Raw genomic sequence first — 57671 nt, 5'->3', positions numbered from 1 at the left:
TCAACTTTTTCTTCAGTCATTTTATTAGTCATAGCTTGTAACCGTTCTTCGTGATTGGTTAAGTCAGAAACGATTTCGATAGCTTCCTCAGGTGTGTTTGCAATTTTTCCGTATGATTTATCTTGGAAATACAATGCGTTTTCAAGTTCTTGACCTGGTGCTGGATTTAAAAATATCATTGGTAAACTACGTGTTAAACCTTCAGAAATTGTAATCCCACCTGGTTTTGTAATCATAAGTTGACTTGAAGCCATCCATTCATTCATATGTTTGGTATAACCTAGAATGAGTACGTTATCATATGACTTAAATTGTGCTTCTAAAGTACGTTTTAGTGCTTTACTACGTCCGCAAATCATCACGATTTGTGATTGAGGACTCTTCTTAAGGATACTATCAATCATAAAGTCAAATCCTTTAGAAACGCCAAATGCGCCTGCAGACATTAAAATAGTTGGTTTATCAGGATTTAAATGATGCTTTTGTAACCAAACTACTTTATCGATATCAGATTCGAACTTATCAGAAATTGGTATGCCAGTTACTTTGATATCAGAAGCTGGAATACCTGCATTGATAAAATCACGCTTAGTATCTTCAGTAGCGACATAATATCGATGAGAATTAGGCGTTATCCAGTTTTTTTGCAAACGATAATCTGTCATAACCGTTGCAATTGGAATGTTCATGTTAAATTGCTCAGTCAACACTGACATTACTGGTGTAGGGAACGTCAATAAGATTAAGTCTGGCTTTTCTTTAAGCAACAAATTAATCAATTTATTTAATCCATAATATTTATAAAAACATTTATCTAACTCATCAGGGCGACTATAATAAAAGTTCTTATACATATTTCTAAAATATTTAAAGCTATTGATATACCATTTTTTGCAAATAGAAGTTAAAATTGGATGTGCTTCCATAAACAAGTCATGCTCAATAACTGATAGGTGAGACAAATTCATTTCGTTAAGTTGATTAACAACACTTTGAGTCACCTGTAAATGTCCGTTTCCAAATGAGCCGGTAATAATCAATATCTTTTTATTTTGAGTAACCATTAATAGTCACCCTCCATTAATTTAAATTTAAAATACGCATTAACGTATTTAATGCGAACGATAATAGCATTAAATACGGATACTCAGTTATCGTATTATATTTATACCCTTTATTAACAGTATAAATTTCATTTATAGTGCATTATAGCATACTAACGAAGTTAACATCATCTTTATATCACTATCCTAGCACTAATATATTTAAATGTATTGAATTGTAGTGATATATATAGGAAATTTTAAAATAATTAACGCTTAATTAATAATTTCTTCACTTTATTGATTCATATATTGAGTGTGAGGTTAAAACTAATATTTTAATGATTATAAATTTATCAACAACTTCAAAACGTGTATAATAAACTTATTGTAAAAAAAGGAGCGATACATTTTGAATGCGAATGAGTTGTTCGAAAAAATACGAGTAAAACAAGTAATAGGTACTTTAGATATAAATGTTACAGATATCACTACAGATTCACGTACTGCAAGTGAAGGAAGTATATTCGTCGCATCAAAAGGTTACACGGTTGATAGCCATAGATTTTGTCAGAATGTTGTAGATCAAGGCGCAAAAGTCATTGTAGTTAATCAACAACAAGACATTAGCGGGAACGTAACGCAAGTTATTGTACCAGATACATTAAGAGTTGCTAGCTTATTAGCGCATACACTATATGACTATCCGAGCCATCAATTAACGACAATTGGTGTAACAGGGACAAATGGTAAAACTTCAATTGCTACGATGATCCATCTCATTTATAGAGGATTAGGCAAAGGTAGTGCATATTTAGGAACGAATGGTTTCCAAATCAACGAATATAAAACTAAAGGTGCAAACACGACACCAGAAACGGTCTCTTTGACTAAAAAGATTAAACAAGCTGTCGATGAAGATGCGGAAGTTATGATTATGGAAGTATCTAGCCACGGCTTATCATTAGGAAGATTAAGAGGCGTTGAATTTGATGTAGCGGTATTCTCTAATTTGACACAAGATCATTTAGATTTCCATGGCACAATGGAAGCTTACGGTCACGCTAAGTCATTATTATTTAGTCAATTAGGAGAAGATTTATCGAAAGAGAAGTATGCCATTGTCAACAATGATGACGCATTCTCTGAGTACTTGGCGTCAGTGACACCATATGAAATTTTTACGTATGGTATAGATCACGATGCGCAATTTATGGCTACCAATATTCAAGAATCTTTACAAGGTGTTCAGTTTGATTTTGTAACACCTATTGGTACTTATAATGTTAAAACCCCATATGTAGGTAAATTTAATATTTCAAATATCATGGCTGCTATGATTGCTGTTTGGAGTAAGGGTACGTCAATGGAAGATATTGTTAAGGTGGTTGAAACTTTAGAACCAGTTGAAGGTCGTTTAGAAGTGCTTGATCCATCGTTACCGATAGATTTAATTATTGACTATGCACATACAGCTGATGGAATGAATAAATTAATAGATGCTGTGAAACCTTTCGTAAAACAGAAATTAATCTTTTTAATTGGTATGGCTGGAGAACGTGACTTAACTAAGACACCTGAAATGGGTGCAGTAGCATGTAGGGCAGATTATGTTATATTCACACCAGATAATCCAGCTAATGACGATCCTAAAATGTTGACAGCTGAACTCGCTAAAGGTGCTACACATGATCATTACATTGAATTTGAGGACAGAGCTGAAGGTATTAGACACGCCATTGATGTGGCCGAACCAGGAGATACAGTCGTATTAGCTTCTAAAGGAAGAGAACCATATCAAATCATGCCTGGACATGTTAAGGTACCTCATAGAGATGATTTAATTGGACTGGAAGCAGCATACAAGAAATTTGGCGGTGGCTCTGGTGAACATTAAACAATTAACTATTAATGGTGAAATTGTTAATGCATATCTATGTATTATTGAAGCAACAGAGCAAATTATGATAGCTATACCTGATGTATTTTGGTCAATAGAACTAGATGTACGTATGAATAGTGACGACATTAAAGAAGAATTGATAATGCAATTATTTGCATTTGTAGATGAAGAAGCAGCGATACATATTGCTTCAAATTTAACAAAATGGATTGTGAATGATTTTAAAGGAGATTAATAGATGAGTTTAAAAGAAGAAGTTGAATCAAGAAAGACGTTCGCCATCATCTCTCACCCAGATGCTGGTAAAACGACATTGACTGAAAAGTTATTATATTTTAGTGGTGCTATAAGAGAAGCGGGTACAGTCAAAGGTAAAAAAACAGGGAAATTTGCAACAAGTGACTGGATGAAAGTCGAACAAGAACGTGGTATCTCAGTAACAAGTTCAGTTATGCAATTTGATTATGATGACTACAAAATTAATATTCTAGATACACCAGGACACGAAGACTTCTCAGAAGATACTTACCGTACATTAATGGCAGTGGATAGTGCGGTAATGGTTATTGACTGCGCCAAAGGTATTGAACCGCAAACCTTGAAATTATTTAAAGTATGTAAAATGAGAGGTATTCCGATTTTTACATTTATTAATAAATTAGACCGTGTAGGTAAAGAGCCATTTGAATTATTAGATGAGATTGAAGAAACATTAAACATCGATACGTACCCTATGAATTGGCCAATTGGTATGGGGCAAAATTTCTTTGGTATTATTGACCGTGATTCAAAGTCTATCGAACCTTTTAGAGATGAAGAAAATGTCTTACACTTAAATGATGATTATGAATTGCAAGAATCACATCCCATTAGTAATGACAGTGCATTTGCGCAAGCGATTGAAGAATTCATGCTCGTAGAAGAAGCGGGTGAAGACTTTGATAATGATGCGCTATTGAATGGTGAACTGACACCGGTATTCTTTGGTTCTGCTTTAGCTAACTTTGGTGTACAAAACTTCTTGAATGCCTACGTTGATCATGCACCTATGCCGAATGCACGTCAAACAAATGAAGAAGTTGAAGTAAGTCCTTTCGATGATGAATTTTCTGGATTTATCTTCAAAATACAAGCCAATATGGATCCTAAACATCGTGACAGAATTGCATTTATGCGTGTCGTAAGTGGCGCATTTGAACGTGGTATGGACGTAACTTTACAACGTACGAATAAAAAGCAAAAAATCACACGTTCAACATCATTTATGGCTGACGATAAAGAAACAGTGAACCATGCCGTAGCCGGAGATATCATTGGTTTATATGACACAGGTAACTATCAAATTGGAGACACATTAGTTGGTGGTAAACAAAAGTATAGTTTCCAAGACTTACCACAATTTACTCCGGAAATATTTATGAAAGTTTCAGCTAAAAACGTAATGAAACAAAAACATTTCCATAAAGGGATTGAACAACTTGTTCAAGAGGGTGCGATTCAATACTATAAAACGCTTCATACGAATCAAATTATTTTAGGTGCCGTAGGACAATTACAATTTGAAGTATTTGAACACCGTATGAAAAATGAATATAATGTTGATGTTGTAATGGAACCTGTCGGTAGAAAAATTGCGCGTTGGATTGAAAATGAAGATGATATTCAAGATAAAATGAACACATCTCGCTCAATATTAGTAAAAGATAGATATGATAATTTTGTCTTCTTATTCGAAAATGAATTTGCAACACGATGGTTCGAAGAAAAATTCCCAGAAATTAAATTGTATAGTCTTTTATAAGCATACGATTGAAAAAGAAGGGTATTAATAACGATTTCAGCTCTTTAAATTTTACAATTTATTGAACGCAAATGGTTTATTTATATGGAGTATGGTGTATAATACACTTAACAAATGAATACCTATGACAAGTTGTCAGAGGGGAGTAACTTGAGAATCATCATTACATTTGATGATTAGCACTTTATCGTCATTACGAAGTATGGACTTCCGGTAAAGTGGGCAATTATTTGCTAAGTGAGACCTTTGCTATTATTTAGCATAGGTCTCTTTATTTGTATTCAAACAAAAAGGAGCTGTCCACTATGGATCCGAGTTTAATTTTACCTTACTTGTGGGTAATTCTCGTTCTTGTATTTTTAGAAGGGCTATTAGCAGCTGATAATGCTGTTGTTATGGCCGTTATGGTTAAACATTTACCACCTGAACAACGTAAAAGAGCTTTATTTTATGGTTTACTAGGTGCATTTGTATTTCGTTTTCTTGCCTTATTCTTAATTAGTATTATCGCTAATTTCTGGTTTATTCAAGCACTGGGTGCCGCATATTTAATTTTCATGTCTATAAGAAATCTGTGGCAATTTTTCCATAAAGAACACGAAGATCAACCTGAAGGTGATGATCATCATTTCGACGATGATGGTGTTGAAAAGAAAGTCGGACCAATGCAATTCTGGGGTACTGTGTTAAAAGTTGAATTTGCAGATATCGCTTTTGCTATTGATTCTATGTTAGCTGCCATGGCTATTGCTGTTACATTACCAACAGTTGGCATTCATTTTGGTGGCATGGACTTAGGTCAATTCTCAGTTATGTTTATTGGTGGCATGATCGGTGTTATTTTAATGCGTTTTGCTGCTACATGGTTTGTTGACTTATTAAACAAATACCCTGGCTTAGAAGGTGCTGCCTTTGCAATTGTAGGATGGGTAGGTATTAAATTAGTTGTCATTGTACTTGCACATGAAGACATCGGTATTTTACCTGAACACTTCCCTCATAGTACATTATGGCAAGCTATTTTCTGGACAGTTATGATTCTATTAGTTGTTATCGGTTGGTTAACATCAGTGCGTAGTAACAAAAAGAAAACTAAATAATTTGGCTTAAACGCTTCATTCGAGTCTTTTAAATTTGATGAGAACCATTAAATTTAAAAGGCTTTTTTATTTTTTATAGAATGATATATATATATATATAAATGGTAAGAAAAATTCAGATTTGAACCTTCAATTCATTGCCAATTGGCAATAATGATATTAAACTTTAATTAATGTATAAATAAATTAAACAAAACCACAACCATATAAACATAATGCAACGTTACCATAATAGATTGTGAGTGAATCGATAGGAGTGGACACCTTTGGATAATGATAAAAAGCACGTAATACCACGTGAACAATATCGTCGAAAACGACACGAGTATTTTCATAACGAAGAGCGTGAAGAACGATTAGCACGTGAGAAAGCACAACGTGAAAGACTTGCACAAAAAGAGCAAGAACAAGCAAAAGTTAATGAAGAACGTGTTAAAGATAACATGCGAAAAGCAAGAATTGAGAAATTGACGCAAGAAGAAATTCAGCAACAGCAACATTTAGCCAAATTACGTTCTGAAAATGAATCTGAATATGCGGCAGACGAAAAAGAACATCATTTAACATTGCCTGAGGAGCAACAACTTAAAAATGAGGACAAAGATAATAAACCGATAGCATCAAAATCTAAAGTTGAAACAGGTAATAAGACTAATGAGGACGAAAATGAGCTATCTTCAAATCAAAGTGATATAGAACCTAAGTATAGTAGAGTAGAAAAAAATAAAGGCAAAACTCAGCATGCGAGTGTTAATAAACAAGACGCGCATCAATGCGATGATGTTAGCACATACAAAGGAGAAAAAGGTGCCTCAGAAGCTAATACTACGTCTGATTTAGAAACGCGTGATAGTGAAATGATAGAAGCACAGGATCTAACAACGAATGAGCGTTATGCTTCAAAACAGGTATCCACATCTCATCAAGAGCATAAAGATGATGAAGGTGCAGCGCATGGTAATACAACACGTCATAATTCAAATCAAACGAATCATGAAGAAGCAAGTGAGCATGCACACGATAAGTCTAATAATAATGATATGATGGACAAAGTAAAATCATTCTTAACATTACATTGGCTTAAAATTGTTATCGTAGTTGCAATAATATTAATTATCATATTAATTAGTGCAATTATTTCAACAATTAACCAAAATAGTAGTATTGAACAAAGTAGTCATCAAAATACAAAATATACAACAACAATGAAAAATGCAGATGCCGCTGTAAAATCAGTGGTAACAGTTGAGAACGACACACCTAAGAATCCAACAACACAAACAACTGATAAAACAAATATAAATACAAATTCAAATAACGAAGTTGGTTCAGGTGTCGTCTACAAAGCTGTAGACGATACCTTTTTTATTTTAACGAATACACATATAGTCGGTAATAACGATAAGGTTAACATTACATATGATGATAATAAGGCAGCTACGGCTACAGTAGTTGGCAAAGATATGTGGTCAGATATTGCAGTGCTTAAAGCAACGATCAATAACAAAAATGTTCAACCTATTAAAATCGGTCGTTCAAATCAATTGAAGTTAGGTGAAACCATCTTAGTTGTGGGTAATCCGTTAGGCAATGATTTTAAAAATACAGTAACAAAAGGTATTGTTTCTGGATTAAATAGAGCAGTACCGGTCGATTTTGATAAAGATAATAAAAATGATGAACTGATTAATACATTTCAAATAGATGCTTCGGTAAATCCTGGTAATTCAGGAGGTGCTGTCGTTAATCAAGATGGGGAACTCGTAGGTGTAGTATCACTAAAAATAAACATGCCGAATATTGAAGGTATGGGATTTGCTATTCCAATAGATGATGCACGTGCAATTGCTTCAGAACTAGAGAAAAAAGGTGAAATTCAATATCCTAATACTGGTATTGGAATTAAAAATGTTTCAGAGTTATTACCATATGAAAGAGCATTATTTAAAGTCCCTGAAGATGTTCAAAGCGGAATTGTAGTAGAAAAATTGAAAGATGGTGGATTAGGTAAAAAATCAGGTTTAAAAATTGGTGATGTAGTTGTAGAATTAGATAGTAAATCAATTCAAAATAATTTACAGTATAGACAAACTATTTTTAGCCATAGACAAGATTTAAAAACATTGTCGGCTAAAATTTATAGAGAAGGTAAGTCTCAAGAGATAAAAATAAAATTGAAATAACGTTGAGGTGACAAATGCGTGTCTATTTTTAGTAAGTTACTTAAAAAATCTAGTCCTCAACAGGGGATAGTTTTATATTATTTGATAGCCATAGTTGTCGCTTTCTTATTACTAAATCTCCCTTTTGTGCACAAACAAGGTGTAGATGTTAGTCCAATTGATACACTGTTCGTAGCTGTATCAGGGATTAGTGTAACTGGACTGTCTCCCGTTAACATTGTAGATACATACTCAACATTTGGCCAAATTATTATACTAATCATCCTAAATATAGGCGGTATTGGTGTCATGGCGATTGGTACAGTGTTGTGGGTCGTATTAGGTAAACATATAGGTATCCGTGAACGCCAATTGATCATGTTAGACAATAATAAGGATACTATGAGTGGAACTGTAAAGTTAATTTTAGAGATCATTAAAACAATCTTAACTATTGAATTTATTGGTGCATTGCTATTAGCATTTTACTTCTATAGAGATAATCCTGATTTGAAAAATGCGCTCATGCAAGGATTATTTGTTTCAGTATCCGCTACTACAAACGGTGGATTAGACATTACAGGTCAATCCTTAATCCCGTATGCTAAAGATTATTTTGTACAAACGATAGTTATGTTTCTCATTGTATTAGGTTCAATCGGTTTTCCTGTATTATTGGAAATTAGAGCCTATGTTAGAAACAGAGTTAGTCATTTTAGATTTTCATTATTTACCAAAATCACAACTTGTACATATTTATTTCTATTTATCTTTGGTGTCTTAGCTATTTTAGCTTTAGAACATCATCATGCTTTCAAAGGTTTAAGTTGGCATCAATCATTATTTTACGCACTATTTCAATCTGCAACAACACGTAGTGCAGGATTACAAACAATTGATGTTACAAACTTTAGTGATGCAACGAACGTTATCATGAGTATTCTAATGTTTATAGGTTCATCGCCAAGTTCAGTTGGTGGTGGTATACGTACAACAACATTCGCGATACTCATTCTCTTTGTCATTAACTTTAATAATAATACTGAAAAGACAGCGATAAAAGTCTTCAATAGAGAAATACATGTGGTTGATATTCAACGTTCATTTGCAGTTTTTACGATGGCATCAATTTTAACATTTGTAAGTATGATTATTATTCTTGCAACAGAAAAGACTAATTTATCATTTCTACAAGTATTTTTTGAAGTCATGTCAGCATTTGGAACATGTGGTTTATCTTTAGGTGTGACAGATGATATTAGCGGTCTTACGAAAGTAATACTGATGATCTTAATGTTCATTGGTCGTGTTGGTTTAATATCATTTATTATTATGATTGCTGGACGTAAAGAACCTGATAAATACCATTATCCTAAAGAACGTGTACAAATTGGCTAAGTTCAAGATATTAAGTTGAATAGTTAAATCATTTAAAACCTTATGGTATTAAATTGAATAAGACATATATCTATAGCAACCTGGGACAGAACGAATTCAAGATAATTTGTTCTGTCCCAGTTTTTGGTTAGAAATAAATAGCACCCGTAGTTTAATAAATGTTAAACTATCTTTAAATAAGGGGTGTGTAAATTGGAGAAAAATGAACATATAAATATAGATATCTTAGCAACTTCAGATATGCATAGTCATTTTATGAACGGAGACTTTGGTTCGAATATCTATCGTGCAGGAACTTACGTTAAAAATGTGAGAGACAATAATGATAAAGTCATTTTATTAGATAGTGGAGGCAGTATTGCTGGCTCGATGGCTGCGCATTATTATGCAGTTGTGGCGCCATACAAACGTCATCCAATGATTAAATTGATGAATGCGATGCAGTATGATGCTAGCGGTGTAAGCCCAGATGATTTCAAATTTGGTTTATCGTTTCTAACAAAAGCTGTTTCATTATCTCGATTTCAATGGTTATCTGCAAATATAGAGTTTGCGCTCACAAAAGAGCCATACTTCTCAACGCCTTATATCATCAAAGAGTATGATAATGTTAGAATCGCGATTGTTGGCTTAACTGCTGATGGGCTCATGAAAAATGAATTTGCTGAAATGGAGAAAGCTGTCAGTATTGAAAAAGCTTTACTATCTGCAAAACGATGGATTAGATATATTCATGAAAGTGAACATCCTGACTTTTTAATCGTGATATATCATGGAGGCCTCTATAAAATCAATCAAACCAATACTAGACATAGTAAAGGGTCGCATGAAGCGGAAAAAATTATGAAAGAAATTGGTGTCATCGATTTGATGATCACTGCACACCAACACCAAACAATTATTGGAAATGACTTTGAAACTGTATATGTTCAAGCAGGACAGAATGCGCAAGAGTTGGTACACGTGAAGATTAAATTTAAAAAACGCACTAATTCTTTTGAAAAAGAAGACATTCAATCTACTGTAATCAATTTAAGTGAATATCCAGAAGATCAAGCATTACTCGAAACAACGTATTATGATCGAAAAGCACTTGAACATTGGTCTAAGGAAATCGTTTCTAATAAGAAAGTTAATTTAGAAGTTAATGGATTAGAAGATTTGTTAAGTAAACCACACCCATTTACCCAATTATTACATGACAGTCTACATTTGGCTTTTGACAATGAAATTACGTGTGCCAATGTGCCTAAAAATGGTGAAAAGGGATTAAAAGGCATTGTTACAAATGAAGATGTATATAACGCTTATCCACATCCAGATAAAGCGATAGATATCACTTTAAAAGGTCATCAAATTAAAAAGATGATTGAATATACGTACTCTTATATTCAATTTGAACACAAACAATTAAGTATGACAATTATTGATGAAACACGATGTACGATGTGGCAAGGATTCGATTATATTGTGGATATGTCTGCACCACGCTTTAACAGGGTGACATTAAAGGGGCTTGAATTAGATAAACACTATAGAGTAACGATGACAGATTATTGCTATAGAAATTACCGTCAATATTTAGAGTCTGAATCAACATTGCATTCTACATGTGACCAACCAATGAGCACACTTATAGCTACAAGACTCAATCAATCTGATTTCAATCTAAATGTTGATGCTAACTTTATAGTTAAATATTAAATCAGCTCTATATAATCAAACGTTGCTGAAACGCAAATGACTACAAAAAAACTTTTCTTAGCTAAAACACTAAGAAAAGTTTTTTATCCATGAAATATTAATAATAATATAATTGCAACAATTTGTCCTAAAGATGTTGTTACGATGCGACGTGTATATTGATAACTCAATGATAAAATAAGTTGAGCTACGAAAATAAACGCCACGATCCACCATTTGTCTAAATAGATAAATAATGAACTAGAACATAATGCAGTTATTAATATGATTAACCAAGTAGGTAATTTAAAACGCGTTAATTCTTTTTGTAAAATCGTTCTCATATATAACTCATGACAAGGTATAACAAAAATTAATGTTACTAACATTTGCCATTTGAAATAAACACCTGTTCTTGATAATTCTTTAATGAGTTCTGCATAAGTAATTTGTGGAGATAGCAATGAAAAGATTAATTGTATAATAACCAATACAACACCCGTAACAATACCAACGCCAATAGAAGTTAATAAGCGTTTAGATTCGATGTCTCGTTGGTAAAATACATAACTAATACCTGCAATTAACATAATACCAGTATATAAATACCAATATTCTTGATGTTCTCCCCACATTACAAATAAAATCAAATGGAATACAATGAAACTTGCTATAAACCAAATTAAAGCTTTTGATATATTTTTCATTTTAATGTATACCTTCTTATTCAACGATAGTATATCGTTTATGATTAATAACCGTTTTCTCAGGTAAGTCTAATTCATTGAAGTTATCCATAATTGTTAAGTCTACAATAACTGAATTGTCATTAATTTTCTCAACACGGCCTCTTAAACCGTCATAAAATTCTACGATATTTCCTACTTCTGCAACAGTCATACCGAGTCCTCCTAAAATCATAGCTAGACTATATTGTACTAAAAATTACCATAATAATAAACAAATATATGCTAAAATTGGCAAATAATATTTTAATTATGAAAATAATGTCAAATTTGAGTAAATGATTGGCAAAATAAATAGATATAAGGCATAACTTAATTAAGGGCATATACGAGTGAGACAAAGGAGAGATAAAGATGAAATTTGTAAGTAATAATAATATTACAGATCCTACAATGAATCTTGCTATGGAAGAATATGTGTTAAAACACTTACCTTCAGACGACAGTTACTTTTTATTTTATGTAAATGGTCCGTCAATTATTGTAGGAAAAAATCAAAACACTATAGAAGAAGTAAATAAACAGTATGTGGATGAGCATAATATTCATGTTGTGCGTCGTATTTCAGGTGGTGGTGCTGTATATCACGATCAAGGTAATTTAAACTTTAGTTTTATTACAGACGATGATGGTAATAGCTTCCATAATTTCAAAAAATTTACAGAGCCAATTGTACAAGCACTTCAATCAATGGGCGTAGATGCAGAAATGACGGGACGTAATGATATTCAAGTTGGACAAGCTAAAATTTCAGGAAATGCGATGGTTAAAGTTAAAGATAGAATGTTTAGTCATGGCACATTAATGTTAAAAAGTGACTTGGGAGAAGTACAAAACGCATTAAAAGTTAACCCTAAAAAGATTCAATCTAAGGGTGTTAAGTCGGTACGTAAACGTGTCGCAAATATTGATGAATTCTTAGAAGAATCAATTTCTATTGATGACTTTAAACAAATCATCTTGAAAACAATCTTCGGTGAACATGAAGTCGAAGAATATAAATTAACTGATGAAGATTGGAAGAATATTGAAGCGCTAAGTAACGAGAAATATCGCACATGGGAATGGAATTATGGTCGAAATCCTAAATACAATTTTGAACGCGATGAAAAATTTGAAAAAGGATTTGTACAAATTAAGTTTGATGTGAAAAAAGGTAAAATTGAACATGCTAGAATCTTCGGTGACTTCTTTGGTGAAGGCGATGTTACGGAGTTAGAAGAAGCTCTTATAGGCGTCTTACATGACTATAATCATATTAAAGAAGCGATGGAAGAATTTGATTTCTATCATTATTTCGGCGCTATTGAAAAAGAAGATATCTTAAAATTAATGTCTTATTAAAATTGTATCAATACTAAGTCGAAAAAGTACAAAGATATAAATGTACTAAACCACTAAAGTTAAAATTAAAAATTAACTTGATAGGTTAGACGTTTAAATATCTTTGTGCTTTTTATTATATATAGAATAGTGACTTATTACTTTCAAAAGCTGTAAATTGTTTGAGAGATATTAAAAAATAGAAAAAACCCTCCGATGTACGGAGGGTTCTAAATGACGGAAACGGAGGGATTCGAACCCTCGCGCCGCTCTCGCGACCTACACCCTTAGCAGGGGCGCCTCTTCAGCCAACTTGAGTACGTTTCCATATGGCTCCGCAGGTAGGATTCGAACCTACGACCGATCGGTTAACAGCCGATAGCTCTACCACTGAGCTACTGCGGATTAATATGTATTTATATAATGTATCTCTATGAGCACAAATATTATTATATCAATAAACTTAAAATTTGCAAGGGATTATATTCAAAAAATATACGGAACATTTACACTATATTAATATAAAAGTTCCGTATGATTTAAAATTAAACGTGAAACTAGTTATCTTGCAATAGTGAATAATGTGAAAGTGCTTCGAAAATATTTAAAGTTGTTTTTTCATAATCAATTGGCATTTCTGGATTATTTGATTTCATACGTGATTGTTTATCAACCATGTAATAATAGAATATGCAGTTAGAGTATTGGTGCCAAATGCTGTGATAGGATACATTCAGTGTTAACGTTTGGTGATTTGCGAAGATGATTTTACATTTTCGATTTTTGAGAGGTTTGATTTCATGAACATAATGCATATTGATCCACATGTTTTCTTCTAAACGGTCTGAATGGGTTGGGAAAAAGTACGTAGGGAATAGAGGGGTCAATAAGATAGGCGGTTTGCTAGTAATACCAGCAATACGTTGCGTTTCGGATTTTTTACTAATATAACTGTTTCCATAAAACTTACATGATCGCTCGACAATCTTTTGTGTTTTAAATGGACTCGTTACAATTGAGGAATCATACTTTAATATTTCTGATCCTTTAGTTTGCTCATAGGCATTAATAACTGGTTTGATGACCATGTCGCCTTTCCGAATAATATATACGGTATTTTGGGTTTGAGAAATTTTTGTCATCTCTTAACCTCCTTAAAATAAAGTTATTATTAAGCGCTAAAAATACAACGATTAATAATATAAATTTATTATATAAAATTTTTATATGTTGTCAAGATATTCATTACATATAAAATTACACATATTTTTTTGTGAAAAGTCAGAATATTCGATTGATTTAAAAAATAAAAACTTGTATACTATCCTTATACAAAAAAGAAAGGCAGTGATTGCAATGAATTACAACACGAATGTCAAACATACGACGTTAGAAGACTTTGTTACTACAGTTAATGATTTAGGCGTAGAGCTGGTCATTGAAGAGGCCCTTCGCCAAGGAAGAAAAAAACAACTATTAAAGTTGATTGATGAAGCACTTATTAATAAGAATGAAGAAGCATTTATCAATTATACGAACGAATATAAAAATCTGGAGGCATTTCTCAATGAGTAAATTAGGATCCTGTCACTCATCATTATAAAAGGTCTATTCACTACTTAATTATAGTTAGCGAATAGACCTTTTTTATTTCTATTTTTGTCCACCGTTTGATTTACCCTCAATTTTATTACGAATCCACTTTACTAAGTAGCCTGTTATCACAATTCGAATGACACGTTTAACGATATTCATATTAACTTGCTCCTTTTTTAAATTGTTTAGTTGAGTTTACCCGTTCTACACATAATTAAAGATATTATCTATAAATATTTATTAAAAAGTTATGGATGTCGCTTATTTGGTATATAAATATAGCCATATTGATCTGCTTTAGTTGTGAAGATGACAATAATCCCATGAATAATAGAAACGATAGTAGGAATTGTAGTCTAGAAGAAAACTAAATGAAAGACGCCTTGCCATACTTTATCTGCATAAAATTTATGAATACCGACACCGCCTAAAAATAAAGAACATAATACATATAATGTTTTATTAACTCTCATAATAATGATGCCTCCTTAAATTTATATTTTAAGCATTTCAAAAATTAAATCAAATAATACTCAGATATTAGATAATGTATTTATAATCAAAATTTCAATGCTTCAATTTATTGCAATTAATTTATTATTATTTGTAAATTTTATATAATATAGTTAATACACTAATCGAAAGGGGAATTAACTTATGATACGAAAAGCACGTCCGAGCGATAGTAAGTCAATTGCAGAATTATGTTACATTATTTGGAAAGATATGGAACTTGATATTGTGCAAGAAATTTCCAAAGAAAGAGTTATTCAAGCTATTGAAGAGAGTATCGTTAATATTAATTATAGAACGAATTATAATAATATCTGGATATATGAGCAAGACGACGAAGTGGCAGGTTGCATCATTGCCTATGAGGGCTCTAAAGAATTAGAGTTAGAAGCAGCATGGAATGAATTACCATTAGAGGATGACATAAAAGCACTTGGAACGCCATTGCCATTGAAAGAATCGAAGGATGATGAATGGTATATTGAAGCTGTTGCTACTTTTTCAAAGTTTAGAGGACAGGGTATTGCAACGAAACTGTTTAATTATTTAATAGCAACGTATCCAGATACAAAGTGGAGTTTAAGTTGCGACTATGATAATCCGAGAGCTAAGAAATTGTATGAACGATTGGGCTTTAAATGGACTGAAGATGTGGAATTATATGGTCATCAATATTTACACATGGTTTATTCAGCATAAAGTAAAAAAATAGAACGGAGGAGACAGAAATTAGAAATCATTTCAAAGTCTCGACCTCCGTCCTATTTTGCTTGTATCAACATTTAAAATGTCACAAGTGATATATTATATACCACCTAATAAAGCACTGATATATATGCCTAATGCGTATAATACACCGAAGATTGTATTTGTTTTTCCAGTTGCAGCCATCGCAGGCATCATACTTGCAGGTGTGTCATTCTTCTTGAAGCGACGGATCGCTTTGACTGGCATAGGAAATGATAGCAGTACAAGTAAATAAAATAGTGAACCGCCATCTACAAATAGCGCAGTATAAATAACGAACACATATGCAACGATATACATAATTGCCATAAATGTAATTGAAGCGTTCTTACCTAATAGGATTGGTAATGTTTTACGACCACTCGCTTGGTCTTTAACTCTATCGCGAATATTATTAGCCATGTTAATTAAGCCAATTGTAATAACAATCGGAATACTAATCCAAACTACAAAGCCATTAACATTGCCAGTTTGAATAAAGAACGCTAATAAAATAATAATCATGCCCATAAACAATCCAGAAAATAGTTCACCGAATGGTGTCCAAGAAATAGGCATTGGGCCACCAGTATATAAATAACCAATTGCCATACAAACGATGCCTACTGGAATAATCCAAAATGAACTATTAGCTGCTAAAATGATACCGAGAAATGCAGCGATGATATAAAAAGCAATTGCTAGATTCATGACAAGTTTTGGACTCATACCGTTTCTTACGATAGCACCACCGATACCAACGGAAGTGTGATCGTCTAAACCTTTTTTAAAGTCATAATACTCGTTAAACATGTTCGTTGCAGCTTGAATAAGTAAACAAGCAATTAACATTGCAAGAAATAACATGAATTTAATGTGATCTTGACTACCTAATAAAAAAAGTTTAGCAGTTGCTGTACCAACTAATACAGGTACAACAGCAGCAGTTAAAGTATGAGGTCGCATCAAATGCCAATATTTTCTAACAGTAGAATATTGTTGATATTGATTTGCCATAATTTAATCTACCTCTTATAGTATATAGTTTTAACATATGTATTTTAAAGGAATCATAAATAAAGGTCAATTGGCGTGAAATATTTCTCTAGAAGATTAAGCAATTATGCCACTATAAATAGTTAAAAATGATACAATATTGTAATGAGAAAAAATAGATAATGAAAGAAGTGAAATGAATGGCTGCGAATATAAAGGAAGATGACATTATTGAGTCAATATATGAAAGTAACAAAAGCTGGGTATCTGTTGAAGTGAAAATTGATAGAGCACTTGCGCCTGACGAGTTGTTCAATTTGACAGAAGCACAAGCAGGGGATCGCTTTTATTTTCGCTTAAATGATAATGCGTCTTCGTTTTTCGGCTATCATGCTGTTCAAAGGTTCAAAAATAACTTTGATAACAAGCAATCGATCTTTCGTGAGTGGGAAAAATTTAAAAAAGATGTTGAATTAGTTCACCCAGATATAGAAAAGCATCATTTAAAAGTCATTGGAGGATTTCAATTCTCTAGCCATAAGTCTGATGATGAGTGGCGAGAATTTGGCATCAATCATTTTGTAGTGCCTCAAGTACTTATTTCGAATATTAATCAGACTACTTACCTGACTTATACAGTGGAAAGAGCCAATTTTGATATTGAAGCATTCAAAGAGGTAGTCGCTTTCTTTGAAGAGGCGCACATTGGACAAGATGATCAAGATGAAACATTAGGAAATATCTTACGAATGGAAGATATTTACGTTGATGAGTGGAAAGAACTGGTTAGAGATGCGATTGCTCAGCTTGATGAAACTAAAAAAATTGTGCTTGCAAGACGTCGTATGATCAAATTTGATAAGCCAATTAGTATACCTTACGTGCTTAATCGCGCACTACAAAATGAAAAAAATAGCTATTTATTTATTTTAGAGTCCAACCAATCTGTATTCTTTTCACAAACACCAGAACAACTTCTTAAGGTAGAAGATGGTGTTTTATCTACGAAAGCAGTAGCTGGTACGATTAAACGATCTAACGACACTGAAGAAGATGAAAAAAATATACAAGCATTTTTAAAGGATAAAAAGAATTTAGGTGAACATGATTTTGTAGTTAGAAGTATTCTAGATGATATCACACCTTACGTTGATCATATTGAATATAATCATACACCGAATATTTTAAAAAATGACCATTTATATCATTTATATACGCAAATACAAGGTCAGTTAAAAAACAATTCATTTATTGGGTTAATAGACGACATGCATCCTACACCAGCGTTAGGTGGCTATCCTAAAGATGAAGCACTCAAATTTATTGAAAAAAATGAGTTTGGAACGCGTGGTTTATATGGTGCACCGGTTGGCTATATTGACATGAATGATGATTGTGAGTTTATTGTAGCCATACGCTCAATGTTAATGAAACAAAATCAAACGACGTTATTTGCAGGATGCGGAATTGTAAAAGATTCTGATCCAGATAGCGAATTAGCTGAAACAGCGGTTAAATTTTCACCAATGATGAATGCTTTAGGAGTAGTGGATAAGAATGAATCATAACGAAGCATTAACTAAACAAGTATATACCTTTGCATCTGAGTTATATGCCTATGGTGTACGAGAAGTAGTCATTAGTCCCGGCTCAAGATCTACACCACTAGCAATTGCGTTTGAGGCACATCCCAACATTAAGACTTGGGTACACCCAGACGAACGTAGTGCGGCATTTTTTGCTTTAGGTTTAATAAAAGGGAGCGAACGACCTGTAGCGATTTTATGTACTTCAGGTACTGCAGCAGCGAATTATACGCCAGCAATTGCAGAGAGCCAAATCAGTCGTATACCTTTAATCGTGTTAACAAGTGATCGTCCTCATGAATTAAGAAGTGTAGGCGCACCTCAAGCGATTAATCAAGTGAATATGTTTGCAAATTATGTTAATTTTCAATTTGATATGCCTGTCGCTGATGGTACTGAATACATGTTAGATGCCATTTATTACCAAATGCAGATTGCAAGCCAATATTTATATGGTCCTCATAGAGGTCCAATTCACTTTAACTTACCATTTAGAGAGCCATTAACGCCTAATCTTGAAAGACAAGAATGGTTGACGTCTTATACTAAAAAGTTACCGCATTATCAAAAAAATATTAATGTTCAAGATATCAGTCATATTTTAAAAGAGAAAAAAGGATTGATTATTGTCGGTGACATGCAACATCAAGCAGTTGATCAAATTCTTACATATGCAACGGTGCACGATTTACCTATACTTGCTGACCCATTGAGTCAGTTACGTAAGTATAATCATCCTAATGTGATAACGACGTATGACTTATATTTTCGTGCAGGGCTTGATTTAGATGTTGATTTTGTTATTAGAGTTGGGAAACCAGTTATCTCTAAAAAGTTAAATCAATGGCTTAAACATACGAATGCCTATCAAATACTTGTTCAAAATAATGACAAGATAGATGTTTTTCCAACACCACCGAGTGTGTCTTATGAAATATCTGCAAATGATTTCTTCAGAAACCTTATTGAAGAATCAGCAGTTGAACGTAACGATTGGATAGAAATGTGGCGAACACTTGAATCTCAAGCGAGACATCATATCGATAAACATATGTCACATGCGACTGATGAAGCGGCATTTGTAAAAACAGTCATTGATAAACTGACTAAAGAAGATGCTATTTTTGTAAGTAATAGTATGCCAGTTCGTGACGTAGATAATTTACTTTACAATAGTGAAGTTGAAGTATACGCAAATCGTGGCGCAAATGGTATTGATGGTGTTGTGTCTACAGCTGTTGGCATGGCTGTACATAAGAAAATAACGTTATTGATAGGTGACTTAGCGTTTTATCATGATATGAACGGTCTTTTAATGGCAAAAATTAACAACATTCATTTAAATATTGTATTGCTAAACAATGATGGTGGCGGTATATTCTCATATCTTCCACAGAAGGCGTCTGCAGAAGCTTATTTTGAAAGATTGTTTGGCACGCCAACTGGATTGAATTTTGAATATACAGCGCTACTTTATGATTTTTCATTCAAACGCTTTAATTCGGTAGCAGATTTCACTCATGAAAAGCTGTCACACATGCATTCACATATTTATGAGTTGGTAACGAATAGAGATGACAATATGTCGCAACATCAAATTCTATATAAGAAATTGAGTGGTATTCTGAATGTTACATTATAACTTTTATCAGTCAAAACAAGAGACAAATCAATTATTAGTACTTTTACATGGCTTTATAAGTGATAGTCGTACGTTTGATGCGCACGTGGATCCATTGTTACAAGAGGTTAATGTGTTAACCGTTGATTTACCAGGCCATGGCCAAGATCATTCCTCAATGGATGTAACATGGGATTTTCCATTTCTTGCGAAGCAATTGGATGAAATATTAGACATGTATGAATCTTATAAAGTCACGTTATTAGGCTATTCAATGGGTGGTAGGGTAGCACTATACTATGCACTGTATGGTAAACACGCAATTAACAAATTGATTCTTGAAAGTAGTTCACCAGGAATTAGAGAAGAAAATAATCGTTATGAGCGACAACAAATAGATGCTGCTAGAGCGAAAGTGTTAGAAATAGCAGGATTAGAAGTCTTTGTAAATGATTGGGAAAAATTACCGCTATTCTATACACAACAACATTTGGATAAAGCGCAAAAGACAGCTATGCGTGACATGCGTATGGCTCAAGACCCTTATAAATTGGCAAAGGCATTACGTGATTACGGTACAGGGCATATGCCTAACCTATGGGATCAAATCAGTCGAATTCAAATACCGTGCTTTATATTAACAGGTGAATTAGACCAAAAATTTGTGAAGACTGGACAAGCTATGAACAAAGATATGCACTATAGCCAAGTCCATACCTTTTCCAATGTAGGTCATACAATTCATGTGGAAGATAAAGCGGAATTTGATACAATAGTATTAGGTTTTTTAAAGGAGGAGCAAAATGACTAGACAGTGGGAAACACTTAGAGAATATGATGAAATAAAATATGAATTTTATGAAGGTATTGCGAAAGTAACAATTAGTCGTCCAGAAGTGAGAAATGCTTTTACACCAAAAACGGTTGCTGAGATGATTGATGCTTTCAGTCGCGCACGTGATGATCAAAATATTTCTGTAATCATCTTAACTGGCGAAGGTGACAAAGCCTTTTGTTCAGGCGGTGACCAAAAGAAACGTGGGCATGGTGGCTATGTAGGTGAAGACCAAATTCCTCGTTTAAATGTATTAGATTTACAACGTTTAATCCGTGTCATTCCTAAACCAGTAATCGCAATGGTTAGAGGTTATGCAATCGGTGGTGGTAACGTATTAAATGTAGTATGTGACTTAACAATCGCTGCTGACAATGCTATTTTCGGACAAACAGGTCCTAAAGTAGGTTCATTTGATGCTGGTTATGGTTCTGGCTACTTAGCAAGAATCGTTGGCCATAAAAAAGCGCGTGAAATTTGGTACTTATGTCGCCAATACAATGCACAAGAAGCTTTAGACATGGGCTTAGTTAATACAGTTGTACCATTAGACCAAGTTGAAGATGAAACGGTTAAATGGTGTAAAGATATTATGAAACATTCTCCAACAGCTTTACGTTTCTTAAAAGCTGCTATGAATGCTGATACGGATGGCTTAGCTGGCTTACAACAAATGGCTGGAGATGCTACATTACTTTACTATACTACGGATGAAGCGAAAGAAGGTCGTGACGCGTTTAAAGAAAAACGTGATCCAGACTTCGATCAATTCCCTAAATTCCCATAAACCGGTTAATGATAATACAACTATAAATATAATTAAAGGACACTTGTATAGTGATAAACTGATAAACAGTTTAATCGCTATTAACAAGTGTCCTTTTAAATTAAGGTATCAATTATAATATTTTTTTAAAAATAATTCTAATCGACGCATACCTTCTTTCAAGACATCCATATCGTAAGCATAAGAAATGCGGATATAACCTTTACCCATATCGGTAAATGAAGACCCAGGCACCATTGCTACGTGGGCTTCTTCAAGCACTTTTACGCAAAAGTCAAAATCATTAGACGTAAACTGTCGAATACTTGGGAATATATAGAACGCACCTTCTGGTTGAGCATCAAGTTCAAAACCTAATTCTGTTAGTTTACTGACCAGATAGTCACGACGCTCGATATAGGCTTGGTTCATATATTGAGGTGCATCTAATCCTTCATTGAGTGCGGCAATGCAAGCAATTTGTGAAGGGACATTTGCACAAATGCAATTATAGGCATGCATAAATGTTAGCTTTTCAATTAAATATTCAGGCCCTAGTAAGAAGCCGATACGAATACCTGTAGCAGAATGAGATTTACTCAAACCACCAATAAGTAAAAGCTGATCGCGTATCTCTTCAAATTCTGCAAAGGAAACATGTTTACCTTTAAATGTATTTTCCGCATAAATTTCATCACTAATAATAAAAATTTCTTTATCTTTTAAATAATTTACAATGCTTTTAACTTCATTACGATCTAATATGACGCCCGTAGGATTCGTAGGGTAGTTCAACAAAATTGCTTTTGTCTTATCAGAGTAGTGTTGAGCAATTAATTCAGGCGTGATTTTAAATTCTGACTTTGTTGTATCTATATATACAGGGTGCCCACCTAAAGTCTCTACTAATGGAATATAACCAGCGTAAATAGGCCCTGGAATTAATATTTCGTCACCAGGTTCGATAATACTACGTAATGAAGTATCAAGTGCTTCACTTGCACCATTCGTAACAATAATTTCTTCTTCACTATAAAAGAAACCGTATTTATTGTTGAAATAGTTACGAATTGCCTGACGTGTTTCAGGTAATCCTTTATTATGTGAGTAACTCGTTTTATCTTCTTGTATTGCAGTGATATAGGCCGCTTTCACCACCTCTGGCATAGGAAAGTCGGGTTGACCAATCGTTAAATTGACGCAATCATCAATATCCTTCATACGATTAGAGAACTGACGAATACTTGGTGCCCTTAAAAATTTAGCATTTGAATTTAAAGTTAATTTCATTTTTACACCTCAAAAAACCAAATTATAGTAACCGTACTTGTTACTATAAATTTTTAGAATAATCTTATAATAACACATTTTAGCTACCATAATTTGGTAAGTATTGGTTTATATGATTTTGTCATTATCCTTTAAATGAAGAAGGTTTCTTCAAATTGATTAAAGGATTAGTCCATTTACAAACAAAATTCGTTGATAGTAAATAAACAATCACGATTGAGATTATAAATAAATAGCCATAAGTAAGAACGGACGTATGAGACTTAAATGGATATATTTCATAACCTCTAACGATACCTATAACTAGTCCATGGAGTAAATAGATATACATCGTACGATTGCCAATATAAGTATAGAAACGTTTAGTCGTACTCATTAAATTAAGAAATGAGTACATAGTTACAAATATGATGAAGTAAAGTAATAAACGTTTTAAGGGACTATATACATCTTCGTTATTATTTTCGAGAGAAGTGTAAGGACTGCTACCTAAGAGCCAATCTGAATTGATTGGATGGATGTAATAAACGATGAAAAATATGATAAGTACCATAATTGAAAATACGTTTATTTTTTTATTACGCAATAGTTTTGTATGTGAACGTGTTGTTAAATAGCCAACATAGAATATTGGGAAAAATACAATTGTTCTAGAAATACTCATATAACCATCGATATCGTCAGAAAAACCAGCAAGTATTGAAATGATTAATGCGATAGGTAACACATAGTATGCTTTGTATCGACGTACAATAACAAGTATGACGTGAAAACTAAATAATGTAAGTAAAAACCATAAAGCAAATACTGGATTAAATGGATCCATTTGTATCGCGTCACTTTTACCAGTTAAAAAATAATAAATTGAGAAAAAGGCATAAAATATCGCATATGGTGCAAGTAACTTTTTAGCTACATTCTCTAAATAATGTGGTTTATCCAAATGTTTGGCAAAGTATCCAGAGATAAATAAAAATGATGGCATATGGAAACTATAAATCAGTAAATATAATGCAGATAACGATTTACTTTCAGAAGTATAGGGTTGAATCATATGACCGAACACGACTAAAAAGATGAGGATGGCTCGAGCGTTATCGAAAAAGTAATCTCTTTTTGTATCAATGGACATACGATTGTCTCCTTTTTTATTAATAACTGTATCTAATTTAGTATATTTCGATACTTCAATGCAACAATTTAGAAAAAATGTTGATTATTAAATAAGCCTTAGATATATACATTTTATTTGATTTTAAGATAATTATTTCAAATATGAATATTATTTTTTGAATAGGGAAGAGGAAGTTAATAAGCCAAAGGAGAGGATTACCATTAATATATTAAAAAATACGTTTAAATTGTTACATCCAATGGTAGGTGGGAGTATCATTGGTCGAGTCATAGCGAAAGAATCAAAAGAGGATTATAACCAATTTAGAAAGCCACCATTTTCACCGCCTACAAAAGCTTTTCCAATTGTTTGGCCAATCTTATATGTACTCATGGGCGTTTCTTATTTACTCACTACGAAAAATAATGAACAGACGACTAAGATTAAAGTGACTCACTATAGTCAGTTAGCTTTAAATTATTTATGGTCAATACTTTACTTTAAAAAGAAAGTTAGAGGCATTGCCTTGATTGAAAGTATGATGTTATTTATCTCTGTCGTCGTTAATACAATTTCAATGTTTAAAATACATCGCATTGCAGGTTTATTACAAATTCCGTATGTCATGTGGTCTGCATTTGCAAGCTATTTAAATGCAGGTAATTATTTCCTTAATAAAGATAACCCGAATTATAAAAAACAATAGAAATGTCAGGCTCAAGCAATGTTTCGTTAAATTTCACGTTTGCCTCAACGGTGAGTTAAACTGAATGAAATTAAAATTGAATTATTGAGATATGTATTGTGACAAAATATTGAAAGTACATGACATATAAAAAAATCATAGTATAATAGTATTATCAATTACAAAAGTGGAGTAGAACAACAATGTATAATCAACTAGAAAAACTTATTACACTAACAAATAATGACCTGAATTTGGTTAACAGACGATTTGGACAACGCACGGACATTACAAATGATCAACTAGAATTATTGCGTATATTATATAGCTTTGATCGTTTATCACAATATGATTTGACGATGAAGATTAGCAGAGAACAATCTATTGTTTCTAGATGGATTAAGAAGTTAGTCCAGAAAGGCTATATCACAAGTCAACAATCACATGAAGATTTACGTTGCAAAGACTTATGTCTAACAGAAGAAGCGCGTAATTTAATTCAACAAATCAATACTGCAAGATGTGAATTAATAGAAGCACGTTGCCAATGTCTAAGTAAAGAGGAAATACAAAGTCTAAATCAGTTATTAGACAAACTGAATAGCCGTCATATATATATTTAAGAAAATAAGCCATAACATTTTAATGAATCTTGTTAGAAGATCATTTTAACGTTATGGCTTAATTTTATGAGCATAGCAGAAGAATGATTGTTTACATTATTAAGGCTGGGACAAAATCAAATGTCCCAGCCTCTACTTTTCTAGTTTTTTAACCATTCTATCTTCCAGTTATTTGAATGAAGAATGTCATTATTTAGTATAACTTGTGATATCGAAGTATTTACCAACTGCTTTAATCTCACTGTATAGTTGTTTTAAATATTGAGCGTTAATATTAGCCCAGTTAATATCAGTTGCATATTGATGCGTAGCAGGGTGATCTGGATTCCAACGCATTTTGTATAATGTATTTTGTCCAGCTTTAATATAGTCTTTGCCTATAAATTTAGCGCCACCAATAATAGCTTTAGATACTGAGTTCCAACCAGCTTGTTTAGCATACTTAATGCCACTGTATAGTGGATTAGCATCGTATGCAGCTATACCAAATACGTTGTGATATTTTGTAGCACTCTTAGTAGTAACGTAATTATTAACAATATTAGCACCTTTAGCTAATTGAGATTGACCATTACCTGTTTCAATTAACGCGTGTGCAACTAAGTAAATTTCATTAATACCTGAAGTGGCAGCTGCTTGACTGAATGCTTGTCCTTGATTCTCAAGTACACCTTTACCTTTAAGTAATTGGTTTAAACTTGCTACAGAAATGTTTTGTGGACGATCTAAACGTAAGAATTGATACTTAAGTGTTTCATCTTTAGCTAATCGTTCAGGATTCATCGCATTTTTAATTTCACTATAAGTAGCATTAGACCAACCATAACCGTTTCTTTGAACTTGTGGTGGTGCACCATAAGCATTTTGTTGAAGTGACACAGCTTGATTTAAAGTTCTATATGATTTTGAATACTTAACTAATTCTTTCTTCAAATCAGTATCTTTAATCCATACATACTTACCATTGCTTAATTTACCATAATACCAAGTTTTACCATTGATGACTTTACGGTTCGTTACTTGGAAAATTTGTTCATTAAATGCTTTTAATGAAGTTGCTTTTGCAGAGGTAGGATCATCATAATAAAAACCATTATAGTTATTAATAATGAATTCATATTGATACTTTTCACCATTATTTGATGATGTATTAGATGATGTTAAGTCATCTTTAGCAATCCAACCTGTTTTACCATTAACAGTACCATATAAGTATGATGTATTGCCTACAACAACAGATTTAGATACTTTAAATGATTGATTAGCTAAGTCTTTATTGTCTAAACGTTGTTGATTTGTACCCCATGCGATTGAGTAAAGACCATTATTTTTATTATTAATTTTGTATGTGCCTGATGTTTTTTGTTCAGAACTTGAATTTTGAATATTTAAGTCCTTAACATTAAACCAACCTAAAGGTGTATTTTGTGTAGTGTTTTGAAGTAACACATACGTATTACCATTAACTGTTTTTTCTTTAGAAACGTTGAAAGTACGATTTGCATATTTAGACGCATTTTTACCAGTTTTATCATAAACAGTTGCGTGTGCACCACTGTTATTTGCATTAACTTGAGCTACTTTAGACACTGTTTGTGTTGAAGATGTAGATGGTTTAGTAGTTGTTGTATTCACTGCAAACTTAGCATTTACTTTAGGTGCTTGTTGTACATCAGTTGATTTAATCCAACCCCAAATATTATTGATTACACCATGTAGGTATGTTTCATTTCCAACTTTAAGGTTATCAATTGATTTTAATTGTTTGCCACTAGATGGAACTGTAGCTTTAACTTGTTTAGCTGTTCCCCAAGGTGTGTCATAAATATTGGCATTACCTTTAATATTGTAATAAGTGGCAGTTGTCTTGGTAGGTGTTGAAGACTTAACGGTAATTTCTGAAGCCGGAATCCAACCTCGTGAAGTATTACCATTATAATCAGAAATTAAGTAATAATCTTTATTGTTTAACGTAGCTTTCTTAGTGATGTTATACGTCTTACCACCAAGCGTAGCATTTGCTTTTGCGTTCTTATCATAAACAGTTGTATATGATCCTTTATTCTTAGTAGAAACTTGGCCTAAAGTATTTTTAAGGTTAGACACTTTTAATGTGTTGTCTACTGATGGTGTTTTACTGCCTGATGTTGGTTTAGTTATATCAGTTAGGAATGCTTTGCTAACCCATCCATTTTTACCATTTAATGAACCAAATAAATAAGTGGATTGGCCTACTTGTTGTGATTTTGTTGCTTTAAATGGTGCAGTATTTGATTTAGAAACCGTTCCAGCTACTTGATTATAATTACCCCAAGGTACTGTATATAGTGTAGTACCAGATTTAATATTATATGATTGGTTAACTTTTACAGGTGATTTTACAGTGTTATAAATCGTTTCACCCTGTTTAACCCAACCGTATACTTTACCGCTATTATAGTCAGATACTAAATAGTATTTATCTTTGCCAAGTGTAGCGGATTTAGTAACAGATAGAGTGTTATGCACTTGATTTGTAGCTTTACCTTTAGCATCATAAACGGTTGTGTATAGACCACTATTATTTGTTTTAATTTGAGCTAGTCCAGTATTAGCATTAACAGTTAATTTAGGTGATGTAGTAGTTGAACCACTATTACTTGAGCCACCTTTATTTGTATTAGATGAACCGCTATTACTTGAAGTTGTACCCCAAGGTGCGACTTGACCCGTTTTGATTAAATATTTTTCATTAATTAAATCATATAATTCGTTATAAGAATAGTTATGATTTTGTAAATAAGCGTGTGGGTCTGAATGATCCGTGCCACCTAAGAAACGACTGATAGCATAGTGTGTCCATACAGTACCTTGACCGTCATTCTCAGCACTGTTAGGTTTTAAACCGTAATATTGTAATTGTGTTGCAGCATAATCTGCATAGTTATTCATTGACTTAGCAAATGAAACATAGTCATGTGTATGCACAATTTCAACATTGATGAAACGATTATTTGCTTGCGGACCTGCACCCCATGATAAGTAGTCAGTAGGGGCCGTTTCAATGATACGGTTGCCATCAACAAATGCATGAACAAATGCTGAATTGTAATTATTTTTCATATAATTAATTTCGCCATCAATTGTTGAATTATCATTAGCAGTATCATGAACTACAATACCTTCAGGTCGACCTACACCATTACGATAGCCATATTTAGGGAAGTATGATGAATAATTTTCTTCAATCTTAGGTGCTTGTAAGTTATTTGAGCGAATATAATTGTTAATTGATGAACTAACTTGTGGTTTATATTTTGGTAAAGATGATGTCGTTGCTCTAGCAGCATAACGTTTAACTGTTTTTACGGGTGTTGCTGAACCACCTTTGCCACCAACTGATCTAAATCCAGAATAACCTGATTGCGCGTTATTTGATGCTGACGTTTGAGTAGCATTCGTTGAAGCTTTTATTGAAGCTTTTGGCGTTGTTGTATTTTCAGAATTAGCTACGTTCGACGATTTAGCTTGCGCTATATTTGATTGCTTAGCATTTGTCGCGTTATCACTATAAGTACTAATGTTCTTAGTAGCCGTTTGTTTATGCTCTGTTTGTTGCTTTGATTGAGCTGCTTGATTAGATTGAGTTGGAGTAACAGTTGATTGATTTGTATTATTTTTATTTGATGAAGTTAAACGTGCTGTTTGTTGTGAACTTTCATCAATTGTATTGTTTTGGTTTTTAACATCTTGTGTAGCTTCTTGGTTTGTATTCGCAGACGTACGCTCATTTGTTTGTTGTTCAGATACTTCTGAAGCATTTACAGAAGCTTGTGATGTTTGATTATTCGTATTCACATTATTTTGCGTTTGATTCGTATTCTCTTTTTGGTCTACTTTGTTTAATGTTGATGCTTGTTGTTCATTGTTTTGAACTTTAGCTGACGTACTATTTGAATCTGCTGTATTTGTATTAGCTGTATTTTGTTTTTGTGCACCTTGTTGATTTTGTGATGACGTATCAACTGTATTTAAGTTATCTAATTTAGCATCGTATGTTTTACTTGCTGTAGCAACAGATGCTTTTACATTTTCAGGATTTTGATATGTTTGTACACCTGAAACATTTTGTGCTGAATTCGTTACTTCTTTTTTAGCCTGTTCAGCATTTTTTATATTTTGTTGATCATCAATCACATTATTTGTATTGGTAGAATTTTGATTCGTTTCAGCTGCATGTGCTTGTTGTGTTGTAAATGCAGCACCAAATAAAGTGATTGCAATCATGGAAGGAAATTTTAAATTAAACTTTTTGGTCATATTGTTACTCCTCGTTATTAGTATAGTTACAATTCCATTATAGTATTTTAAAATTTGCTATGATTTGATTTAACTTATTTGTAAACTAACTTTAATACTTTCTTACTTATATTAAACAAATTATGAATTTACTAAGGGGTTAGCGGGGTAGAATTAATAATTAAAAGCGCATTTATCAAATAGGTTAACGAAATTAAAGAGTCCGGGACAAAAATAATATAATGAAGCTATTTAGCAAATTCGCAGTAGCTGACTGAACTGAGAAGGCGCTTAAATTAAGCTTTTCTCAGTTCTAGTCATCCTTGCGGGGGTGGGACGACGAATTTAAAAGAATTTTGTCCCACTCCCGAATGTACCCTGTTTATATATTCTTATACATTTTGATATGATCGATATTTTCTTCAATAAAAATGGTGCCTGTTGACATATAACCTAGTTTCTCGTAAAAACCTTGTGCCTGTACTTGTGCATTTAATACTAATTGCTGATATCCTTGATCTTTCGCAAAACGTTCGATGGCGTGCATTAAAGTTTTACCATACCCATCTTTTCTATAATCTTTTAGAATAGCAACTCTTTCTACTTTAGCAGCGTCATTATACGGTCTAAATCTTGCACATGCAAATGGCATATGATTTGTATCATACCCTATAACATGTGTTGAACTTTCTTCAAATGAATCTAATTCATTTTCCAAAGGAACACCTTGTTCTTTTACAAATACTTCTTGTCTTATGTAAAAACAATCTGATAACATGTCTTTATTTTTTACGATTTCAAACATTTCAAAGCCCCCCTATAGATATAATTATTAAAAATTAAAAAAATTCAAATTAAAAAAATTATAAAGTTATTCTATCTGATTTATAAACAGAAAAAAACTCCTTTTTACAAACAATAAGTAAAAAGGAGTAGGAATATCGTTTTTATAGTGCTTCTTGGCGAACAATGGCACTATATTGCCAAAATATTCTCATTTGAGCAATATTCCAGTTATTCATGCCCATTGTGTAGCCTGAAGGTTTAAATATAGTAACATCAGTCACTTCTAATGCTGCCGCAATGAGATATTGAAGAGGTACGCTAATACTTTGCATTGTCTCGGTAATACCATTCTCATTGTAGACCCAGGAGAATGGTAAATCTGATTCAAAAACATCCACTTTATTGAAAATTTCAGGTAGGGCAAGAATATAACATGCGCCATTTACAATAGGGTTAATTGAATTCTCACCGTAGTAAACTAAAAGAGCTTCATAATTTTCGCGATGTTCGTGGTTTACGTAAAAGAACTCACTTCTGAATAAAGCCATGTCTTTGCTATGAATAATTTGTTGCTCTAAAACATTGAACATGCCGTTAATGTTAGCAGCTTTTTCATATGTTTTACGTGACATAGTATGTGATCCTCCCAATTAATATAATTGATTCGTTTGATTTTGGTTGTTATTAAATGAATCGGATTGATTTGTCTGATTATCATTGTTGGTTTGACTGTAATTATCGTTTTGCGTAGTACCCTGACTATTTTGGTCATAACCACCGTATGAATTAGAATTATCTGTTTCTGTTGACTGTGTTTCAGTTGTATTATCGTTACTTGCTGAATTATCAGTACTATCATCAGTAGAAGATGTATCTTTTTGATTATTTTTCAATAACGACTGATCAAGAGGTGTAAGTGGTACTAGTGTGCCGTAATGGTTAATTACACGTTGATCTAAGAAATCATCCTTATCTGTTATTTTAGATAGTCCTAAATCAGAACGCAATATATTTGAATATTTCATAATATTACTTACGCTCGGATTGTAATAGTAAATGTTTTGTAGGTAATCATCTTCACCTTTAAGTTGAGATGTTTTAAATTCAATATCATCAGATAAATACATAGATGCGAGTGATTTAATTTCAGAAGCGGTTAAATTGTGTTTGGCATTTTTCCCTACAATTTTTACTAAGTCATCTAATTTATCGTATGAATCTAAACTTTTAGCTTTTTGGAATAGCAGTTTAATTAAATCCATTTGTCTTTCGCCACGTTTTAAGTCAGAGTCATGGTGTCTTGTTCTTGCAACAGCTAACGCTTCGTCACCGTTCAGTTTTTGGTATCCTTTTTTTATTTTAATTCTACCGCTGTCGTCTGTATTTGGTTCATTTAAGTCATAAGGAACGTCGTAATAGATCCCACCAAGTTCATCTACTGCTTCAACAAACGCATCCATATTCACACGTACATAGTAATCAACTGGAACATTTAGAGTAGCTTCGACAGAATCCATTGCAGCTACAGGACCACCATAAGCATGTGCATGCGTTATTTTATCGTAATAACCAACTTTAGGAATGTAGCTAATCGTATCACGTGGGATACTCAGTAAGCGAATTTGACGTTTGTCAGGACTAAAGGTAGAAAGAATCATAGAATCTGTTCTAGAGTGTTCCGTAGTTTGGCCATTTTTTCGGCGACCTTCATTATCATCGATACCTAAGAATAAGATTGAAACGGCGTCTTTAGAAGGATTTACTTTACCTTCTCGAATGCTCGACTGACGTTTTGAATCAGTCTTATCATAAGAGTCTTGCATTGCACTTTCAGAAGTTTTGTACAAATTGATGATAAAAATTACAGGAACAACGATTAATACTAATGTGAGTAGCATCATAAAATATTTTAAAAATCGGTTCATAGCATTTGCTCCTATACATATTATCTTTTAAATGTGATTTTATAATTCGAAAAATAAACACAACTATGTGGTTATTTAAGAAAAATCATAAAAATCAAAGATAAAGTTTTTAGTTTTCGTAATTTGTTTATAGTCAAAGGTGTTAAAATGAATTGAATTTATGTGTTCTATACTCTCATAGCCTTAAATTGTATTACTTTTTGGAGAAAATTACAACTTTAATTTTAATACAAGATTTACATAATTAAAATAAAATTAAAAAAAGAGATTTCGGTGCATTAATTTATACTTTATCATACTAAAGTATGATGAATTTAAAAATGATGCGTGTATGATTAAAGAAAGATGAATTCAATGATGTTGTGTTATATAATATAAAATGTTGAATGAATAAAAAAATAATATAGATAGAATAGTTTTTGATTTAGACACGCTTCTATTTTAGATGTAAGAGGGACCTCATGAAAAATAACAAATTAAAAATTATAGCTTTTATTTTAGTATTAATCGTATTAGTGCTTCTCGTCATTTTATTTGTCGTTAAAGTAACTAATTACAGTGTTAAAGATAGTGCATATAATAATGTGAACGATAATAAGACTTATATTGAGCATAGAGATAAACACCACAAAAAGGCGCCTAAGTTAAAAACGGTTCAAGCGGATGATCTTAGTATTAAACAAATTAATACATATTTAAAGAATGTTCATTTTAATGGATCGATTACAGTTTTAAAAGATGGGAAATTAATGCTTGAGAAAGGCTACGGTTACCAAAATTTGAGTAGTAAGAAAAAGAACAACACAAATACGATGTATTTAATTGGCTCAGCACAAAAATTCACTACTGGCTTAATACTCAAGCATTTAGAATTATCAAACAAAATAAATATGAATGATTCTGTTACGAAATATCTACCTTGGTTCAAGACAAATAAAACCATTACTCTGAAAGATTTAATGTTACATAGAAGTGGTTTATATAAATTTAGTGCTAATCCAGATACTAAAAGTTTAGATGGAGCAGTACATGATATCCAAAGAAGAGGGATCAACACTAAGTATTATCATAAACATTTATATAATGATGCCAATTATTTAGTATTAGCACAGGTTATAGAATCAGTCACACATCAATCTTATGTAGAAAATTACTATAAATACTTAGCTGAACCTTATCACTTAGAACACAGTGCTTTCTTTAATGAGAAGCCTTTTAAAGAGAATATGGCTACGGGGTATAAAGTTAAAAATAATAAATTAAAAAAGATGAAACCTAATATTTTAGAGCAATACTATGGTGCTGGGAATTTATTTATGTCTACGCATGATATGGCTAGATTAGTTAATGACTTACAGCAAAATAATATTTTTAATCAAGCGGTAACAACCTCATTGCTTCAAGAAATTGGAAGTACTAAATACCCAGAGTCATATAGATATGGGTTCTATGCGACACCACAAGTCAATCGAATTAATGGTGTATTCTTTGGTCAAATATTTACTGTGTACTTTAATAAAGACTACATTATTGTATTGGCGACTAATAAAGTTGATAATGCTAAGCTATCCAATGAGTCGACGATTTCACATATTTACTATCAATTACTAGGTCAAAATATTTATGAAACGAAGTAAATAAAGTCGTGCATTTGAGGCAACATTAATCTATAGGGCTATATAATATTGATATTAGCTGGCTAGAGTGAGAAGACCTTTAAATTAAGATTGCTCAACTTTAGTTATCCTTATTGGAGAAGGATCTAATAATTGGAAGGACATAAAAATATTCCAAAAATAAATTGGGAGTGGAGAAACGAAATCGAATTGAAGTCGTTCTTCACTCCCTTAGTTTTTATTTAAGTGTGTTTTTGAATATGGAACGATAGTTATCATTTAAACTTGATGTAACTATTGTACAGTTTGGATATGGAGAATCAAAATCAACAACTGTAGCACCTCTAGTCAGTGTAGCTTGTAGTTCAATTTGTACATCGGCCAGATGTGTTTCATAACTTTCTGTGTCGAGTAGATAGAGTACAGTAAAGACGTCATATAATTTTAACCCTTGAGCAAAGTCCTTTTCTCTATAATGTTGAAAGAGTTGATAAAGCATTGCACTTGTTCGACTCATATGTTCGAATGACGCTAGATAGTCATGCGTTAATAAAGATTGTCGCGCTAAATCAAGGCCAATCATTGTGATAGGGAGGCCACTATTAAACACAATATGAGCTGCTTCAGGATCGCTATAAATATTAAATTCAGCAAGCGGTGTTACATTACCTCGTCCAGCGCTACCACCCATTAAGACAATTTCCTTAATAAAATCTTTAACTTCTGGAAATGTACTTATTAATAAAGCAATGTTCGTAAGTGGTCCTAGAGCAACGATTGTGATAGGGGTGTCTGTTTGTAAAAGGATATCTCTCATTGCAGTTATTGAATTAGTTGATGCTAATTGATTTATTGATATAGAAGGGAAGTCATAACCATCCATACCACTTTCTCCATGAACATGACTAGCATCAATAACCTTACTTATTAATGGTTTTGTAGCACCTCTATGAACAGGTACGTCACTGTTGAAGAAAGCTTTTAATTTTAGCGCATTTGCGGTCGTTTTTTCGATACCAACATTTCCGTTAACAGTAGATATCATTTTAACATCAAAAGATGGATGTAATAGGGCGACACTTAATGCAGCTGCATCATCAATACCTGGGTCTGTATCTATAATTAATGGTAAACGCATGATTGAATTCATCTCCTATATAATGATTGGTTTAATATAAAGATAACTTATCTAAGATAGTAAATGAAAGTATAAAGAAAGAACCTGTTTGAAACGCTAAGGCGTTTCATAACAGGTTCTTTTAGTGAGATAAATATTAAATTATAAGTGGTGAGAATGTCCACCTTGCATAACCCAATACGTACCAACAACAGTCACTAATGTGATGATAATCGCAAAGATAACTTTGAACGATTGTACTTGACCATCTTTACCTTCAGTTAAGTGCATGAACATTAATAATTGAACTGCAGCTTGAATAAATGCAAAGCCAAAGATGATTGTTGTTTTAGCATGGAATGTCATGTTTGTGTATAGAGTTACGAAAACTGCTAATAACGTCAAGACGATTGAGGCTATAAAGCCAACTGTATGTTTTACGATTGTATTCATCCGCTATACACCATCCCTATCATATATACGGCAGTAAAGATGAAGATCCAAACAACATCTAAGAAGTGCCAGTATAAACTTACGATAAATAATTTTGGAGCATTGTATTTATTAAGACCACGTGTAGCTACTTGGATTAATAAACAAATGATCCAACCAATACCTAATGATACGTGGGCACCATGTGTACCTAATAGGATGAAGAAACTAGACCAATATGATCCAATTTGTGGTGTTACACCTTCAGAAACATAGTGAGCGAATTCGTAAATTTCGAATCCAACGAACACTAAACCTAAAAGTACTGTAAGAATCATCCAAAACATCATTAAGTTTTGTTTTTCTTTACGCATGTAATAAATTGCAATACCACATGTGTAAGAACTGATTAATAAGGCAAATGTCATAATTAATACAAGCGGTAACTCGAATAATTCAGTTGTCATTTTGCCTGCGTAATCGCCACCATGTTGCAACGTTAATAACGTTGCAAATAAGGTACCGAATAACGAGAATTCGGCTGTAAGGAAAATCCAGAAGCCAAGTTTATTTAATTGACCTTCGTGCGTACGTGAATCAACAGTATTTGTATCATGACTCATGACCTACAGCCTCCCTTTCTTTAATACGAGCTTCTCTTAAGCGAGCTTCATTTTCAGCAACTTCAGAAGCAGGGATATGATAACCATGATCTTGAACGAAACTTTGGTAAACTAATGAACCAAGAATACCTACTAAACAAATTATAGCAGGGACGATCGTTTCAAAGATTAAGAAGAAACCACCTAATAACATGAATATACCCATAAACACACCAGTATGTGTATTGTTTGGCATATGAATGTCTTTATAGTTATGGTTATCTAAATAATGACGACCATGTTCTTTCATATCAACAAATGTATCATAGTCATTCCAATCTGGAGTGATAGCAAAGTTGTATTTAGGTGGAATTGCAGAAGCAGTTGACCACTCTAAAGTACGTCCAAGACCATCCCAGTTATCTCCAGTAGCTTCACGTGGAGCTTTGATATGACTGTATACGATGCTTGCTACTAAGAATAGGAAACCAACAGCCATTAATAATGCACCAATAGTTGAGATTACGTTTAATAACCACCAACCATCAGAAGGCATGTAAGTGTATAAACGACGAGGCATTCCGTCTAATCCAAGAATGAATTGTGGTAAGAAACATACGTTAAATCCAATCATGAATAACCAGAAACACCATGCATTTAATTTTTCGTTTAATTTGTAACCCATCATCTTAGGATACCAGAAGATTAAACCAGCTAGGCAGGCAAATACTACACCAGTAACCAATGTATAGTGGAAGTGAGCTACTAAGAAATAAGTATTATGATATTGATAGTCAGCTGATGCCATCGCTAACATTACACCAGTAACCCCACCTAATAAGAAGTTAGGGATGAAGGCTAATGAGAATAGCATAGGTGACTCGAACGTAATACGTCCTTTATACAATGTTAATAACCAGTTGAAGAGTTTAACTCCGGTAGGTACACCGATTAACATTGTTGAAATTGAGAAGAATGAGTTGATTAACGCACCATTACCCATTGTGAAGAAATGGTGAACCCAAACTAAGAAACTTAAGAATGCGATACCAGCAGTTGCCCACACCATGCTTTGGTGACCGAATAAACGTTTACGAGCAAATGTTGGAATAATTTCAGAGTAAATACCAAATGCAGGCAAGATAACGATATAAACCTCAGGGTGCCCCCATACCCAGAAGAAGTTTGCCCATAACATTGGCATACCGCCATCAGCAACTGTAAAGAATGCAGTTCCAAAAATGCGGTCAGCTGTCATTAATGCAAGTACAATTGTGAATACTGGGAACGCAAGAATTACGATTAAAGTCGTAATAAATGTAGTTACAGTAAACATTGGCATTTGCATGAATTTCATTGTTGGTGTTTTACATCTAAGTATTGTTACAAAGAAGTTAATACCAGTCATTAATGTACCAATACCTGAAATCTGTATAGCGATTAGGTAATAGTTAACACCTGGGCCTGGACTAAATTCACCAGCTAATGGTGCATAGTTTGTCCAACCAGCTGCTGGTGATCCACCAATAATGAATGAAAGGTTGAATAAAATCATACCAACAAAGAATAACCAGAAACTAATGTTATTCATAACTGGGAACGCCACATCACGAGCCCCAATTTGTAGTGGAACAACTACGTTCCATAAACCAAAAATGAATGGCATAGCCATAAAGATAATCATGATAACGCCGTGCGTACTGAAGATTTCGTTATAGTGATTTGATTCCAAGAAAGTATTATCTGGAATTGTTAATTGTGTACGTAAAAGTAACGCATCAATACCACCACGGACGAACATAAGTACAGCACAAATTAAATACATTAAACCGATTTTTTTATGGTCTACGGATGTGAACCATTCTTTGTAAAGATATTTCCATAACTTAAAGTAAGTAATTACTGCAATTAAACCAATAACTAGGAATGGCGCACCGATTTGTGCCATTGTAATCATCCAGTTACCTTTAACGAGTAATTGATCCCATGGAAAATTCATTAATGTCCACCTCCATGATCATTGTCTGCTTTGCTACCAAATTTAGACGCATTTTCGTCTTTCGCGCTTTTACTGATTTTTTCCATTTCCTTAGCGTTATGATCCTCTTCTTTCTTGAATTCATTATCATAAGGATCATTGTTACCAAGAATCATAGGTTTCATACCATGACGCTTATAGTTAGCGTTAGTGATTTGAACCTTACGAGCTGGTTTCTGTGGTTTATCAGTAACATCTTTGTACAAGTCTTCTTCAGCTACAAAGTTAGGATCTTTTTGAACATAATTATAACGTTTGTAAGCGTAGAAAATGTACTCTGGATCAGCTGCAGGGTCAACGAATGCCATATGCGTACCATTGAATGTCAATTCTTTATTAGGTGTACTTGGTAAGAGTTGTTTATCAAACTCATCTTGGCTAAGTGTTTTCTTGCTCTTAGCATCTTTAACCCAAGAATCGAATTCACTTTGGTCTACAGAGTGAACTTTAAACGTTTGGCGAGAGAAACCTTCACCATTGAAGTTAGAGTTACGTCCTCTGAAAGTACCTGTTTCATCGGCTTGTAAAGTCCAATTCATTGTCATGCCAGTCATGGCATATTTTTGACCACCTAATTGAGGAATCCAGAAACTTGTCATCGTATCCATAGCTTGCAATTTGAAGACTACAGGACGATTTTTAGGAATAGTTAATGTATTCACTGTTTCTACTTTTTGTTCTGGATAAGCAAAGAACCATTTGTATCCAGCACTTACTGCATATACAACCATTGGATCTTCCTTACTTTCTGGTGGTTTCTCATAATCGTATAAAGTTTTAACTGTTGGAATAGCTAAAGCAATAACGATAATGATAGGTACCACAAACCAAATTGTTTCAATTAAAGAATTGTGGTGCATCTTACCAGTTTCGCTGTTTTTATTGTAGCTATACTTGAAAATAAAAATAGCGAACATGGTAAGTACAACAGCAACAATAACAAGCATGAAGACGATTGAATAAATAATCAGGAACTTCTGACTACTTGCTACTGGCCCTTTTGCATTAAATACTTCTACATTCGAACAACCACTAAGTAAAATTAGCGTGCCGAACATTAGAAGCAAAGACTTAAATTTTGACACTTTTTTGACCTCCTAATACTACAAATGTAGGGCTTATCATTAATTTTAGTTTATTACGCGATATTTACAAGTACTTATCCAAAAAAAATTATAATTATATATAGGAAACAACTAGCAACAATAGGAATGACGGGGAATGTAAGATTTGTTAAAATTATGTGTCTATTCTGTGAAAAATGACAAAATTAAGTGAAATACGCATATAGTTGAGAAACGTTATCATTTTCAGTGTTTTCAAGGGTTTTAGACATAAAAAAAGATGAGACATTTCATCTCATCTCAAAATTGTCATCATTACTTAACTTCTATGTATCGCGTAGAAGTTTCTTTAGCTCCATCTGAATCAATGACGTTATATTTGACTTTATATTTACCTACTTTAGAAGTATCAACATGACCATCAACAGTAATTTTATGCGTTAAATCGCCATCTTCTTTATCATAGGCGCTAATTCCATTAAGTAGATTATAGTTTTGGCCTTTTTCAATTACAATATCATTCACGCCTCTAAGTTCAGGAGAGTGGTTTGTAGTAGCTTCTGCACTTAAGTTGGGGGTAACTAGAGTTGCGGAGACGCCTAGCGCTGAAAGTGACTGGATTAGTTTATTCATTAAGTTAACCTCCGTTAAAATAAAGTCATTGAGTAATTTAATTAAACTATACAATATATTCTGACAATAAACATCATACTATAGTCTTAATATATCGTATTATTTTACGAATTTAAATAATAAGAAGAAAAATATATATTAAGATTATGTAAAATGAACATTTTGTGAATTTGATTACATTTGATTTAAAAAATTTAAATTTTGGAATAGAATGAATTAAGAAATGGTTTGAAATATTTAACTAAATGGGAGTGACTTTTCATGTTAAATGAAAAAGAAAAAGGCATTATTAAAGAAACAGTACCAGTATTACAAGACAAAGGCACTGAGATTACATCATATTTTTACAATAGAATGTTCAACCAACATCCAGAATTGAAAAATATGTTTAACCAAACGAACCAACAGAAGGGGTTCCAATCAACTGCATTAGCACAAAGTGTTTTAGCAGCAGCAGTGAATATTGATAATTTAGGTAATATCATGCCGGTTGTTAAAGAAATTGCGTATAAACATTGTGCTTTACAAGTTCCACCTGCAGGTTACGATATTGTCGGAGAAAATTTAATCGAGGCAATTAAAGCTGTTGTAGGTCTTGAAGATGATCATCCTATTATTCAAACTTGGAAAAAAGCTTACCAAGAGATTGCTGATGTGTTTATTCAAGTAGAAAAAGATATTTATGCTGAAATGCTTTGGGATGGATTTAAACCTTTTGAAATCGAAAAAATTGAACAATTGTCTTCAGATATTAAAGCATTCACAGTTAAATCTACTGAATATGATTTAAGTCAATTCACACCGGGTGAATATATCACTGTTGACGTAAGTAGTGAAAAATTACCTTATCGCGCAAAACGTCATTACTCAATCGTATCAGGAGAAAAAGAACGTTTAACATTTGCTGTTAAACGTGATGTAACTACTAATCATGAAGGTGAAGTTTCAACAATCTTACACGATGAATTAAAAGAAGGGGACACAATTAACTTGTCTGCTCCAGTTGGTCCATTTGCAGTTTCAAATCCTGAAAAACCACAACTATTTATTGGTGCAGGTATCGGTGTTACACCTCTAGTTTCTATGTTTGATGAAGTAGTAGCTAAAGACAGTAAAGCTCAATTTGTTCAAGTTACTGGAGACATTAACGATACACCGTTCACTTCACATTTAGAAGCTATTAGCCAAAAATCAGACAAAGCAAATTATGAACTTTATGATAGAGAAAAAAATGGCTATTTAACTAAAGACTATCTTGAAAACTATTTAAGCAATGATACTGAAGTATATGTATGTGGCGGTGCTAAGTTCATTCAATCTGTAATTGAAGTATTAAAAGCATTAGATGTTGATCAAAGTCACATCCATTATGAAACATTCGTACCAAAATTAAGCGTTACAGTTTAATAAGAATAATGGATGTTAAGATATGCTACATTACTGGATTAATGCAAGACGTATAATCATTTTATAGTGTAGTTTCTAATATATAAGGCACCTCTTTAATTTAGTGTTGAAATGTTTACTAAATTATATGAGTGTGCCTTAATTTTTTAAAAGAATTTCAATGTAAAATTACATATCAATACAAAGTATTTTGGCGAGACGCTTGCGTTAATTATTATTGAACATAAGTGCAACTGCACTTGCATAAATAGTTCTAAGATAGATTACGAAACAGAGTTGCGTAGACTCCTAGGCAAGCATCACAACAGAATGAGTAAATGTTCATCTAAGTATTTCTTTAGAGGTCTACAGGCTGAAGCTATCCCATAAGAAGGGCCCCAACACAGAGAAACTGAGTTAATCAGTTTCTACAAGCAAAGCACGTTGGGCAAGCAAGCCAACAATACTCCGTATTGTAAATAAAGAAACCAGTAAATGCGTTTGTTAAAACGCATTTACTGGCTATTTTTCTAGGAATGATGTCCTAGCCATTTCAATTTAATTATTCTAATAACATAAGACTTAAATCAAAGTGAAGCCTTCTTATTCAATGCCACGACGCATTTTTTCAGCTAATAATGTGTTGTTAAGCACCATAGTGATTGTTAATGGGCCAACACCACCTGGAACTGGTGTGATTGCTCCAGCAATTTCTTTAACTTCTTCAAACTCTACGTCACCTTTTAATTTACCATTTTCATCAGGCGTATTACCAACATCAACAATAACTGCGCCTTCTTTAACATCATCTTTAGTAACTAAGCCTGGTTGACCTACAGCACTAACAATGACATCAGCGTCTTTTAAATGACTATGCATGTCTTTAGTACGTGAATGTAAGATAGTTACAGTAGCGTTAGCTTGTAATAATAATTTAGATACTGGTTGACCAACAATATGGCTACGGCCAATTACAACCGCATTTTTACCTTCTAAATCAATATCAGCATGTTTAAGAATTTCCATAATACCTAATGGTGTACATGGAACAAAAGTTTGCTCATCAATATATAATTTACCGATATTTGAAGGGTGGAAGCCATCAACGTCTTTTTCAGGATTAATCGCTTCTAAGATTTTTTGTTCACTTACTTGTTTAGGAAGTGGTACTTGAACTAGAATACCGCTAACTGAATCATCATTGTTTAAACGATCTAATTCTTTTAATACATCCTCTTCAGAAGTATCTTCCTCTAAATGAACAATTTCAGAAATCATGCCGATTTTTTCAGCAGCTTTCTTTTTAGAGTTTACATAGCTTTGACTTGCACCATCATTACCAACTAAGATAACTGATAATTTTGGTGTATAACCTTTTTCTTTTAATGCTTCGACTTGATTTTGTAAACCTTGTCTATAGTCCTTAGAAATTTGTTTCCCATCTAAAATTTTTGCAACCACAAAAAATTCCTCCTTGTTTGTTTTAATCATAACTATACCTTAACTTTAAAACTGTATTCTCGTCAATTAATAGCCAAAAGACGTAAATTAAAGATAAAAATTAAGTTAAAGTTCGATTTTTAATTGAAAAAGCATCGCATGATTGTTATGCTATATCTGTAATATACAACTAATCGTATCTAAATTTCAAACTTTTGAAAGGGTGTACAACGTGAAAGTAGCGGTAATTATGGGTAGTTCTTCAGATTGGAAGATTATGCAAGAAAGTTGTGCGATGTTAGACGAATTCGAAATACCGTACGATAAGAAAGTGGTTTCGGCACATCGTACGCCAAAATTAATGTATGAATTTGCCAGTCAAGCACAGAAAAATGGCTATGATGTCATTATTGCTGGAGCAGGTGGCGCAGCGCATTTACCGGGAATGGTTGCATCAATGACAACATTACCTGTGATAGGTGTACCAATAGAATCGAAAAGTTTAAAAGGACTGGATTCATTATTATCAATTGTTCAAATGCCTGGTGGTATTCCAGTAGCTACAACTGCAATTGGAACGTCAGGTGCTAAAAATGCTGGCATATTGGCTGCAAGAATATTAAGTATTGGCAACGAAACAGTTCGTCATCATTTAGAACAATATGAGCAAAGTCTAGTAGATAAAGTTGGTGAAATGCAAAATGAACTTCAATAAATTAAAGTTCGGTGACACGATTGGCATTATTGGTGGTGGTCAATTAGGTAAGATGATGGCTCAATCAGCACAGAAAATGGGTTTCAAAGTTATTTGTTTAGATCCTAACCCTGACAGCCCATGTAAACCTGTCGCTCACGAATTTATCACTGCTGCTTACGATGATGAAAAAGCGTTACATGAACTTGGCGAAAAATCTGATGTCATTACTTATGAGTTTGAAAATATTTCTGCTGAGCAACTTAATCGCTTAACGCAACAATTCAATATTCCTCAAGGCTATCAAGCAATTCAATTATTGCAAGACCGATTGACTGAAAAACAAACATTAGAACAAGCTGGTTCTAAAATCGTTCCATTTTTATCTATAAAAAGTGAAGAAGATTTAAATGATGCTATTCATACCTTAGGCTATCCATTTATAGTCAAAACGCGATTTGGTGGATATGACGGCAAAGGACAAGTCTTAGTTAAAGATGAAACAGCGCTCCAAGAAGCTAGAGCACTTATTACGAATCAAGAGTGTGTAGCAGAACAATATCTTGATATTTCACTTGAAGTTTCGTTAACAGTTACAATCGGCAATCACAAACAAATTACGTACTTCCCACTACAAGAGAACGAACATCGTAATCAGATTTTGTTTAAAACCATTGTGCCTGCGCGAACTGACAAGGAACAAGAAGCTAGAAATGAAGTGAATAAGATTATTGATCAAGTTCATTTCGTAGGTACATTCACAGTTGAATTCTTTATTGATAAATCAAATCATTTGTATGTAAATGAGATCGCACCACGTCCACACAATTCAGGACATTATTCTATTGAAGCCTGTGATTATTCACAATTTGATACGCATATTCTTGCTGTTACAGGTCAAAAGCTACCAGAACAAATCGAAATCTTAAAACCAGCAGTCATGATGAATTTGTTAGGACGAGACTTAGATTTATTAGAAGAACAGTTTTCAAGTCATCCTGAATGGCATGTGCACATTTATGGCAAATCAGAACGCAAGCCTGACCGTAAAATGGGACATATGACCATTTTGACGAATGATTTAAATGAAACTGAGAAAGACATGCTCAAACAGTTTGAAGGGAGAGAATAGTTAATGACGCTATTATATGAAGGGAAAGCGAAAAGAATTTTCTCAACAGACAAAGAAGGTCAATTGAGAGTTGAGTATAAAGATGAAGTTACGGCTGGTAATGGTGCAAAAAAAGACAAAATGGAAGGTAAAGGCCGATTAAATAATCAAATTACCGCTATAATATTCGACTATTTAGCCCAACATGGAATTAAAAGTCACTTTATTAAACAACTTTCAGAAACGGAACAATTAGTCGAAGCAGTGACTATTATCCCATTAGAAGTGGTGGTTCGTAACATTGCAACAGGCTCAATAACCAAACGCTTAGGTTTTAATAAAGGGCATGAATTTGAAGCGCCTTTAGTTGAATTTTTCTATAAAAATGATGACTTGAACGATCCTTTAATTACAGATGATCATGTGAAACTGCTAAATATTGCGAATGATAGTGAAATTGAAATATTGAAAACAATGGCGAAAGATATCAATAAAGTATTAATGGAGCTTATGAATGAAATGGATTTAAGATTGGTGGATTTCAAAATCGAATTTGGTAAGACATCTGACGGTAAAATCTTACTAGCTGATGAAATTTCTCCTGATACATGTCGTATTTGGGATAAACATTCTGACACTAACTTTGACAAAGATGTCTATCGAAATGATACAGGTTCACTTATTGACACATATACAACATTTTTAAATAAATTGGAGGAACTAAAATAATGAAAACGATTGAACTTCACATTACATTACAACCACAAGTATTAGATACGCAAGGGCAAGCATTAAATCGAGCTGTACATGATTTAGGTTATAAACAAGTAAATGATATTCGAGTAGGTAAAGTTTTATACATGACAGTTGATGAAGCAACTGATGAAGCGGTTGATAATATCGTTACTACTTTAAGTGAGAAGTTATTCGCAAACACTGTTATTGAAGAATATAGTTATAAAATCGTTGATGAAAAGGAGAATGCATAAGATGAAATTTGCAGTTCTCGTATTCCCAGGATCTAATTGTGATAGAGACATGTACAATGCAGCGATTAAGACAGGTGCTGAAGCAGAATATGTTGACTATCGTGAGACATCATTGGAAGGTTACGATGGCGTATTAATTCCAGGTGGTTTTTCTTTTGGTGACTATTTACGCTCAGGCGCTATGGCAAGTGTAGCACCTATCATTAGTGAAGTGAAACGTCTAGCAAGTGAAGGTAAACCGGTTCTTGGTGTGTGTAATGGATTCCAAATTCTTACAGAAATTGGTTTATTACCAGGTGCATTGCTTCATAATGATTCTCATTTATTTATTAGCAGAAATGAAAGTCTAAAAATTGCCAATAATCAAACACCTTTCACAAATTTATATGGTGAGAATGAAATTGTCGTTTATCCGGTTGCACATGGTGAAGGTCATTATTACTGTACAGATGATATATATGATGAATTAATTGAGCATAATCAAATTATCTTAACTTATGAAGATAATCCAAATGGCTCTCATGAAAATATTGCAGGTATTGTTAATAAAGCAGGTAATGTTTGTGGTATGATGCCACACCCAGAACGTGCGCTTGAAACAATTCTTGGAACTGATAGTGGTGTGAAATTATTTGAAGCAATGGTAAATAGTTGGAGGGAACAAAATGTCTAAGTTTATCGAACCTAGTATTGAAGAAATTAAGCTTGAAAAATTGTATCAAGATATGGGCTTAAGTGACGCGGAATATAACAAAGTGTGTGAAATATTAGGGAGAGAACCTAACTTTACAGAAGTAGGCATCTTCTCAGTGATGTGGAGTGAACATTGCTCTTATAAACACTCTAAACCATTCTTAAAACAATTTCCGACAACAGGTGAACATGTCTTAATGGGACCTGGTGAAGGTGCAGGTGTAGTAGATATAGGAGATGACCAAGCAGTTGTGTTCAAAGTTGAATCACATAACCATCCATCTGCTATTGAACCCTATCAAGGTGCTGCAACAGGTGTAGGTGGCATCATTAGAGATATCGTATCAATTGGAGCTAGACCTATTAATTTATTAAATAGCTTGCGTTTCGGTGAATTGTCAGTGAAACAAAACCAACGTTTACTTAAAGGTGTTGTCCGTGGTATTGGCGGTTACGGTAATTGTATCGGTATTCCAACAACAGCTGGAGAAATTGAATTTGATGATCGTTATGATGGCAATCCGTTAGTCAATGCTATGTGTGTCGGCGTGATTGATCATGACATGATTCAAAAAGGAACTGCTAAAGGTGAAGGTAACTCGGTTATATATGTAGGACTCAAAACAGGTCGTGATGGTATTCATGGTGCCACTTTTGCGTCTGAAGAGTTGACTGAAGAAAGTGAAAGTAAACGTCCGTCTGTTCAAATTGGCGATCCATTTGTAGGTAAAAAACTTATGGAAGCAACATTAGAAGCGATTACTTTCGACGAATTAGTTGGTATTCAAGATATGGGTGCCGCTGGTTTAACATCTTCATCATCAGAAATGGCAGCTAAAGGTGGCAGCGGTCTAGAATTACATTTAGATAAAGTGCCTACACGTGAACCAGGTATTTCACCTTATGAAATGATGCTTTCTGAAACACAAGAACGAATGTTACTAGTCGTTGAAAAAGGGACTGAACAAAAGTTCTTAGATTTATTTGAAAAACATGAATTAGATAGTGCAGTAATTGGTAAAGTAACGAACACTGACCGCTTCGTACTTAAATATGAAGATGAGCTATTTGCAGATATCCCTGTGCAATCTCTTGCAGATGAAGCACCGGTTTATGTGCTAGAGGGTGAAGAAAAAGAATACAACACATCAAAAAATGACTATAGTTCAATCGATGTTCAAGATGTCTTTGAAAAACTTTTAAAACACCCAACAATTGCTTCAAAACATTATTTATATGAACAATATGATCAACAAGTTGGTGCAAATACGATTATTAAACCTGGACTACAGTCATCAGTTGTTCGTGTAGAAGGTACGAATAAAGCTATTGCATCTACGATAGACGGTGAAGCACGTTACGTATTTAACCAACCGTATGAGGGTGGGAAAATGGTCGTTGCAGAAGCGTATCGTAATTTAATTGCTGTAGGTGCTACACCACTAGCTATGACAGATTGCTTAAACTATGGTTCACCAGAAAAGAAAGAAATTTATCAACAATTGATTGATTCAACGAAGGGCATGTCAGAAGCGTGTGAAGTATTAAAAACACCCGTTGTTTCAGGTAACGTTTCTCTTTATAACGAAACACGTGGCACATCCATTTTCCCAACGCCTGTCGTAGGAATGGTTGGATTAATTGAAGATATTGATTACCTTAATGACTTCCACCCTGAAGCTGGCCATAAATTGTATTTAGTTGGTGAAACAAGAGATGACTTTGGCGGTAGTCAAATTGAAAAATTATTGTACGGTAAAGTGAATCATGAATTTGAAGCGATTGATTTAAGTGATGAAGTTGCTAAAGGAGAAGCGGTTAAAAATGCGATTCGAAATGGCGTGGCTTCACACGTACAAACAGTAGGTAAAGGTGGTTTATTAATCACTTTAGCACGCTTAAGTGCACACTACAGTTTAGGGTTAGAAGCTTCAGTTGATCTTACAGATGCGCAATTGTTTAGTGAAACGCAAGGTCGATATATCATTGCTGTTAAAGAAGGTCAGGCTTTAAATATTGACGATGCTATAGAAATTGGTCAATTAACAGATGTTGATGAATTTAAAGTAACGAATGCTCAAAGTTCGATTGTTGAAAAAGTCTCAGATATTAAAGAAAGTTGGGAAGGAGCAATTGCACAATGTTTAACTACAGTGGATTAAACGAGGAATGTGGTGTATTCGGCATTTGGAATCATTCAGAAGCCGCTCAATTGACTTATATGGGACTTCACAGTTTGCAACATCGTGGGCAAGAAGGTGCAGGTATCGTTGTATCAGATGGAGAAGTTTTAAAAGGTGAACGTGGTCTTGGATTGTTAACAGAAGCTATTAAAGGTGACCAAATGGATCAACTTAAAGATGGTCACAACGCTATTGGCCATGTTCGCTATGCGACTTCAGGTAATAAAGGTATTGAAAATATACAACCATTCTTGTATCACTTTTACGATATGAGTGTTGCGATTTGTCATAATGGTAATTTAATTAATGCACAGACATTGCGTCAATATTTGGAAAAACACGGTGCGATATTCCATTCATCATCCGACACAGAAGTGATTATGCATTTAATACGTAGAAGTAAGGCACCCACTTTTGAAGAAGCATTAAAAGAAAGTTTACGCCAAATTAAAGGTGGTTTCACCTTTGCAATTCTTACTAAAGATGCATTATATGGCGCTGTTGACCCTAATGCGATTCGTCCGTTAGTCGTTGGCAAAATGCAAGACGGTACATACATCTTAGCTAGTGAAACATGTGCCATTGATGTATTAGGTGCAGAATATGTGCAAGACATTCATGCTGGAGAATACGTTGTGATTAACGATGAAGGTATTGAGGTTAAATCATATACAAGTCATACGAATACAGCTATATCAGCGATGGAATACATTTATTTTGCGCGACCTGATTCAACCATCGCGGGTAAAAATGTCCACGCAGTACGTAAAGCATCTGGAAAGAAATTAGCACAAGAAAGCCCTGCAGATGCAGATATGGTCATCGGTGTACCCAACTCCTCATTATCAGCGGCAAGTGGCTATGCTGAAGAAAGTCATTTACCTTATGAAATGGGCTTAGTAAAAAATCAATATGTTGCTCGCACATTTATTCAACCGACACAAGAGTTAAGGGAACAAGGTGTTCGAGTTAAATTATCAGCAGTTAAAGATATCGTAGAAGGAAAGCGCATTGTCTTAGTTGACGATTCAATTGTACGTGGCACAACGAGCAAGCGTATTGTCAGAATGTTAAAAGATTCTGGAGCTAAAGAAGTGCATGTCAGAATTGCTTCACCAGAATTTATGTTTCCTAGCTTTTACGGAATTGATGTTTCAACGACTGCCGAACTTATTTCAGCAAGCAAGTCACCTGAAGAAATTTGTGATTATATCGGTGCAGACTCGCTATCTTATTTAAGTGTAGACGGTTTAATCGAATCAATTGGGTTGAATTATGATGCGCCATATAGCGGATTATGTGTAGAGAGCTTTACAGGTGACTATCCAGCAGGACTGTTTGATTATGAAGAGAAATATTATAAGAACTTAAGTCAACGTCAACAAGATTATATCAATAATCATAAACACTACTTTGATAGAGAGGGTAATATTCATGTCTAAAGCATACGAACAATCAGGTGTTGATATTCATGCAGGTTATGAAGCAGTTGAGAGAATGTCGAGTCATGTGAAACGTACGATGCGTAAAGAAGTATTAGGTGGTTTAGGTGGATTTGGTGCTACTTTTGATTTATCTCAATTAAATATGAAAGCACCCGTCTTAGTTTCTGGCACAGATGGTGTAGGGACTAAATTAAAATTGGCTATAGATCATGACAAACATGACACCATCGGTATAGATGCGGTTGCAATGTGCGTGAATGATATTTTAACTACGGGTGCGGAACCACTATACTTTTTAGATTATATTGCAACAAATAAAGTTGTCCCAGAAGTGATTGAACAAATCGTAAAAGGCGTCAGTGATGGTTGTGAAGAAACAAATACCGCACTTATTGGTGGTGAAACGGCAGAAATGGGTGAGATGTACCACGAAGGTGAGTACGATCTTGCTGGGTTTGCTGTGGGTGCAGTTGAGAAAGACGCATACATTGATGGCTCAGCGATTGAAGCTGGACAAGCCATTATTGGTTTAGCTTCAAATGGGATTCATTCTAATGGTTATAGTTTGGTGCGTAAATTAATTAAAGAATCAGGGATTGATTTAAATGATGACTTTGATGGTCGTTCGTACTTAGAAACGTTTCTAGCACCAACGCAGCTCTATGTAAAACCTATTCTTGCTCTAAAAAAAGCTGTTCAAATTAAAGGAATGAATCATATCACTGGTGGTGGTTTTTATGAAAATATTCCACGTGGGTTACCAGAAGGTTTAGCAGCTAACATTGATACACAAGCATTTCCAACACCAAACGTATTTAATTGGCTACAACAACAAGCCAATATAGATACTAAAGAAATGTACAATGTCTTTAATATGGGGATTGGTTTCACTGTCATAATCGATAAAAAAGATGTTGCGCAAACACTTGATATTTTAAAACAAGAGGGTATATCTGCTTTCGAAATAGGTGAAATTGTTGAAGACAAAGACACGCCTATTCATCTCGAGGGGGTAGAGTAGTGGCTAAAGTAGCAATATTTGCATCTGGTTCAGGTAGTAATTTCGAAAATATTGTATTATGCGCAGATAAAGGGGAACTCAATAATATAGAAATTACATCTTTATATACTGATCATCACGATGCATACTGCATCAAACGTGCTGAACAATTAAAAGTAGCTGTCAATATTAATGAACCTAAAGATTTCGAATCAAAAGCAGCTTATGAACATCATGTAATTAAGTTGTTACAACGCGAAGAAGTAGAATGGATTATCCTTGCTGGCTATATGCGATTAATTGGGCCTGACTTATTAGAAGCATATGAAGGTAAAATTTTAAATATCCATCCATCATTGTTACCGAAATATAAGGGGAAAGATGCTATAGGGCAAGCATTTAATAGCGGTGATAAGATTACTGGTTCAACGGTTCATTATGTAGATAGTGGCATGGATACGGGAGAAATTATTGATCAACGACAATGTGATATTAAATCGGACGATACTAAAGAAGAATTGGAAGAACGTGTTAAACAATTAGAATACGAACTTTATCCAAGTGTTATAGCTAAAGTTATTAAATAAGGAGTTAAGCTAATCATGAAAAAAGCAATTTTAAGTGTCTCAAACAAAAGTGGAATAGTGGAATTTGCTAAATCGTTAATCAAATTAGATTATGAACTTTATTCAACTGGAGGAACTAAAGGTGCTTTAGAAGATGCTTCTGTACCAGTGAAATCTGTTTCAGAGTTAACACAATTTCCCGAAATTATGGATGGCCGTGTTAAAACATTACACCCAGCGGTACATGGTGGTATTTTAGCGGATAGAGATAAACCTGAACATTTAGAACAATTATCAGAACAACATATTGATTTAATCGATATGGTGGTAGTAAATTTATATCCTTTTCAAAAAACGGTTGAAAATCCTGATGTGACTGAAGCAGAAGCAATTGAAAACATTGATATTGGCGGACCTACGATGCTACGTGCTGCAGCTAAAAACTTTAAGCATGTAACGACAATTGTACACCCATCTGATTATAATGAAGTCATCGAACGTATAAAAGAAGATCGACTAGATGAAGCGTACCGTAAAGCATTAATGATAAAAGTATTTACACATACAAATGAATATGATCATGCTATTGTAAGCTTCTTTAAAGGAGATAGCGAACAATTAAGATATGGAGAGAATCCTCAACAATCAGCACGCTTTGTTCGTACCTCGAATAGTAAACATACTATTGCAGGTGCTAAACAATTACATGGTAAAGCGTTAAGCTTTAATAATATTAAAGATGCGGATTCAGCACTTTCACTTGTGAAGAAGTTTAGTGAACCAGCTGCTGTTGCTGTTAAACATATGAACCCTTGTGGTGTAGGTATTGGCGACAATATTGAAATTGCGTTTAAACATGCTTATGATGCAGATAACCAATCTATTTTTGGTGGCATTATCGCATTAAATAGAACAGTGACTGCTGAATTAGCAGAAACGTTGCATGCGATATTCCTAGAGGTGGTCATCGCGCCACGATTTACAGATGAAGCTTTAGATATTCTAACGCAAAAGAAAAATATCCGTTTGCTTGAAATTGATATGACGATTGATAATCGTGAAGAAGAATTTGTTTCTGTATCTGGTGGCTATTTAGTTCAAGACAAAGATAACTTTGAAGTTGCTAAAGAAGATATGAAAGTTGTAACTGACAAGGCACCTACCGACGATCAGTGGGATGCGATGCTATTAGGTTGGAAAGTAATCCCTTCTGTAAAAAGTAATGCTGTCATCTTGAGTAATACGAAACAAACGGTAGGGATTGGTGCAGGTCAAATGAATCGTGTTGGCTCTGCAAAAATTGCGTTAGAGCGTGCAATAGAAATCAATGACAATGTTGCCCTAGTTTCAGATGGTTTTTTCCCAATGGATGATACCGTTGAATTGGCTGCACAGCATGGTATTAAAGCTATTATTCAACCGGGTGGTTCAATTAAAGACCAAGATTCAATTGATATGGCGAATAAATATGGCATTGCTATGGTGACAACTGGTATGCGTCACTTCAAGCATTAATTTGTCATTTAAATAATGGAAGGGGTAATAATGATGAATGTTTTAGTTATCGGAGCGGGTGGCCGCGAACACGCTTTAGCTAATAAATTGCGTCAATCACCATTAATTGATCAATTACACGCAATTCCAGGTAATGACGCTATGGTTAATGTTGCAGAAGTGCATACTGACATTGCAGAAAGTAATCATGAAGCCATCTTAAACTTTGTTCAAGAAAAGAATATTGAATGGGTAATTGTAGGACCGGAACAACCATTAATTGATGGGTTACCAGATCAATTACGACAAGCTAATGTAAAGGTATTTGGTCCAAATAAGGACGCGGCTCAAATAGAAGGGTCTAAACTATTTGCTAAACAATTAATGGAAAAATATAATATTCCAACTGCGGATTATAAAGAAGTGAATTCTAAAGCAGAAGCACTCGACTATATAAAACATTGTGATTTACCTATCGTAGCTAAGAAAGATGGCTTAGCAGCTGGTAAAGGTGTTATTATCGCTAATACACGTGAAGCGGCGAAAGAAGCGGTTGAAACACTATATCCTAAAGAGCAGGGTAAAGTGGTATTTGAGCAATTTTTAGAGGGTGAAGAATTCTCTTTAATGACCTTCATTAATGGTGAATATGCAGTTCCGTTTGATTGTATTGCTCAAGACCATAAACGTGCCTTTGATCATGATGAAGGACCTAACACTGGTGGCATGGGTGCATATTGTCCAGTGCCTCATATTACTGACGATGTCTTAACACGTACAAATAAAGAAATTGCACAACCCATTGCGAAAGCGATGAAAGCAGAAGGTTATGATTACTTTGGATTACTTTATATTGGTGCGATTTTAACATCTGAAGGACCCAAAGTGATTGAATTTAATGCACGCTTTGGAGACCCAGAGGCACAAGTATTGTTAAGTCGATTAGAGAGTGATTTAATGGCTCAAATCGTTGCCTTAGATCGCAAAGAACCAATTCGATTCCAATGGCAAGATGACTATGTCGTGGGAGTTATGTTAGCCTCTAAGGGTTATCCAGGAAGTTACGCTAAAGGTGCTAAAGTAACTGGGTTTGAATTGAATGATACTTATTTCGTAAGTGGTTTACGTAAACAAGATGATGCTTTTGTTACTTCAGGAGGCAGAGTGATATTAGCTCTTGGAAAAGGTGCAACAATTGAAGATGCACAGAATGTAGCGTATAACAATGTAGAAAAAATTAAGAGTGATAACCTATTTTATCGTCATGATATTGGAAATAAGGCATTGAATAAGTAAATGTAAAAAATAGGGCGTATCCTGATGAACAGTGATACGCCCTATTTTTTTATGAGGTATAACCTGATACACGCGCGTCAGTAATCCCAGTGATAGGGAAGTATTGTGAAAGATAAAATGCGATGATTAATATGGCCACAACGCAAATTACAAATAAAATATCTTTATAAGAAAACGGTGCTTTATAATAATATGTTCTTGGACCATCTTTGAAGCCTTTAGATTCCATCGCAACAGACAGTTGATGCGCACGACGGATATTTTGACTTAAGATAGGTATTAATAAATGTTTTAGACGTTTAAGCCCTCTATAATTTGAAACATCAATCATTTGATAACGCATTTTAAGCGAACGTCTCAATTGAATAAGTGATGTGAAAATGAGAGGGACCATTCTGATTGCAGCCATAAACGCATATGCAATTTTAGGTTTTACTTTTAAATGTTGCATTAGGCTATAAAAAATCATGACAATTTCGGATGTGAGGGCCAATAAAATACCAAACATCGACACTGTAATTGTACGTAATGATAAATGCAAGCCACGTACAATACTTTCAGTACTAATTTGAATAATGCCCCATTTAAATAACATATGTGTCCCATCGCCATAAAGGATCATAAATAATGACGATAATAGCGCAAATAGCACAGTGGCTAAAATAAAGGCTCCGGTAATTTTAAACTGCGTACCATTAAATGCCATTAAAAATAAAAACATAATAATGGTAATGTAAATCATATAATCAAAATTATGGACAAATATAATGAAAATGAATAGCGCTACACCAAGTAAAAGTTTCGTAATGATATTAACGTCATCTACAAAGGAATAGTGTTTCTTCCAACGTTCAAACATGTGATTCACCTTCCTCTTCAATGAGTTGGTTATCTTCGACGATTAAACGACGTGTTGGATAGCGATGAATGATTTCCGGATCGTGTGTAACCATAATGATGGTTTGACCACTTGAGACACTTTCCTGGAAAAGTTCAATCAATTGGAATGTATTGTGACTATCCAGTCCGAATGTTGGTTCATCTAGCAAGATGATATCGGCTTTTGAACTTAGTGCAGTAGCTACGCTAAGACGTCGTTTCTGACCCATAGATAATTCAAATGGATGTTGGTTTTTAACAGCTTCTAAATGCAATAATTTTAAAAGTTTCATCGTTTCATTTTCAGCGATTGAAGGTTCTTGATGATTATAATGTATATATATTTCTTCATAAACTGAATTTGTTATAAATTGTAATTCAGGGTTTTGATAAACGAGATACATATGCTTGGCTGCATCTTTAATTTTCTTCAATATTGTATTCTTATAAGCCATCGTGCCTTCATATTTTATAAGTTGCATCATTGATTCTAACAGTGTTGTTTTACCTGTACCATTTTTCCCAGTTATCGTAATCCATTCTCCAGAATGAACATTTAATTCGGATGTCTGGAATAATTGTTTTTTACCACGAATAACTTGACCATTCTTAAAAGTAAATAATGTTTCAGCTTCATTAGATGGAAATGTAATCGGCTTTGGCGCATGATCCCAAGCATGAGGATGCCAAACGCCAAATTCAGTGAGTAAATGCTCACAGTTTTTTAATATGTAATCCGGTGTGCCATCTGCTATGATTTGTCCTTCATAATTCAATAAGATGACTCTATCGACATGCTCCCAAATATGTTCAACTTTGTGTTCGACAATAAGCACAGTTTGATCAGACCATAACTGAATAAGTCGTTGCCACAAATCAGCTGTAGCATCTACATCTAACATGGCAGTAGGCTCATCTAAGAAAAGCGTATTAGCTTCTTGTAAAATAGTTTCAACAATAGCGAGCTTTTGTTTCATACCGCCACTAAGATGATTAACGAATGTATTGTCCGTAACATTTAAATCAACCGATGCTAAAGCATTCTCTATAAGTGCGTCCATTTCATTGCGTGGTACTTGTTTATTTTCTAGAACGAAAGCAAGTTCTTCATACACTTTAGGCATACAAAACTGCGTATCTGGATCTTGAAAGATGACACCAGAATGTGGATCGATTTCAAGTTCATCATATTTCATAGGTAACTCAATTAGATTTGGCACAATGCCACTTAAAACATTAAGCAATGTGCTTTTACCAGATCCTGAAGGACCTAGTAAAAGCACTTTTTCTTTATCTTTAATTTCAATATTCAAATTATCGAAGATTTTACGTTCGCCATTCGGATATTTCAGACGTAAATTTTTCGCTTTTAACACTTTAATTTCCCCTTATAGGTTGTCGTAGTCTTTTTGAGAAGCAGGGCGGAATAATTTCGTCACACCTGTTTGATCTAATGCTTTAACAATGAGATAAGATAATAAGCCGGCAATGACAATACCGCTAATAGAACGGAATATAATGAATAAAAGAAGATTCCATCCTGCGACTTCAGCTAAATAACCGTAATAATAATCAACTGGAAATGAAATTAATGCAGTTGCTAATCCAGCTAATACAGCAACCATTAATGATCTAGATTTGTATTTAAAAATAGCAAAAATAATTTCACAAGCTAAACCTTGAAGAATTGCATATACAATTGTAGGAATATCAAATTTCCCCATAACAATTGTTTCACCAGCACCTGCAGCAAACTCTGCAATAAGTGCAATACCAGGTTTAGGAATAATTAAATATGCGACGATAGCTGCCATAAACCATACGCCATATGTTAATTGTTCAATATGAACACCGGCAACTTGCGCCACGTTATACGCAAACCACCATAAGTTATAAATTATCGCAAATACTACTGCAATCAGAACAGTTACAAGGATTTCTGAAAGCTTTAAACCTTTTGACATGATATTTCCTCCTAAAAAAACGCACAACCATCCGTAGAAAGTTGTGCGTGAATTTAAATAAAAAGTTTTATATGTATTTACTACAATTATTTATATTAGCAACACTTTCCTACGCTAGTTTTAACTAGTTCAGGTTCAAAGGGTTCGAGGTAAAACCTCATCTCAGTATACACACCCCTAGTGCGTTTTATATTTAATTTATTTTAAATGTATGACTTTTATGAATTAATGTCAAGGCGATTTTAATTAAATTAAATAAAATGAAAGAAAAATCGATGGGAGTGGGACAGAATTCTTTTAAATTCGTCGTATCCCCAACCTGCTTTGCTTGTAAAATCACTTTCGTGATTTTTTGTGTTGGGGCCCCGACTCCCAGCTTGCTTTGTTTGTAGAATTTCTTGATGAAATTCTCTTTGTTGGGGCCCCGACCCCAACTTGCTTTGCTTGTAGAATTTCTTAATGAAATTCTCTTTGTTGGGGCCCCGCCCGCAAGGATGACTAGAACTGAGAAAAGCTTGATTTAAGCGCCT

The 57671-nt window shown here is 33.7% G+C and carries 52 protein-coding genes, 2 tRNA genes, 1 pseudogene and 2 riboswitches (1 of these 57 running past the window's edge); of the genes and pseudogenes, 29 read left to right on the top strand and 26 right to left on the bottom strand.

What is annotated here, in order from left to right:
• Positions 1-1064: the 5' portion of a diglucosyl diacylglycerol synthase gene (locus tag KA909_RS03930; RefSeq protein ID WP_193839551.1), read on the bottom strand. It extends 112 nt beyond the left edge of the window; 1064 of the gene's 1176 nt are visible here — the first part of the coding sequence; it begins with the start codon at positions 1062-1064; the stop codon falls past the left edge of the window.
• A 391-nt stretch (positions 1065-1455) separates the two neighbouring features.
• Here KA909_RS03930 and KA909_RS03925 point away from each other — a divergent pair, with 391 nt between their 5' ends.
• The 7 genes from KA909_RS03925 to KA909_RS03895 all read left to right on the top strand — a co-directional run bounded on the left by KA909_RS03925 (position 1456) and on the right by KA909_RS03895 (position 11111).
• Positions 1456-2940 carry a UDP-N-acetylmuramoyl-L-alanyl-D-glutamate--L-lysine ligase gene (locus tag KA909_RS03925; protein WP_210129977.1) on the top strand — a complete coding sequence of 495 codons (1485 nt, stop codon included), beginning with the start codon at positions 1456-1458 and terminating at the stop codon, positions 2938-2940.
• Positions 2930-3181 (top strand): YueH family protein, encoded by a 252-nt coding sequence (locus tag KA909_RS03920; RefSeq protein WP_193839549.1) that lies wholly within the window; start codon positions 2930-2932, stop codon positions 3179-3181. The genes KA909_RS03925 and KA909_RS03920 overlap by 11 nt, the downstream gene beginning before the upstream one ends.
• 3 nt (positions 3182-3184) lie before the next feature.
• Positions 3185-4747: a peptide chain release factor 3 gene (locus tag KA909_RS03915; RefSeq protein ID WP_070855076.1), complete on the top strand. Its 1563-nt coding sequence runs from the start codon at positions 3185-3187 to the stop codon at positions 4745-4747.
• Positions 4748-4875: 128 nt separating this feature from the next.
• A riboswitch (yybP-ykoY riboswitch) is annotated at positions 4876-4982 on the top strand.
• A gap of 70 nt (positions 4983-5052) precedes the next feature.
• On the top strand, positions 5053-5847 hold the full coding sequence (locus KA909_RS03910) for a TerC family protein (RefSeq protein ID WP_210129976.1): 795 nt from the start codon (positions 5053-5055) through the stop codon (positions 5845-5847).
• Between the two features lie 266 nt (positions 5848-6113).
• Positions 6114-8030 carry a S1C family serine protease gene (locus tag KA909_RS03905; RefSeq protein ID WP_210129975.1) on the top strand — a complete coding sequence of 639 codons (1917 nt, stop codon included), beginning with the start codon at positions 6114-6116 and terminating at the stop codon, positions 8028-8030.
• Positions 8031-8048: 18 nt separating this feature from the next.
• Positions 8049-9407 (top strand): TrkH family potassium uptake protein, encoded by a 1359-nt coding sequence (locus KA909_RS03900; protein ID WP_107629792.1) that lies wholly within the window; start codon positions 8049-8051, stop codon positions 9405-9407.
• A gap of 192 nt (positions 9408-9599) precedes the next feature.
• Positions 9600-11111 carry a bifunctional metallophosphatase/5'-nucleotidase gene (locus tag KA909_RS03895; RefSeq protein ID WP_210129974.1) on the top strand — a complete coding sequence of 504 codons (1512 nt, stop codon included), beginning with the start codon at positions 9600-9602 and terminating at the stop codon, positions 11109-11111.
• 83 nt (positions 11112-11194) lie between these two features.
• Here the strand turns inward: KA909_RS03895 and KA909_RS03890 are convergent, their stop codons facing one another.
• A complete protein-coding gene (locus KA909_RS03890; protein ID WP_075108394.1) occupies positions 11195-11797 on the bottom strand; it encodes a CPBP family glutamic-type intramembrane protease in 603 nt (200 codons plus the stop codon).
• Positions 11798-11813: 16 nt separating this feature from the next.
• Entirely contained in the window at positions 11814-11990 is a 177-nt protein-coding gene (locus KA909_RS03885) for a YkvS family protein (protein ID WP_011276202.1), read from the bottom strand.
• Positions 11991-12190: 200 nt separating this feature from the next.
• Between KA909_RS03885 and lplA the strand changes: the two genes are divergently transcribed.
• The gene (gene lplA, locus KA909_RS03880; RefSeq protein ID WP_193839548.1) at positions 12191-13180 is read left to right on the top strand and encodes a lipoate--protein ligase; all 990 of its coding nucleotides are present in this window, start codon (positions 12191-12193) and stop codon (positions 13178-13180) included.
• A gap of 217 nt (positions 13181-13397) precedes the next feature.
• Here the strand turns inward: lplA and KA909_RS03875 are convergent.
• The 3 genes from KA909_RS03875 to KA909_RS03865 all read right to left on the bottom strand — a co-directional run bounded on the left by KA909_RS03875 (position 13398) and on the right by KA909_RS03865 (position 14301).
• A tRNA-Ser gene (locus tag KA909_RS03875) sits at positions 13398-13486 on the bottom strand.
• 3 nt (positions 13487-13489) lie between these two features.
• Positions 13490-13564, bottom strand: a tRNA-Asn gene (locus tag KA909_RS03870).
• A 152-nt stretch (positions 13565-13716) separates the two neighbouring features.
• Positions 13717-14301, bottom strand: coding sequence for a competence protein ComK (locus KA909_RS03865; RefSeq protein WP_210129973.1), 585 nt, complete (start codon positions 14299-14301; stop codon positions 13717-13719).
• A gap of 214 nt (positions 14302-14515) precedes the next feature.
• Here KA909_RS03865 and KA909_RS03860 point away from each other — a divergent pair, with 214 nt between their 5' ends.
• Positions 14516-14734, top strand: coding sequence for an IDEAL domain-containing protein (locus KA909_RS03860; RefSeq protein WP_075109046.1), 219 nt, complete (start codon positions 14516-14518; stop codon positions 14732-14734).
• 78 nt (positions 14735-14812) lie between these two features.
• Here the strand turns inward: KA909_RS03860 and KA909_RS13645 are convergent, their stop codons facing one another.
• Both KA909_RS13645 and KA909_RS03855 read right to left on the bottom strand, forming a co-directional pair.
• The gene (locus KA909_RS13645) at positions 14813-14914 is read right to left on the bottom strand and encodes an SAR1012 family small protein (RefSeq protein WP_267253923.1); all 102 of its coding nucleotides are present in this window, start codon (positions 14912-14914) and stop codon (positions 14813-14815) included.
• Between the two features lie 89 nt (positions 14915-15003).
• A pseudogene (locus KA909_RS03855) lies at positions 15004-15228 on the bottom strand (TM2 domain-containing protein).
• A gap of 184 nt (positions 15229-15412) precedes the next feature.
• On the opposite strand from KA909_RS03855, the gene KA909_RS03850 reads away from it, so the two are divergent.
• Positions 15413-15967, top strand: a complete 555-nt coding sequence (locus tag KA909_RS03850) for a GNAT family N-acetyltransferase (RefSeq protein ID WP_193839547.1) — start codon at positions 15413-15415, stop codon at positions 15965-15967.
• A gap of 105 nt (positions 15968-16072) precedes the next feature.
• Here the strand turns inward: KA909_RS03850 and KA909_RS03845 are convergent, their stop codons facing one another.
• The gene (locus KA909_RS03845; protein WP_193839546.1) at positions 16073-17011 is read right to left on the bottom strand and encodes a 1,4-dihydroxy-2-naphthoate polyprenyltransferase; all 939 of its coding nucleotides are present in this window, start codon (positions 17009-17011) and stop codon (positions 16073-16075) included.
• 179 nt (positions 17012-17190) lie between these two features.
• Here KA909_RS03845 and KA909_RS03840 point away from each other — a divergent pair, with 179 nt between their 5' ends.
• Genes KA909_RS03840 through menB form a run of 4 tightly spaced genes read left to right on the top strand, consistent with a single transcriptional unit; the run spans position 17191 to position 21819 of the window.
• Complete coding sequence (locus tag KA909_RS03840; protein WP_210129972.1) at positions 17191-18558, top strand: isochorismate synthase; 1368 nt, start codon at positions 17191-17193, stop codon at positions 18556-18558.
• Entirely contained in the window at positions 18548-20218 is a 1671-nt protein-coding gene (gene menD, locus KA909_RS03835; protein ID WP_193839544.1) for a 2-succinyl-5-enolpyruvyl-6-hydroxy-3-cyclohexene-1-carboxylic-acid synthase, read from the top strand. The genes KA909_RS03840 and menD overlap by 11 nt, the downstream gene beginning before the upstream one ends.
• Positions 20205-21008, top strand: coding sequence for a 2-succinyl-6-hydroxy-2,4-cyclohexadiene-1-carboxylate synthase (gene menH / locus KA909_RS03830; protein WP_210129971.1), 804 nt, complete (start codon positions 20205-20207; stop codon positions 21006-21008). The genes menD and menH overlap by 14 nt, the downstream gene beginning before the upstream one ends.
• Positions 21001-21819: a 1,4-dihydroxy-2-naphthoyl-CoA synthase gene (menB, locus tag KA909_RS03825; protein ID WP_193839542.1), complete on the top strand. Its 819-nt coding sequence runs from the start codon at positions 21001-21003 to the stop codon at positions 21817-21819. Before menH ends, menB begins: the two co-directional genes overlap by 8 nt.
• Before the next feature lie 108 nt (positions 21820-21927).
• Here menB and KA909_RS03820 read toward each other — a convergent pair whose 3' ends face one another.
• Together KA909_RS03820 and KA909_RS03815 are read right to left on the bottom strand one after the other, a co-directional pair.
• Complete coding sequence (locus tag KA909_RS03820) at positions 21928-23088, bottom strand: aminotransferase class I/II-fold pyridoxal phosphate-dependent enzyme (protein ID WP_210129970.1); 1161 nt, start codon at positions 23086-23088, stop codon at positions 21928-21930.
• Positions 23089-23212: 124 nt separating this feature from the next.
• On the bottom strand, positions 23213-24220 hold the full coding sequence (locus KA909_RS03815; RefSeq protein ID WP_193839540.1) for an acyltransferase family protein: 1008 nt from the start codon (positions 24218-24220) through the stop codon (positions 23213-23215).
• Positions 24221-24461: 241 nt separating this feature from the next.
• Between KA909_RS03815 and KA909_RS03810 the strand changes: the two genes are divergently transcribed.
• Both KA909_RS03810 and KA909_RS03805 read left to right on the top strand, forming a co-directional pair.
• A complete protein-coding gene (locus KA909_RS03810; RefSeq protein WP_228480607.1) occupies positions 24462-24908 on the top strand; it encodes a TspO/MBR family protein in 447 nt (148 codons plus the stop codon).
• A 182-nt stretch (positions 24909-25090) separates the two neighbouring features.
• Positions 25091-25510: a MarR family transcriptional regulator gene (locus tag KA909_RS03805; protein ID WP_053029116.1), complete on the top strand. Its 420-nt coding sequence runs from the start codon at positions 25091-25093 to the stop codon at positions 25508-25510.
• Positions 25511-25699: 189 nt separating this feature from the next.
• Here the strand turns inward: KA909_RS03805 and KA909_RS03800 are convergent, their stop codons facing one another.
• The 4 genes from KA909_RS03800 to KA909_RS03785 all read right to left on the bottom strand — a co-directional run bounded on the left by KA909_RS03800 (position 25700) and on the right by KA909_RS03785 (position 32499).
• On the bottom strand, positions 25700-29809 hold the full coding sequence (locus KA909_RS03800; RefSeq protein ID WP_193839539.1) for a GW dipeptide domain-containing protein: 4110 nt from the start codon (positions 29807-29809) through the stop codon (positions 25700-25702).
• A gap of 361 nt (positions 29810-30170) precedes the next feature.
• Positions 30171-30593, bottom strand: a complete 423-nt coding sequence (locus tag KA909_RS03795; protein WP_075109036.1) for a GNAT family N-acetyltransferase — start codon at positions 30591-30593, stop codon at positions 30171-30173.
• 142 nt (positions 30594-30735) lie between these two features.
• The gene (locus tag KA909_RS03790) at positions 30736-31206 is read right to left on the bottom strand and encodes a DUF2538 family protein (RefSeq protein ID WP_075109035.1); all 471 of its coding nucleotides are present in this window, start codon (positions 31204-31206) and stop codon (positions 30736-30738) included.
• A gap of 18 nt (positions 31207-31224) precedes the next feature.
• Positions 31225-32499 carry an LCP family protein gene (locus KA909_RS03785; protein ID WP_193839538.1) on the bottom strand — a complete coding sequence of 425 codons (1275 nt, stop codon included), beginning with the start codon at positions 32497-32499 and terminating at the stop codon, positions 31225-31227.
• A gap of 461 nt (positions 32500-32960) precedes the next feature.
• Here KA909_RS03785 and KA909_RS03780 point away from each other — a divergent pair, with 461 nt between their 5' ends.
• On the top strand, positions 32961-34136 hold the full coding sequence (locus KA909_RS03780; protein WP_193839537.1) for a serine hydrolase domain-containing protein: 1176 nt from the start codon (positions 32961-32963) through the stop codon (positions 34134-34136).
• 217 nt (positions 34137-34353) lie between these two features.
• Here KA909_RS03780 and rihC read toward each other — a convergent pair whose 3' ends face one another.
• From rihC to KA909_RS03750, 6 genes are all read right to left on the bottom strand, one after another.
• Positions 34354-35253 (bottom strand): ribonucleoside hydrolase RihC, encoded by a 900-nt coding sequence (gene rihC, locus KA909_RS03775; RefSeq protein ID WP_193839536.1) that lies wholly within the window; start codon positions 35251-35253, stop codon positions 34354-34356.
• A gap of 141 nt (positions 35254-35394) precedes the next feature.
• Positions 35395-35685 (bottom strand): cytochrome aa3 quinol oxidase subunit IV, encoded by a 291-nt coding sequence (qoxD, locus tag KA909_RS03770; RefSeq protein WP_053029123.1) that lies wholly within the window; start codon positions 35683-35685, stop codon positions 35395-35397.
• Positions 35682-36287: a cytochrome aa3 quinol oxidase subunit III gene (gene qoxC / locus KA909_RS03765; RefSeq protein ID WP_075109031.1), complete on the bottom strand. Its 606-nt coding sequence runs from the start codon at positions 36285-36287 to the stop codon at positions 35682-35684. Before qoxC ends, qoxD begins: the two co-directional genes overlap by 4 nt.
• Entirely contained in the window at positions 36277-38265 is a 1989-nt protein-coding gene (gene qoxB / locus KA909_RS03760) for a cytochrome aa3 quinol oxidase subunit I (RefSeq protein ID WP_053029124.1), read from the bottom strand. Before qoxB ends, qoxC begins: the two co-directional genes overlap by 11 nt.
• On the bottom strand, positions 38265-39389 hold the full coding sequence (gene qoxA / locus KA909_RS03755) for a cytochrome aa3 quinol oxidase subunit II (protein WP_075109030.1): 1125 nt from the start codon (positions 39387-39389) through the stop codon (positions 38265-38267). Before qoxA ends, qoxB begins: the two co-directional genes overlap by 1 nt.
• A 294-nt stretch (positions 39390-39683) precedes the next feature.
• Complete coding sequence (locus tag KA909_RS03750; protein ID WP_053029126.1) at positions 39684-40001, bottom strand: DUF5011 domain-containing protein; 318 nt, start codon at positions 39999-40001, stop codon at positions 39684-39686.
• Between the two features lie 261 nt (positions 40002-40262).
• Between KA909_RS03750 and KA909_RS03745 the strand changes: the two genes are divergently transcribed.
• Positions 40263-41408: a globin domain-containing protein gene (locus KA909_RS03745; protein ID WP_193839534.1), complete on the top strand. Its 1146-nt coding sequence runs from the start codon at positions 40263-40265 to the stop codon at positions 41406-41408.
• 582 nt (positions 41409-41990) lie between these two features.
• On the opposite strand, the gene folD is transcribed toward KA909_RS03745, so the two are convergent.
• Entirely contained in the window at positions 41991-42848 is an 858-nt protein-coding gene (folD, locus tag KA909_RS03740; RefSeq protein WP_053029128.1) for a bifunctional methylenetetrahydrofolate dehydrogenase/methenyltetrahydrofolate cyclohydrolase FolD, read from the bottom strand.
• Positions 42849-43059: 211 nt separating this feature from the next.
• Between folD and purE the strand changes: the two genes are divergently transcribed.
• From purE to purD, 11 genes are read left to right on the top strand one after another with little or no spacing between them, the layout of a single operon-like run.
• Complete coding sequence (gene purE, locus KA909_RS03735; RefSeq protein ID WP_075108527.1) at positions 43060-43542, top strand: 5-(carboxyamino)imidazole ribonucleotide mutase; 483 nt, start codon at positions 43060-43062, stop codon at positions 43540-43542.
• A complete protein-coding gene (gene purK / locus KA909_RS03730; RefSeq protein ID WP_075108526.1) occupies positions 43529-44653 on the top strand; it encodes a 5-(carboxyamino)imidazole ribonucleotide synthase in 1125 nt (374 codons plus the stop codon). The genes purE and purK overlap by 14 nt, the downstream gene beginning before the upstream one ends.
• Positions 44654-44656: 3 nt before the next feature.
• Positions 44657-45361 carry a phosphoribosylaminoimidazolesuccinocarboxamide synthase gene (gene purC / locus KA909_RS03725; protein WP_075108525.1) on the top strand — a complete coding sequence of 235 codons (705 nt, stop codon included), beginning with the start codon at positions 44657-44659 and terminating at the stop codon, positions 45359-45361.
• Positions 45361-45621, top strand: a complete 261-nt coding sequence (purS, locus tag KA909_RS03720) for a phosphoribosylformylglycinamidine synthase subunit PurS (RefSeq protein ID WP_033079949.1) — start codon at positions 45361-45363, stop codon at positions 45619-45621. Before purC ends, purS begins: the two co-directional genes overlap by 1 nt.
• A gap of 1 nt (position 45622) precedes the next feature.
• Positions 45623-46294, top strand: coding sequence for a phosphoribosylformylglycinamidine synthase subunit PurQ (purQ, locus tag KA909_RS03715; protein ID WP_053029132.1), 672 nt, complete (start codon positions 45623-45625; stop codon positions 46292-46294).
• Complete coding sequence (gene purL, locus KA909_RS03710; protein ID WP_210129969.1) at positions 46287-48476, top strand: phosphoribosylformylglycinamidine synthase subunit PurL; 2190 nt, start codon at positions 46287-46289, stop codon at positions 48474-48476. Before purQ ends, purL begins: the two co-directional genes overlap by 8 nt.
• A complete protein-coding gene (gene purF / locus KA909_RS03705) occupies positions 48455-49939 on the top strand; it encodes an amidophosphoribosyltransferase (RefSeq protein WP_075108521.1) in 1485 nt (494 codons plus the stop codon). The genes purL and purF overlap by 22 nt, the downstream gene beginning before the upstream one ends.
• Positions 49932-50963: a phosphoribosylformylglycinamidine cyclo-ligase gene (gene purM, locus KA909_RS03700; RefSeq protein ID WP_193839532.1), complete on the top strand. Its 1032-nt coding sequence runs from the start codon at positions 49932-49934 to the stop codon at positions 50961-50963. Before purF ends, purM begins: the two co-directional genes overlap by 8 nt.
• Positions 50963-51529, top strand: coding sequence for a phosphoribosylglycinamide formyltransferase (gene purN, locus KA909_RS03695; RefSeq protein WP_210129968.1), 567 nt, complete (start codon positions 50963-50965; stop codon positions 51527-51529). Before purM ends, purN begins: the two co-directional genes overlap by 1 nt.
• A gap of 15 nt (positions 51530-51544) precedes the next feature.
• Positions 51545-53023: a bifunctional phosphoribosylaminoimidazolecarboxamide formyltransferase/IMP cyclohydrolase gene (gene purH, locus KA909_RS03690; RefSeq protein WP_070855171.1), complete on the top strand. Its 1479-nt coding sequence runs from the start codon at positions 51545-51547 to the stop codon at positions 53021-53023.
• A 33-nt stretch (positions 53024-53056) separates the two neighbouring features.
• Positions 53057-54298 (top strand): phosphoribosylamine--glycine ligase, encoded by a 1242-nt coding sequence (gene purD, locus KA909_RS03685; protein WP_210129967.1) that lies wholly within the window; start codon positions 53057-53059, stop codon positions 54296-54298.
• A gap of 49 nt (positions 54299-54347) precedes the next feature.
• On the opposite strand, the gene KA909_RS03680 is transcribed toward purD, so the two are convergent.
• The 4 genes from KA909_RS03680 to KA909_RS03665 form a co-directional block, all read right to left on the bottom strand.
• Positions 54348-55157, bottom strand: coding sequence for an energy-coupling factor transporter transmembrane component T family protein (locus KA909_RS03680; protein WP_193839529.1), 810 nt, complete (start codon positions 55155-55157; stop codon positions 54348-54350).
• Entirely contained in the window at positions 55150-56553 is a 1404-nt protein-coding gene (locus KA909_RS03675) for an ABC transporter ATP-binding protein (protein WP_193839528.1), read from the bottom strand. The genes KA909_RS03680 and KA909_RS03675 overlap by 8 nt, the downstream gene beginning before the upstream one ends.
• Before the next feature lie 12 nt (positions 56554-56565).
• The gene (locus KA909_RS03670; protein WP_053017839.1) at positions 56566-57141 is read right to left on the bottom strand and encodes an ECF transporter S component; all 576 of its coding nucleotides are present in this window, start codon (positions 57139-57141) and stop codon (positions 56566-56568) included.
• A gap of 89 nt (positions 57142-57230) precedes the next feature.
• A riboswitch (TPP riboswitch) is annotated at positions 57231-57330 on the bottom strand.
• A gap of 62 nt (positions 57331-57392) precedes the next feature.
• A partial coding sequence (locus tag KA909_RS03665; protein WP_210129966.1) for a hypothetical protein occupies positions 57393-57671 on the bottom strand: 279 nt, incomplete at its 5' end.

Source organism: Staphylococcus sp. GDX8P54P (assembly GCF_017893165.1).
In the GTDB taxonomy this organism is placed as follows: domain Bacteria; phylum Bacillota; class Bacilli; order Staphylococcales; family Staphylococcaceae; genus Staphylococcus; species Staphylococcus borealis.
This window is presented reverse-complemented; position numbering and strand designations above follow the sequence as displayed.

Coding starts and splice junctions, on each gene's coding strand:
- qoxC (WP_075109031.1), bottom strand. CDS start 36,287: ATGAGTCATGATACAAATACTGTTGATTCACGTACGCACGAAGGTCAA.
- KA909_RS03885 (WP_011276202.1), bottom strand. CDS start 11,990: ATGACTGTTGCAGAAGTAGGAAATATCGTAGAATTTTATGACGGTTTA.
- lplA (WP_193839548.1), top strand. CDS start 12,191: ATGAAATTTGTAAGTAATAATAATATTACAGATCCTACAATGAATCTT.
- purQ (WP_053029132.1), top strand. CDS start 45,623: ATGAAATTTGCAGTTCTCGTATTCCCAGGATCTAATTGTGATAGAGAC.
- KA909_RS03780 (WP_193839537.1), top strand. CDS start 32,961: ATGAAAAATAACAAATTAAAAATTATAGCTTTTATTTTAGTATTAATC.
- menB (WP_193839542.1), top strand. CDS start 21,001: ATGACTAGACAGTGGGAAACACTTAGAGAATATGATGAAATAAAATAT.
- menD (WP_193839544.1), top strand. CDS start 18,548: ATGAATCATAACGAAGCATTAACTAAACAAGTATATACCTTTGCATCT.
- KA909_RS03785 (WP_193839538.1), bottom strand. CDS start 32,499: ATGAACCGATTTTTAAAATATTTTATGATGCTACTCACATTAGTATTA.
- purM (WP_193839532.1), top strand. CDS start 49,932: ATGTCTAAAGCATACGAACAATCAGGTGTTGATATTCATGCAGGTTAT.
- menH (WP_210129971.1), top strand. CDS start 20,205: ATGTTACATTATAACTTTTATCAGTCAAAACAAGAGACAAATCAATTA.
- KA909_RS03820 (WP_210129970.1), bottom strand. CDS start 23,088: ATGAAATTAACTTTAAATTCAAATGCTAAATTTTTAAGGGCACCAAGT.
- KA909_RS03800 (WP_193839539.1), bottom strand. CDS start 29,809: ATGACCAAAAAGTTTAATTTAAAATTTCCTTCCATGATTGCAATCACT.
- qoxD (WP_053029123.1), bottom strand. CDS start 35,685: ATGAATACAATCGTAAAACATACAGTTGGCTTTATAGCCTCAATCGTC.
- KA909_RS03810 (WP_228480607.1), top strand. CDS start 24,462: ATGGTAGGTGGGAGTATCATTGGTCGAGTCATAGCGAAAGAATCAAAA.
- KA909_RS03915 (WP_070855076.1), top strand. CDS start 3,185: ATGAGTTTAAAAGAAGAAGTTGAATCAAGAAAGACGTTCGCCATCATC.
- KA909_RS03680 (WP_193839529.1), bottom strand. CDS start 55,157: ATGTTTGAACGTTGGAAGAAACACTATTCCTTTGTAGATGACGTTAAT.
- KA909_RS03670 (WP_053017839.1), bottom strand. CDS start 57,141: ATGTCAAAAGGTTTAAAGCTTTCAGAAATCCTTGTAACTGTTCTGATT.
- KA909_RS03795 (WP_075109036.1), bottom strand. CDS start 30,593: ATGTTTGAAATCGTAAAAAATAAAGACATGTTATCAGATTGTTTTTAC.
- purC (WP_075108525.1), top strand. CDS start 44,657: ATGACGCTATTATATGAAGGGAAAGCGAAAAGAATTTTCTCAACAGAC.
- KA909_RS03805 (WP_053029116.1), top strand. CDS start 25,091: ATGTATAATCAACTAGAAAAACTTATTACACTAACAAATAATGACCTG.
- purS (WP_033079949.1), top strand. CDS start 45,361: ATGAAAACGATTGAACTTCACATTACATTACAACCACAAGTATTAGAT.
- rihC (WP_193839536.1), bottom strand. CDS start 35,253: ATGCGTTTACCATTAATTATAGATACAGACCCAGGTATTGATGATGCA.
- purH (WP_070855171.1), top strand. CDS start 51,545: ATGAAAAAAGCAATTTTAAGTGTCTCAAACAAAAGTGGAATAGTGGAA.
- KA909_RS03850 (WP_193839547.1), top strand. CDS start 15,413: ATGATACGAAAAGCACGTCCGAGCGATAGTAAGTCAATTGCAGAATTA.
- KA909_RS03745 (WP_193839534.1), top strand. CDS start 40,263: ATGTTAAATGAAAAAGAAAAAGGCATTATTAAAGAAACAGTACCAGTA.
- KA909_RS03815 (WP_193839540.1), bottom strand. CDS start 24,220: ATGTCCATTGATACAAAAAGAGATTACTTTTTCGATAACGCTCGAGCC.
- KA909_RS03890 (WP_075108394.1), bottom strand. CDS start 11,797: ATGAAAAATATATCAAAAGCTTTAATTTGGTTTATAGCAAGTTTCATT.
- qoxB (WP_053029124.1), bottom strand. CDS start 38,265: ATGAATTTTCCATGGGATCAATTACTCGTTAAAGGTAACTGGATGATT.
- purD (WP_210129967.1), top strand. CDS start 53,057: ATGAATGTTTTAGTTATCGGAGCGGGTGGCCGCGAACACGCTTTAGCT.
- purL (WP_210129969.1), top strand. CDS start 46,287: ATGTCTAAGTTTATCGAACCTAGTATTGAAGAAATTAAGCTTGAAAAA.
- purF (WP_075108521.1), top strand. CDS start 48,455: ATGTTTAACTACAGTGGATTAAACGAGGAATGTGGTGTATTCGGCATT.
- KA909_RS03865 (WP_210129973.1), bottom strand. CDS start 14,301: ATGACAAAAATTTCTCAAACCCAAAATACCGTATATATTATTCGGAAA.
- KA909_RS03845 (WP_193839546.1), bottom strand. CDS start 17,011: ATGGCAAATCAATATCAACAATATTCTACTGTTAGAAAATATTGGCAT.
- KA909_RS13645 (WP_267253923.1), bottom strand. CDS start 14,914: ATGAATATCGTTAAACGTGTCATTCGAATTGTGATAACAGGCTACTTA.
- KA909_RS03790 (WP_075109035.1), bottom strand. CDS start 31,206: ATGTCACGTAAAACATATGAAAAAGCTGCTAACATTAACGGCATGTTC.
- KA909_RS03750 (WP_053029126.1), bottom strand. CDS start 40,001: ATGAATAAACTAATCCAGTCACTTTCAGCGCTAGGCGTCTCCGCAACT.
- KA909_RS03860 (WP_075109046.1), top strand. CDS start 14,516: ATGAATTACAACACGAATGTCAAACATACGACGTTAGAAGACTTTGTT.
- purK (WP_075108526.1), top strand. CDS start 43,529: ATGAACTTCAATAAATTAAAGTTCGGTGACACGATTGGCATTATTGGT.
- KA909_RS03910 (WP_210129976.1), top strand. CDS start 5,053: ATGGATCCGAGTTTAATTTTACCTTACTTGTGGGTAATTCTCGTTCTT.
- KA909_RS03840 (WP_210129972.1), top strand. CDS start 17,191: ATGGCTGCGAATATAAAGGAAGATGACATTATTGAGTCAATATATGAA.